This window comes from Psychrobacter sp. APC 3426 (assembly GCF_030408035.1).
Lineage (GTDB): Bacteria > Pseudomonadota > Gammaproteobacteria > Pseudomonadales > Moraxellaceae > Psychrobacter.
Window position 1 is genome coordinate 1 of sequence record NZ_JASDCF010000013.1, and the last position, 57,671, is coordinate 57,671.

A 57,671-nucleotide genomic window follows, 5' to 3' on the forward strand; every position below is an offset into this window, starting at 1 on the left:
TGGTAAGGCGGCTAATGAAAGCCCGCCGTATCGTTGAAACAGTCATTGGTCAGCTATCAGAACGATTTAATATACAAAAGGTACGAGCAAGAGATTTATGGCATTTGTCTCATCGATTGATTCGTAAGATTCTTTCACACAATCTGTGCTTTGTACTCAACAAAAAACTTGGTAACCCGCCTCTTCAGTTTGATTTGCTTATTTCAAGTTGAGAGTGGGGTGTATTTAGCGCTTCTGTATCAGACGTCATTGTTAATATATTAGTATTAGTCGACCTCTCCTTAGTAGCCAGCTTATTATTAATTATCATATTTAGTGGTTATGAGATATTTGTCTCAAAAATTGACACTGGTGATCACGTTGATCGACCTAGTTGGATGGGTAAAGTAGATTTTTCTGGTCTAAAACTAAAAGTCATTGGTGCCATCGTCGCTATTTCTGCAATTGATCTTTTAAAATCATTTATGGACATTCCTAATGAATTGAGTAATGGTGAAGCGGACAAGCTCATGTGGAAAGTCATCATTCATATGACTTTCGTAGTGTCTGGCTTATTGTTTGCTATTATGGATAAAGTGGTTGGTGATACTAAAAAACACTGATGCCAGAAAGCACTGATATCAGAAAACACTAAGGCTTATTTTTTCCACACACTCTCCATCGTTCTTACATATTTTTTCTTTATCTCTCCTCTATGATCTTCTTTGAACCTACTGACTGTTATATGCACAGTTTTGGAATAAAGATTCATATGAGGCACTCTTATGCAAAAAACACTATTCACCAAATTGACTATCATCGTGGGGCTCTGCATTATTTTTGTCGTCGGGCTCATGATGTTTCGCACTGTCATCGCTGAACGACAATATTATGCACAATCAGTGGTGAAGGAAATCGCCCAGCAGCACGTCAATCCGCAAGAAGTCATTACCCCTTTCATCATTATTCCAACCACCATAACGCCAGAATGCTCAATAGTAGGCGATACCGATGCCGCTAAATGCAAATCCGCTTATTCATCGACGCTAACGGTCTTTGCTAATAAAACTAGCGCCACTCAAGACCTTGAAGTCAGTACGGACACCTATCGACGAGGGATTTATCATGCCACTAGCTATAACGGCGCGTTAAAATTCGATCAAAGTTATACCATAAATCAAACCCTACAACGCTTAATAGCAGATAACCAGTCGGTGAGTAACGACTCAAAAATCCTTAGCACAGCTAACAATAGTACCAATGGCAATGGCAACACAAAAACAGAAAAGACCGATATACACTGGAATGACGCTAAGTTGATTATTCCAGTTTCTGATTTGCGCGGTGTGGCAACCTTACCAACAGTAACGATCGACAAGCAAGCCATCAAAGCAACCTATCCGCAGAGTGCCATGCTTAATGGCTTAAGCTATGTTGAAGTATCGTTGCCCAACGATGTTTTGAATCGATTAACCACAACGAGCGCAAGCCAGCAAGAAAAAACAAACCTTGTGGCTGAAAATCTGAATAGCGAACCACTAAATACGCAAAGTTCTAACATACAAACGCCTATTAGCCAAAACCCAAACCATCAAGACTTAGACGGTCAGCAATCAGATAATAGTCGTCATCAAGCGCTTGATATTGTGGTGGACTTGCCTCTCTCAGGTATTAGCACCTTAAATACCGTGCCAACGGGGCAAAACTTTGAGCTATCTATGCGCAGCAATTGGCATGCCCCAAATTTTATTGGCAGAGCCTTGCCCAATGCTAAAACATTCACCTCAAAAGGCTTTGAGGCCAAATGGCAAAATCAATATCTAACGGTCGCTAACAATCAAAATTTATCAAAGTGTGTCAGCACTGCCAACAACCAATGTATGGTAGCCAGTAGCGCCGTGCTCGATAGCGCTGACCAAGATGATGAGGCTATCACAGCAATAGAAGGCATTGTCACAGCAGAGGGTAATATCGTGTCCAATAGCGACCGAGATGTGCGCTTAAGTAGCTTTGGAGTGAGTTTCGCGGAGCCAAATGACGTGTATTTACAAACAGAGCGCACGATGAAGTACGCACTGCTATTAATTTTGGTGTCGTTCGGTACATTTTTCTTATTTGAGGTGATCAAATCCAGCCGTATTCACCCTATCCAATACTTATTGGTCGGTTGTGCACTGCTGTGCTTTTACGTCTTGTTGCTACCGCTGGCCGAGCAAATCGTCTTTTGGCAAGCCTATGCAGTTGCTGCAAGCGCCTGTGTCGGATTGATTGGTTGGTACACTTATTATGTATTAGATGGTATCAAGCGAGCGGGCATATTTACCGCTATATTGGGAAGTCTGTATGCCGCCTTTTATGGCATCTTGACCACAGAAGACCTAAACCTGTTATTGGGTGCTATCTTCTGCTTTGTATTGCTAGCCTGCGTGATGGTCATGACCCGTAAAATCGACTGGTATAAGATTGCTTAATATAGGGTCTGTTGAACATTCAGAAATCAGGACTGCTGATTGCTAAAATCGTCCCAAACCTTTTATCAAATCAGGCGTAAACCGACGATAATGTCGAGACCTTAGCTAGGTTTACAACAACGTTTGGGGTGATTTTAGTATCAGCCTTTCAGGGCAGGGCTATTTTTTGCCAATACATGGCGAAATTATCTAACCTAGAATGACTAGGCGTCAAAAACTTCACTGCGTATTGTCTAAAAAATAGCTACTGCCAGTTCCACATTTGAATTTTCAATAGATCCTAGTCGATACTAAATAAAATAGACACACAACATTATGATGCGTGACTGCTACAAATTTTTCTTGCTTGCTGTACCTACCCAGACAGAGGCTATAAAAAGTTTATATCAGTCACGCTGTATCTTTTTTATATTCACCTGATTAGAGTCGGTTCACTATAAGCTCATCTTTCATCGTCATTTTTCAATCGAATCTATTTATAGGGTATGTTTACATTTAATTTGTCAGTCAGGTTTTTTGGTATTGCACTATACTATCGTCATTACGATATAGGGCTAAAGCGATAAGCCGTAGTCATTGTCGTTATTATTATCGTTGTCATTACGACTGCCATTTATTCAAAAAGCCAATTTAACGACTGTAGGGATTATTTTGAAAGCCACGTTATATACGATTATTGCTTTAATAGCATTTGCCGCGAACTCACTTTTTTGCAGAATGGCGTTAGCTGACGATCATATAGATGCATGGAGCTTTACCATACTTCGATTACTGAGCGCTGCTGCCTGCTTAGGTATTATCATGACGATTCATGCCTATAGATTACGACAGCAAGTGCCGTCGCCAGATGCTATTACTTACGGAACCGTTTCTTATGATGCCATCATGAATGATAGGGGTAGTTGGCTAAGTAGCCTCAGCCTCGTCATTTATGCGCTGTGTTTTTCGATTGCTTATGTAGAATTAGATACAGGTACTGGCGCACTGATTCTATTTTCGGCAGTACAGCTGACCATGATTGGCTGGGGCATTTATAAAAAGGAGCAGCTGAGTGCGCTGCAGTGGATCGCTTTTATCGTAGCAGTGGCAGGGTTTGTCTACTTGATGTTGCCTTCAGCAGCAGTGCCTTCGTTATCAGCAGCGATACTGATGGCTATTAGCGGTGCTGCTTGGGGTGTTTATAGCATCCGTGGTAAAGCTTGTATATCACCACTTCGAGCCACCGGTTTTAACTTTATTAGAAGTATGGTGGCAATTCCGGTACTGTTGTTGGCTGCATTAGCTTACTTAGATGATATATCTATAACAGGGGTTTTACTGGCCTGTGCGTCAGGCGCGATTGCATCAGGAATGGGCTACAGTATTTGGTACATGGCAATGCCGTTGTTGAAAAATACCCAAGCAGCGGTCGTACAACTTTGTGTTCCTGTACTTGCTGCTATCATGGGTGTGATATTTTTATCTGAAACCTTAAGCGCACCATTCATCATAGCTAGTGCCGTCATTTTGGGTGCTGTCACGGTGTTTCTCATGAATAAAAAAATATAGCCGTGATTTATTTTCACTTAATGTTACGTGCAGTCATCGAAAAGGTAACAAGACAATTCGAAAACTGTCCTATCATACATTCTTGTTTTTAGAACAATAAAAAATATGGTTTATTTATCAATTAACCATTCATGCATCTTTCAAAACTGAGGAATATTATGAAAAAATTATTAGCCGTAGCCCCTTTCGCTGTACTACTAGCCGCTTGTGCGACTAACGCGCCAACTACTACAGGTCCAACTCCAACGACCGCTGCTAAGCCAGTGGTTCAGTCGTTCACTTGTGAAGACAACGGTATGATTACTGCTGCATATACTGCTAATGGTCAAGCTGTCAACGCTAACGTTACTCTACCTAAAGTGGGCTTAAAAGACGCAAAAATCACTATGGAACAGGCTGTATCAGGTTCTGGCGCTCGCTATGTAAACAATGTGAACCCTAAGACTACTTATGATTGGCATACTAAAGCTGATTATGGCATCATGACTATTACATCAGACAACGGTCAACAGTACCAAGTTAATTGCCAACTATAATAGATTGGTTTGAGTAAAACCTTTACTCTTAACCAAAGTCGACCCATAGTAAAAGAGCCAGTAGTCGAACTACTGGCTCTTTTTTTTCATTAATAAGCCATGCGTAATCTTAAGGTTATGACACTTTGAATAAATAAAAAATTGCTTGAGTACTCTGCGTACCCAAGCAATTAAAAGTGATGTTGTTTTTATATTTTTTATAGCTATCAAATAGCTCTTAGATATCACCTATAAATATTAATGGAAGCACTAACGATGCTTAAACAACGGTCACATGCAGGCGTGCGTCAACGTTACCACGCGTGGCGTTAGAGTAAGGACATACTTTATGAGCAGCTTCAATTAATTCTTGCGCTTGCGTTTCATCAATGCCAGATACTTCGACATAGATATCTAAATCTAAGTTATAGCTGCCATCAGGTTTCATACCAATGCCGACTTGAGCAGAGGTTTTCGATGAGTTGATTGGCAGTTTCATTTGTTGCGCGGTCAAGTTCAAAGCACTGTCAAAACAAGCCGCAAAACCCATCGCAAAAAGCTGTTCTGGATTCACGCCTTCTTTACCTTCTTCTTGAAAAGATACCAAATCAAAGCCTAATGAACCGTCATCAAGTTCGGTGTGTCCAGAACGACCACCCGTTGCGGTTGCGCGAGTTTTATAAAATATTTTCATTGTTTATTCCTTATTTATCTCTTATATGGGTTATGGGTCTTACTCGCTATTGCTAGCAATGAGGCTTGGTAACTCTCAATAGAGCTAGTATAAGAGCATGCCAAATAAACTGTTAGAATATTACTCCAAAACTCTTGCCTAATCCTATAAACATCCATGCTATCAAGCAATTCAAAATAAGCGAACATAATGAATCAATCAATCATTGAGCAACTACTTTCAATATTGCCTAAAAACAAAACTATCGAATCTGCTATTCCAGGTTTGTTTTTCTACTGTGCGGACAAACCCAGCAAAGCCGTCAGCTATATCCAAGAACCAAGTATTTGCATTGTCTTACAAGGCGAGCGCGAGATTTACTTAGGTACAGACTGCCAAAAGTTTGACAATAGCAATCTGATGTTCTGTCCAGTCGATATTCCTTTAAATATGCATGTCAGAAATGCTTCGATAGAAGACCCTGTCATCGTCCTGTCTATGAAGCTAAACTTAGCGATGATTAGTGAGGTGTTAGCAAAAATACCGCCTACACAACAGAATACTAATGGTCATTTAGGGATAAAGTGGCAATTAGATGATGCCATACTAATGGCGTTTGAACGGCTGATTGACTTGCTCAATTATCCAAATGATATAGAGTTTCTCTCTTTATTAATCCAGCAGGAGATTTACTACCGTTTGCTCACCGCACAGCAAGGCTACAAGCTGCGGCAACTGGTGGTCAACGGCAGTCACACGCATCGCATCACTCAAGCAACCGATTGGATTAAATCCCATTTAAGTGAACTGATTATCATAGAAGAATTGGCCAGTCGCTGCGGTATGAGTGTCTCGGGGTTTCATCATCACTTCAAAGAGATTACTCAGTTAAGTCCACTACAGTATCAAAAGAGTTTGCGACTCATGGAAGCACGACGACTGATACAGTCAAATGACCTGCAGGTATCGCAAATCGCCATGCAGGTAGGCTATGAAAGTCCCAGTCAGTTCAGCCGAGAGTATAAACGGCTATTTGGAGTTAGTCCTAGCAAGGAGCTAAGTGAATAGCCCGCTCACTATTTATCTCCATAGCACGATGCATTCACTGTATTATCAAAACTGACAGTGATGTCGATCAAGTAGCGTCTCTCAATTAACAGGTATAAATCAATATTTATAAGGAACTATCGTGCAGCCATTACGACAGTTTAAGGATTATTTACATGACAGACCTGAACCTACAGGCATAGACATTGTCTGCGGTCTGAAGCACTTTTCTATCATTACTTATGCCGTACCAGCAGTCAGATTTGAGGGGCTATTTCCAGATAGATTCAGGCTCGATACGGTGATAATTGATGGTGAGGAAAAAGGACTGATTTCTGTTGTACCTTTCATAGATGTCGACTTTACCTCAGCTGTTTATGCATTTCCATCTTTTACGATGGGACAGACCAATTATCGCATCTATATTATAGATACAGAGACTGATGAACGTTGTGTATGGTTTTTGGGCACGACTTTAGACTCTTGGACCCTAGCCGTGCCAAGATATTTATGGAGTCTGCCTTGGTATAGCGCAAAAATGACATTTGATTGTCAGTTTGACGCAGTCACTGGCAGGTACACTAAGTATACGGTTGATGCGAAATCAAAATGGGCGGCGGCGTCAGTCTCTTTGGCACAACATTCAGAAGAGGCTTTTTCGTTTCCTGGTTTTCCTAATGTTGAGTCAGCGCTGGTCTATCTGACCCATCCGCTAGCAGGATTTTATCATCGCCGTGATGGCAAGCTTGGTACTTATCGCGTTTGGCATAAAAAACTAGACGTACAGCCAGCCTCTCTCATTTCTGCGAAATTTTCCCTATTATCAAACTTAGGCATTGTCACCACTGCAGAGCAAAATCACCCTTACAGCGTACTGATTGAGCCTTTAAATAGGTTTACCATATATTTACCGCCAAAAGTCATCGACTAACTCTTAACCCACAGTCTAGTTGCTGAGTTATTTTTTCTTACCAACGAACTGCACGACAGCACTCAAACCATGATGCCCTGTCCCTTCAGATATCATGCGGTGCTGTTCAACGCCGACAGTTTCTGTGAGGGCTACCAGTTCTGTGCGTAATTGGCTCAGCGACATAAGCATCTGCTGCTGTGAGGCAGGCGGCCCACCGACACTGTCCATTGTCGTTTGCTCATAGGTATAAGCCTCTAGAATGAACGCGCCATTTGGCTTTAGAGCGGACGCAACCTGTGTATGTACACGCTGACGAGTAGCCTCTGGCGTATGCGCCCAAATAGAGACAATACCATCCCACTGCTCATTGCCAAACTCATAATCTGCCAAGTCTGCAACTTGCGTTTGGATATCGACCCCTTTTTCAGCAGCTAGCTTTAAGGCTTTATTCAAGCCAATATCAGACAAATCTATCGCTGTTACTTGATAGCCTTGCTCAGCTAAAAACACCGCATTCCTACCCTCGCCTTCTGCCAAACAAAGCACTCGTCCGCCTGCTGGAATCTGCCGAAACTGTTCCTTTAGGAATTCATTTGCTTCGGTACCATAGACAAATTCTGAATTACTGTAGCGTTCATTCCACATAATAGTTCCTTATGATTCTTTTAAAGTTTATTTCCCAAAGTTGCTCTTTCAAAACTGCTATCTGAACACTTTTCTTTCAGAACCTCCTCTCAGATATATTTTCCAAATTATCAATCAAAAGAGTTATTAAAATTTGAACTTAGGCTATGTTTACTTCCACTCAAATAAGAAAGTGATTGACTTTAACCATATATTCAATATATAACATATAGTATATATTCATTATTTTAAAACTATTAGCATGCTCGTTTTTCCATGTCTCATCGCAAGAACACTTGAGGAGAATCTACTATGATTCGTTTAAGCTACACTCTCAAATGCTGGGCATTAGGCATCACCTATTTCATCGCCTTTTATTTCACAGTACTGATCAGTGACCCAGGTTTTAACAAATACATCTATATGTTGGCACTGAGTACCTTGCTATTTCCCATTGCGAAGCGTGCAGTTGACGTAATGACGGACTTTTTTGCACCCAACACCATTCTGTTTAATGGACTATTATCATCATTGCTCATCAATATTGTGATTTGGATCCTAACTCCATTCATCGTAGCACTGTCAATCATTGCTTTTATACTGTACAGCATGGGTGTGCTAACAGAAAACATCAGTCATTAAGTTGCTCTAAGCAGCTGTCTTTTTTATTCATTTGCTTGTTAAATCATTATATCTTAGGGCAAAGGTAGCATAACAAGGTTACTTTTGCCCTTGTTGGTTAATAACACTGTCTGACCTGTTTTAGCGCCACCAATGATAACCAATTATTTTTATTTGTTTATATATAGTGCAATAAATATTCATTATTAATAATGATATAAAAGGCATATTCTGTAATGTTGTCCATAATGATTCACATATGTGGTATAAATACCGTTCATTTTTATAAAGACAAAGGTTATTCACATCTGAATCAGACACTTTATTGAAGGAGTTTTATTGAATGACTACTGCTACTCGCCAAGAATATGACCTACTCGGCCATCGTGATGTCCCCGCTGATGCTTACTACGGTATTCAAACGTTACGCGCTTTTGAAAACTTCACCGTCAGTGGTGTCCGTCTACACCAGTTCTCTACCTTTATTCGTGCTTTTGCCACTGTTAAAAAAGCCGCCGCCATTGCCAATAATAAAGTAGGCGTACTAAACGATACTATTAAAGACGCTATCGTAGCAGCATGTGATGACTTAATCGCTGACAAGTATCACGATCAGTTCATTGTCGATATGTTCCAAGGCGGCGCCGGCACTTCAACCAACATGAATGTCAACGAGGTCATTGCCAACCGTGCGTTGGAGATTTTGGGCTATGAGAAAGGTCAATATCAGCATGTGCATCCTAACAACCATGTCAACCTCTCACAATCAACCAATGATGCATACCCAACGGCTCTAAACGTGGCGTTAGACGACTATTGCACGCGTCTGTTAGATAAGATGGCCATGCTACATCAAAGCTTGGTTAATAAGAGTATTGAATTCGCTGATCATTTAAAAATGGGTCGTACGCACTTACAAGATGCTGTACCTATGACGGCGGGTCAGGAGTTCAATGCTTTTGCAACGATGATAAAAAAAGAGATGGCACGTATCGAATCTAGTCGTGCGCTATTTCACGAGATTAACATGGGTGGTACAGCGATTGGTACCGGTTTAAATGCACCAGCTGGCTATTCTGAAGAAGTTGCTGAAACCTTATCCGAGCTAACTGGCAGACCTTACTATATTGCTGAAGATTTGATTGAATCGACGCAAGATACCAGTGCCTATGTTGCTTTGTCTGGTAACGTACGTCTATTCGCTGCCCGCTTATCTAAAATCGCTCATGATTTACGCTTACAGTCTTCTGGTCCTCGCGCTGGATTGGCACAATATCGTCTACCAGAAATGCAGCCTGGTAGCTCAATCATGCCTGGTAAAGTAAACCCTGTGATTCCAGAAGTGGTCAACCAAGCCTGTTTTCATGTGATGGGCATTGATAGCGCTATCGTCATGGCATCAGAGAATGGTCAGCTACAGCTTAACGTCTTTGAGCCAGTTATTGCCTTTAACTTGTTTACTGGTATGAGCATGATGGCCAATATTTGCGAGATGTTTTCCACCCGCTGTATCGACGGTCTGATGATGAACAATGACATGTGTAGTGTTCAGGTCTTCAATAATATCGGTCTGGTCACGGCGTTGAACCCGCATCTTGGTTATGACTCGTCTACTTATGTGGCGAGAAAAGCGCAAGAAACAGGCGGTAGTGTTTATGACATCGTGCTAGAAGAAAAACTGATGGACAAAGAAACCTTAGACAATCTGTTGTCTCCTGCCAACATGGTATACCCAAAGGCTAAATTAGCACCTTAATGATTTTTTTATAAAGTAAAAGCTGGGTTAGCGATTGCTAACCCAGCTTTTTTTTGGTTTATGAAGTTGAATTTACGTTATATAAAAACAAGCCTACAATTTTTTAACTCACCTTATCCCACATTTTACTTAGGCGCTTAGGTGATACTGCCATACGAGTTTTCATCGGTTGCGCAAAGAGTTGAATGCGATATTCTTCCACCATCCAGCGGTATTCACTAATAGCCTTATCGCTAGCGCGATTGCCCAATCGCTCCATGTGTACATCCAACGCATAGACACCATCGAGATCAGCATCAAGATTGTGCTCAAGGCGTTCGATACGAATCTCCAGTGCCTCTAAATAGCGTGGATACTGCTGCCAATGACTATAATCCATCCGATAAACAAAGTCAGACAGATACAAATCCTCTAGCTGATCTTCGATATCATCGATGGACTCGCCAAACACTTCACGGTCGAGCATCAGCAGACTCTGACGAATACGTTGCCAGCGCGTATAAACATTTTTGAGGGTTTTTATAACGCTTTGACCCGTCAATAAGAAGTTGCTTAATACCACATCGAGCGTTTGGCTATACTCCTCAGGGGTAAACGGCAGCTCTTCGCTCAGTCCAACCGCGATATCATCAGCGCTCTCTGGTAGATCGGCACTATGATCGAATAAGACATAATGCTCTTCAAGTGCCGCATCTAGTGTGGCATCGATGATGATGGTTTTTAACTTTTCCATATCACCCAGCGGTGCAAAGGCCAATTTAAATATCTTATCGACTTGGCTGGTCAGCTGTTTTTTCTTGGCGCCAAGCTTACCTTTGATTAATGTCAAGACCCCGATACGGTGTGCCTGCAATGCAGCATTTACATCGGTGTATTGATGAATCGATACCGCCTCACCTGACGCGTCTGCTACTAGCGCAGCAAACTGCTTCATCACCACGCCTGCGCTATGATGGTTTTTGCTAAAAGCAAAGTGCTCAGGGAATTCGGTGTGCGCGCCTTGCTGCTCATTCACCGCTTGGCGGGTCTCTTGAGCGTGGCGAATTTGTAGCGTTTGCAGGTCACGGCCTTTTTCGATAATGCGTTTTTTGTCATCAACAACGCAGATTTGCGGCTGCAAATAACGATCAATGCTAGAAGGATCAAACTTATCAGGCGTCACTGACATAATGCCGCGACGATTTAGCGCTTGGCAGAGCTGTTTAAGCAACCCTTGTCCGCCCTCTGGCTGCAATTCATCGAACAAGCTATCGGCAGTGTCGGGAATCGGTACAATTTGGCGGCGGATATCTTTCGGCAATGACTTGAGCAATTGCAATACCAGCTCATAACGCCAACCGGGTACGCCCCACAATAGCTCAATCGCATCGAGCTGCGGTAGCGCCACCAGTGGTACGCGAATAGTCACACCATCATCATCGCTTGATGGATCAAAGACATAGCGTAGCGGTAATTTTAAATCGCCCAACTGCCACACTTCTGGGAAATCGCCTGTCATTGGCGCTTGGCTATTAAGCACGTCATCATCGGTAAAGAATAGATATTTGCTATCATTCTTTTCTACCTCTGCACGCCAATCTTCAAAAGCTTTACGGCTAGCAATATGTTCGGGGATTTTTTTCTCATAAAACTGATACAGCGCTTCTTCATCAACCAATAAATCACGGCGACGCAATTTGTCTTCAATGCGTTCAATATCAGCGATTTTATCCATATTATGCTGTAAAAATGGCGCTTGCCGACCAAAGTTACCTGTGACCAAACCATCACGGATAAAAATTTCCCGCGATTCAGCCAAGTTCACTTGCTCATAGTTGGTCAGCTGCTTACTAATAATAATCAGCCCAAACAAGCTAATCTGCGCATAGGCTTTAACTCGCCCCGTCTTCTTCGACCAATGCGGCTCAAAGTAGTGATATTTTAATAAGTCACCTGCCGCTGAGATAATCCATTCCGGCTCAATTTTGGCAACGGTGCGCATAAAGACTTGCGAGGTTTCAACCACTTCAAAAGCCATGACCCAAGGCGGTACTTGTTTGAACACCGTACTGGCTGGGAATATTTTGGCTTTTTGCTGGCGCGCAGCAAGATACTCACCACGATTTTCGGTCTTATGCGCAATCGTAGACAACAAGCCTGTTAATAATGCGCGATGTAAATTGGCATATTTAACCGCTTTAAGTTCTTCATCTTCAATCGCGGTAGGGTCGCTCGTAACACTCTCTAACGAAGCATTTTTAGCACTACCTTTATCAGCATCTTTCACATCCGTCAGCTTAAGCTCGGTCACCATTTGTACCAGCTGGCGATGGGTTTGGTTCCATTCACGGACACGCGGGAAGCTCAGATAGTTTTTCTTGGTAAAATTCTTACGCTGATTACCAGACAGCTTATTGCCGTCTTCATCTTTTTCAAACAGTGCTTTCCACAGACTTAAATAGAATAAAAAGTCGGAATCATCTTGACGAAACTCCGCATGCTTTTGATCGGCTTGCTGACGTTTATTGGCTGGACGTTCACGCGGATCTTGTACGGCAAGCGCTGCCACAACGATAAGCATTTCTCGAATACAATCAAAGTCAGAACCAGCAACCAGCATACGCGCCAGCCTTGGATCGATCGGCATACGTGCCATCTTTTGACCAGTAGGTGTCAGACGTAGATGATCGAGACCTTTTTTTGGTTTTGGCTTGTTGCTTTGCTTAGTAGAAGTTGCTTGATCTTTAGACGTAATCGCCCCTAACTCATCGAGCAATTTATGCCCATCAGTGACCAAGCGGCTATCAGGTGGTTCAATAAAGGCAAAATCATCCACACTACCTAAGCGCAGGTTGGCCATCTGTAAAATAACTGACGCCAAGTTAGTACGTAAAATTTCAGGTTCCGTAAATTCAGGACGACCAGTGAAGTCCTCTTCACTATACAGACGAATACAAACACCTGGCGCGACACGACCGCAACGCCCTTTACGCTGATTGGCAGCGGCTTGCGAGATGGCTTCAATCGGTAGACGCTGTACGCGTGAGCGATAAGAATAACGCGAAATGCGCGCAAAGCCTAAGTCAATGACATAACGAATGCCGGGTACAGTCAATGCAGTCTCAGCAACGTTGGTGGCAATAACGATACGCCGACCGCGACCTGAGGGTTGAAAAATACGCTGCTGCTCTTCATAAGTCTGCCGTGCAAATAGTGGCAGTACTTCGGTATGCTTGGGTCCATGACGTTCAAGCACGTCTTGGAGCTCACGAATCTCTGCTTCAGTGGCGGCAAATATTAAGATATCCGCTTGGTCAGCATGACCTTTATTTTGTGCATCGCTAAAGCATTCTTCAACTGCGGCAACCACCGCACGCGGTAGATTCTCTTCAAAGTCGTCGTAGCTGTCATCATCCGAGCTATTCACCGGCTCATCAGTGAGCGGACGATAACGAACTTCTACTGGAAAACTACGGCCTTCAACATTAAAAATTGGCGCAGGGACGTTACGCTTGAGCTTATTATCATAACGGCTAAAGTATTCGCTAAAGCGTTTGGTATCAAGCGTCGCTGAGGTAATAATGACTTTTAAATCGGGGCGTTTGGGCAGTAGTTTTTTTAGATAACCCATAATAAAATCAATGTTTAAGCTACGCTCATGCGCTTCATCAATAATAATGGTGTCGTATTTACTTAAAAATCGATCATGACCCAATTCAGCCAATAAGATACCATCGGTCATGAGCTTAACAACTGATTGCGCTGACCCTTGCTCATTAAAACGAATTTTAAAACTGACAGTATTGCCAAGCTGCTCGCCCAATTCTTCAGCGATACGGTTTGCCACACTTCTAGCCGCTAGTCGCCTTGGCTGGGTATGCCCTATCTGTCCAGTAATACCGCGCCCTGCCAGCATTGCCAATTTCGGCAATTGGGTAGTCTTACCAGAACCCGTCTCACCTGCGACGATAATAACCTGATTATCAATAATAGCCTGAATCAAGTCGTCAGCACGTTGGCTTACTGGCAAATCGAGATTAAGTTTCTCTGCCAAGTGCTCTGGGATGCTCTCCATACGTGCCTTCACCGCTTGCTGTGAGCGGGCTTTAATTTTGTCATACTGCGCACGTTTTTTAGCTAGTTCATCAACTGCTTTATTATCAGAATCGCTACTGGTTTTCTTATTCTTAGCAACAGCAGCACGCGCCAGCTCACGCTCTAAGCGACTTAAATAGTAGCTGTCTTTTGCCAGCACTGGCAAATCAGCAGCAATATCAGCTTGAAAAGACACTTTATCACTGTTTACTGCGATATTTGAATTTTCGTTATTTAGGCTTATAGAATTATTTGTTTCGCTAGCTGTGTTTTCAGTAGGTATTTCTGTGACATTCTTAGAAGTATTGGGCATATTCACTTAGGCTGTTTATTATTTGAAAGTAGTTAGATTATGGAGGTAGTCTGGGTGTGATTCAAGGTGGTTATAGTGTTTGCTTCGCAACTGCAAAGTCTTTTACTTATTCATAATCTTGACTGAGGAATCCTGCGAACTCATCAGTGGTATCGTTAAATTTGTGCAGCAGTGCCTATTTAAGAGTTATCCAACACTCCTTGAAACTATAAAAACAGCTAGAAAGTAAATTTAATCGCTACTAGTATAAATAGTCTGTTGGTTGGTAACTGCTCCAGTAAAGAAAGTCTGCATCTTTTGCAATGGCACTCTAGGAAAAGGTAGCTGTAGCGAGAGAATTAAACGCTCAAACGCGACCATCTCATCTGCTAATGCGCGAGCAATGTCCGGCCCAATTTGCGGATCATCATGGAGATTATCAATCAGCCAAGTTAATTTCGGAAAACTAGCATTATCATGAACCTGATAAAGGGTCGGCACTAGGTCATCGGGAATTTGGCAGCGCGTTTTGCGAATCATGCCGTTCTTAAAATACATATTTAGAGCCATATTAGATCAACCTTCTTAAGTTTTTAATACTGAGATAACCAACGTACTCTTTATCATCTTCAGCATTTGCAAGCTCATGGTTATCATGAGTAATAGGTTCAATTAAAATCTGTACGTTTGAAATAAGGTCGTTGACGTTATAAATATCATCGATATCTACTTCAAACTTATCATCGATATGCTAGGCGGCGTTGAAAGGTGAATCTTTATCTTTATAAGTGAACTGTTTGTAAAATTGACTTTGTTTGGCTTGTTTAATGGCATCCGTTTGAGTAGCAGCAACGATAAGTAGCTTGTGATGAAACTCCTCAAAACTGCCCTGTTGATAGCCACCTAAATTGATAAAAAACAATTTGAAACCGTTAGCACTTTCTACTTGATTGCTTGACTCAACCAATTTGATACTATAATTATCGACTTTGCTAATGGCTCGGTACGAGTCAATATGCCATTTATTTTTGACTTCCGGCCAATGATGATTGATATCGTCTATCAGCTCACTCACCTGCTTTGCCACGCCAAAAAAAATATCGTGCTGCTCAATCAAACGACCTTTAGGGCGACCACCAAGTTGCACCATAAACAGTGTTAGCATTTTAAGCAGTCCTTATTAGGTATATAAAACTTATGGTTAGTCTAATGAATATTATCAGCTTACACTAAAGAATCTTCGACCATTTTACAGTTACAATACTCGCCCTGTCCTTAATGCAAACGCCCAATCTTCACGACCATTTGCTAAAGCCAATTTAGCCGCTGCTTCATAATCGTAAGGCACTCTAATATGCTCAGTTTGCCACTGTTTACCTTTTTTATTTTCAACACATTTAATAAGGGCGTAGCTGGCATGGGGCGAATAAGTCTGCATTTTATGCACGATAGGTAAATCATCTTTATAAGCGGGATAGCCAACGCTACCCGTATTAATAACAATTTGTCCTGTCGATAGCATCACTGTACGTGGAATATGAGTATGGCCACATACGATAACTGGACTGTCGATACCCTTGAGCAACGCTAAAACATCTACGTTATTACGCAGCGTCGGCTGCCCTGTTTCAATATTTTCTAATAGATATACCATGTCGTCGGTTGGTGACCCATGGCACAGATATATATCGTCATTCAAATGACAATCAAAAGGCAAGTTCTGCATCCATCTTACCGCCATTTCAGGCAAATCTTTGATAATGAAAGCCAGCGTAGCATTACCCTTAATTTCTACTGTCGTGGCCTCATAAATCTGTCTATCTTGATTACCACGGATAGTAATAATATCGTCTTGATATTTCGTTAACAGCTCATACGTAGCATTAGGTGCAATCGGCCCATAGAGAATATCGCCGAGATTAACAATTTGACCAATATCTCGATGTTTGATATCAGTAAGCACAGCTTCAAGTGCAAAGAAATTACTGTGAATGTCTGAGATAGCCGCAATAGTATTGAATTGCTTATTATTAGAGTGCGCCATCCTGTTTTTCTTCCTCACAAATCACTATGTTATACACCGACTAAGAATAAAAGGGAACAAAAAACCCGATATTTAAGCTTAAATATCGGGTTTCATCCAGACTAACAAGTAATGGCTTAAACTAGATTAAGAAAAAGTAAGCCCACAGGCCAATAACCAAAGTTGAAATAATATTGAGTATCACCCCAGTACGAATCATCTCTGACTGCTTAATCAGCCCTGTACCAAAGACAATCGCATTCGGCGGTGTCGCAACTGGTAGCATAAAGGCACAAGATGCACCAATACCGATAACCAGTACCAATACTTCATGTGGCAAGCCCATCTGCTCAGCAATGGCAGCAAATACTGGCACTAATAAGGCTGCTGATGCTGTATTAGAGGCAAATTCTGTCAAAAAGATGATAAATGCTGATACGGCAATCATCACTAAGATAAGCGGTGCAGAAGACAGCGCATTGGCCACCGTCTCGCCCAGTACTAATGAGGCGCCTGACACCTTCAACACCGTTGATAGTGCGATACCGCCACCAAACAGCATCAGTACGCCCCAGTCAGTGTTGTCTGAGACTTGCTTCCATGACACCAAACCTAGACTAACCACTGCTGCTGCTGCTGATAAAGCAACGATAGAGTCGGTATCAGTAATATTCAGTGCAGCGCCGATTTTTTTGGAAAATATCCAGCTCAATGCAGTGATGATAAAGACAATAATCGTCAATACACGAGGTTTGTTCCATTCAATAGGTGCTTCTTGTGACACAGTGACTTTACGATTAAGATTGGGTTTAAGAAATACATACATCGCTCCCAATAATAATGGTAATAACACCAACATCATCGGCACACCAAATTTCATCCAATCGACAAAAGCGATGTCTAGCGCTTTAGCAGCGATTGCGTTAGGCGGTGAGCCAACAATCGTACCCAGACCACCCAAACTGGCAGAATAAGCGATACCCAATAATACAAACACAAACGTACCGCGATCCTTCTCACGGTCTACTTGCGTCAAAATACCAAGTGCCAGTGGCAACATCATCGCGGCCGTAGCAGTATTGGATATCCACATGGATAAAAAGGCAGTCACACCAAATATTAGAAAAACTGCCGTGCCAAGATTACCTCCAGACATTGACAGTATTTTTAGCGCAATTTTTCTATCCAATTGCTGTACATGCAGAGCTGCTGCTAAGGCAAAACCACCAAAGAACAGGTAAATAATTGGGCTAGCAAAACTCTGTAAGCCGATTTTGGCATCGAATTCTGGTATGCCAACCAGTGCACCAACCACAACGACCAGTAGCGCAGTAATGGTAACGTGTATCGCCTCTGTTAGCCATAACACGCCGATAAAGAATAGCAGCGCCAAACCTTTATTGGCATTGATATCAAACGGTAATACATTGTAGATGATTACAGCGATAATCGCCGCAATGGCGACGACTATCAGCCCTTTACCAGTACCCTTCGGAAAGGTGTCGGTAAATAAATACTCATTGCCATCATCAGGAAGATGGCTGTCTAGTTTTTGCGTTGACATATAATGTCCTTATTGCCCCAAAGACAGTGGAAAAAAGACCCTAAATATAAAGACGTAAAGTAGTCATAACGGTAGCGTTATGACTACTTTACATCGCCATCATAGCAGATATATAACAAAAAAATTGCTTAGCAAAACCCTTGGTTCGCTTATGCCAAGCCATAGTTATAAGAACGCTTTAAACTCAATTACTTAGCAAAATAAAAACTTATAGCCGTATGCTTTACGCGTAGAGCGCACTTATAAATAGGACATCGATTTGTTGAGCAGCAAACATTGTGAGCTCTGGTTACACATCGTCACTAAACAAGCGTACACTGTATCTGTACAACAGAACGGTGCTATCCCATACTAAATAGGTGAGTTAAAGCACTAAATATCAATAAATACTCAAAATTTGAAGCTATAAATTCATATTAAAATCGATACTAAGAACCAATAAAAACCATTAGGAGCACCTTATGACAGACGCAAACAAGACTGACTCAACCACTAAAATGGCACCAAAAGATATCAACCAAGATGGTTTGGCCAAAAAAGATCAGCAGCGCACTGATGACTCTGCACTTGATATGATGCAAGGTATGCATGAACATGAAGACCATAAAGAAGAAGGTGAAAAATAAGTAGCCACTTTATGATTGGCTGAAATTAACATAAAAGAGGCACTTATCATTATGATGAGTGCCTTTTTCGTCTGGGTACTCTTTTTTCTGGTAAACGGTCGGAGACATAGTTATATACAAAGGCTGCGCCTAAAACGATAGTGATGGGTACAAACAAAGCGTCGTAACCGACTTTGGCAAACAAGAAGGCACCCACTGCACTGCCCCCACAAAAACAATACCAAATAATTGCTTGAAAGCCTAGCGTGGGTTTGCTTATTGAACGTCCTGCTAGCCAGTTACCAATGGCAGCTCCCATGTCTGATGTCAGTCCCGTCAAATGGGTCGTACGAATGACAGCGCCACTATAAGTTGCCACCATGGCATTTTGCAATCCGCATGCCATTGCTGCTGCTAACTGTCCCAAATAATCATGCTGCTGATACAGCCAATAGCTGGCCATGAGTAGTGCCGCCTCGATATATAGCGCACGTCCATAACGCCGACCTAACTTTAATGAGGCTTGACCAATAACATACCCACTTAATACTGCTCCTGCCAAAAAGGACAACAGTAGCGCACCCACATACAAGATGCTGCGAGCATCCATATAGGCTATTGCAGCGGCAAACAAGCTGACATTACCAGTGACATGCGACACTGACAAATTGGCAAACCCCATTAACGCTGCTGTATTGACACAGCCGGCACTAAACGCCAGTACCGCGCCGCCCCACAATATCCACTTAGGTAACTTGGTTATCATATCTGCTGCCTACAGGCTTATCAGAAAAAAGCTCATAGTATAACCAAAAAAGGCAACCGATTGGCTGCCTTCTGTCTGTTTTAACATTTTCAGCGCAGAATTCCCCTACCTCTAAAGTAGAGGGATGAATGCGTCAGACTTTTGATATGGTACAATAGCTTCATGCCAAAACAAATCCTAAAAGCCCATAAAGTAAGATTATACCCCAATGAAGAACAGCAAATATTCTTTGCCAAATCATTCGGCTGTACACGCTTTATCTGGAATAGGATGCTTAGTGACAAGATTGAGCATTACAACGAGCATAAGACCGAGCTTAAAAATACTCCTGCTCACTATAAGAAAGAGTTTGATTGGCTCAAAGAAGTCGATAGCCTGGCACTGGCGAATGTGCAGCAGAACCTAAGAGCCGCTTATAGTAAATTCTTCAAAGGCGGTTTTGGCTTTCCTAAGTTCAAGAAAAAAGGCCATCGTGACAGCTACACCACCAATAACCAAAAAGGCACAGTAGCGATCACAGACAGCACCGTTAAGCTGCCTAAGATTGGTCATATCAAAGCCAAGTTTCCAGCCAAGATAAAAGGTTTGATTAAGAGCGCCACGGTCAGTAAAGATCCTACAGGAAAATATTTTGTCAGCCTATTGGTTGAAACTATCGTAGAGCCGTTGCTAAAAACTCACTCAAGAATAGGCATTGATTTAGGACTGACTGACTTTATCGTCTTATCGGACGGCAGCAAAGTTGCTAATCCTAAGTTTCTATCTAAGCTGCAACATAAGCTTGCGCGAGAACAGAAAATACTGGCCAAGCGTAGAGCCGTTGCTAAAGCGAATCAACGCAAGCTGTCAGAGAGCCGCAACTATCAAAATCAAAAAGTTAAAGTCGCTAAGGTATATGAAAAAATAACCAATATCCGAAAAGACTTTCTACACAAACTCTCATTCAATCTCATCAAAAACCACGATGTGATTGCGATAGAGGACTTAAACGTCAAAGGCATGGTTAAGAATAGAAAGTTATCTAAAGCCATATCAGACAGCTCATGGTCAACCTTCACCACCATGCTGAACTACAAGGCTGAATGGTACGGTAAAGCGCTAATCAAGGTTGATAGATGGTATCCATCTTCTAAGACCTGCTCAGGCTGTGGTCACTTACTGACTAAGGCTGAGCTACCATTACAGGTGAGATCATGGAATTGCCCCAGCTGCTTGCAATCCAACGATAGAGACATCAACGCCAGTATCAATATCCTCAACGAAGGATTGAAGTTGGCAACAATCAAAACCGTCGGTGCGACGGGGTTAGCTTAGTCCATTTGCCTAACCGCTGATACAAAACATCGTATCAAGTATGGGTATTACCTAAGAAACCGCCACCTCTTTAGGTGGTCGGTAGTTCATGGTAGAGTGATTCTGCATATCATTGTTAACAAGTCCTGGTTATAACAAATAACTATTTTTGTTCATCAATCATCATGAGCTGCTCACTGATGGCAACGGTATTAAAACCTGCATCGACGAACATAATCTCTCCAGTAATCCCAGACGCCCACGGTGATAGTAAAAATAAGGCTGCATTACCTACTTCTGTTTGAGTGATATTGCGCTGTAACGGCGCTATCTTTTCGCTGATATCGAGCATCTTACGAAATGATTTGATACCGCTGGCTGCAAGGGTACGGATAGGACCTGCCGAAATAGCATTGACACGAATACCCTCACCGCCCATAGAGGTGGCCAAATAGCGAACACTGGCTTCTAGACTCGCCTTTGCCATACCCATGACATTATAGTTTGGTAATACTGAAATACTGCCTTCATAAGTCAGTGTCAACATCGAGCCGTGACGCATAGCCAACAGCTCGCGTGCTTCTTTGGCCAATGCCACAAAGCTATAGCTTGAGATATCATGTGCGATATGACTACCTTCACGAGTGGTAGCGCTGACAAAATCTCCATCCAGCTGATCCATCGGCGCAAAGCCAATCGCATGGACAACACCATCAATACCGTCGCCCCAATGATTACTGACTTGCTCAAAACAAGCAGCGATAGACTCATCCGATGCCACATCACACTCTAGTACCAAATCTGCCTCAAATTTCTCTGCTGCCATATCGACGCGTTTTTTTATTTTGTCGTTAGGGTAAGTCAGAATCAATGATGCGCCTTCACGATGTAACGCTTCTGCGATAGCCCAGGCGATAGATAATTTGCTTGCGATGCCAGTTACGACGAATCGTTGTCCTTGCAATAGCATAATATTTCCTTTTAAGTCGATCGAGGTCATTTAGATAAGTGGTCATTCAAATAATAAGTTATGTAAGGTGTGTTCTTATTTTAAAAACTTGGCTAAAAATAGCGAAATAACATTCAAATTTGAAGATAGCCCATTATACATGAATTGATTTAAGTAAACAGTCGTAAACTGTATTTACTTCCACTCTTTTGGTTTGTAACTTTGTCTAATAATAGCACCCAATTCTGATAAAACAACTAACTGCCAACCACAGCGGTATGAAGTTAAGTAGATTTCGAGTATAATCACAGCCCTTCCCAGCTTGCACAATTTTTTTATAAAAATCCTTTATAACCATTGTTTATAACCAAGGATTTAGCGTTAAGCTACACCCACATTTTGGATGGCTGCCAAACTTATGAGTAACACCCCAATAACAATTCCAGATTATAAAGAAAACATCGAATCCTATCGTCAACTGATTGGATCAACTGGCGAAGACTTGAATCGTCCTGGTTTATTAGACACGCCTGCACGTGCGGCAAAAGCTTTTTCTCATTTAACCCAAGGCTATCATCAAAGCTTGGATGAAGTGGTCAATGATGCTGTATTTCCATCGACAAATCGTGAACTAGTATTGGTACAGAATATTGAGTTTTACTCATTGTGTGAGCATCATATGTTACCTTTTCACGGTGTTGCTCATATCGGCTATTTGCCCAATGGACAAGTGCTAGGTCTGTCGAAGTTTGCTCGCATTGTAGATATGTTTGCCCGTCGTCTACAAATTCAAGAAAACTTAAGTGAGCAAGTTGCACAGACTATTATGGATGTGACTGGCTGTCGCGGTGTGGCAGTCGTAATGGATGCATCGCATATGTGCATGATGATGCGCGGCGTCAGTAAACAGCACTCAACCACGCGTAGTACTGCTATGCTTGGCGAATACGAGCATAACAACCAAGCGCGTAATGAATTTTTGGATGCTGTGCCCAAACGTCGGCCAGCATTTTAATGTGTAAAAGCATTATTGTTAGGATGTGTTGCATACGCCCTAAATAACGAAGAAAAAAGGATACCTAACTGGGTATCCTTTTTTTATAGAAGACTTATGCGTTTTACTCACTCATTCATTGCAAATTAATGCAGGATGATTAATCGTTGAATACCTACTAGCTAGCGGGTGCCACATCATCTATCCAACGCCCATAGCCTTCTGCCTGCATTTGGGCTAATGGTATAAACCGCATCGCTGCTGAGTTCATACAGTAGCGCTTGCCTGTCGGTGCTGGCCCATCATCAAATACATGACCGACATGTGAATCTGCATAGCGACTACGAATCTCAGTACGAGTGCCAAATATTCCTCGATCTGCCTTTTCCACCACTAGATTAGTATTTAGCGGACGAGTAAAGCTTGGCCAACCTGTGCCAGATTTATATTGGTCACGAGAAGAGTACAACGGCTCACCTGATACCACATCGACATACAACCCAGGGTCTTTGTTGTCCCAATATTCGTTATCAAAAGCACGTTCGGTACCGTCCTTTTGAGTCACTTTATATTGAATATCACTGAGCGATTTTTTTAGGGTTTCCTGAGTAGGTTTTATAAACCCATCAGGATTGAAGCCGGCTCTTGTGTTAGCGGTAGATGTTTTAACTCTATCTGTCGTGGCTGTTACCAACTTATCAGGCACTGCTTGACTGGTATTGTCCGCCGTTGGTGTAAACTGACTAAAATCCAACTCATAATCTTTGCCATAGACACTTTCAATAAACTGGTAGCGACCAGAATTAAAAGTATAAGCCTTGTATCGTAGTGGATTCTTCTTATAATAATCTTGATGATACTCTTCAGCAGGATAAAAAGTACTGGCAGGAACAATTTCAATCACAACTGGTTTTTTATAGACGCCAGATGCTTGTAGCGATTGCTTCGCAGCTTCTGCTATCTGCTTTTCTTGCTCATTGTTATAAAAAATAGCGGGACGATACTGAGTACCACGATCTACAAATTGGCCTTTATCATCCGTGGGATCAGCAATTCGCCACAACGCTTGAACGATACCGTTATAGGTGATTTTCGTCGGGTCATAGTATATCTGCGCAGCCTCAGTATGACCTGTACCACCTGCCGATACCGCTTCATAGGTTGGGTTTTGTGTCTGACCACCAGCATAACCTGACACCACCTCTACCACGCCAGGAATACTCTCATAGCCCGATTCGACACACCAAAAACAACCACCAGCGACAGTAGCGACTGCTAAATTTGAATCCGTAGGGGCATAGGGATTATCAATGCGAGTGTTTTTGACAGTATCCGTATTTTCGGTAGCAGCACAACCAACGTATAAAGCACTGCTCGCTATGATAGCCATACCAACAATTTTAGCTGATGACGGATAGCCAATTAGTCGTCGGTGTGTCATGGAAGTCTCCTAAAAATAGAGTCTTGAAATCATCGTAACCTCTAGGTCTCACGGAAATATTCCTAAACTGTTATTTATATTCATACGGCTGAATTAACACCAATAAAAAAAGCTTACTACCTTCCGGTAATAAGCTTTCGTTCATCTAATCGCTAAATGACTTGTACTGCAAATAATTTATGCAACCGCATCTTTAGAATCAGTACCTGCACGATCTGCACTTGCCTGCTTAATTTTCGTTAAGATATCTTTGATTTCAGACGCTGATAGATAAGTTGGTACTGCATAGGTATCACTGACTTCTTTAGCTGCCGCTTTAGCAATGCTATCAAAATCACTGGTTTGCATACCTTTAACGGTTGGATCGATATTTAAGGCAGCAATGAGCTCGCGTACTTGAGCGATTAGGTGATCTGCAATCTCAGAATCATTATTGCTGGCTTGACCATCCTTCACCATACCTGTTCTGCGTGCCAGCGCTGCCAGTCTTTTTTTGCTCGCTTTACGGTTGACGTCCAGTACATAAGGCAACACAATGGCGTTGGCGCGGCCATGAGGAATACTGTAATACGCACCGAGCTGATGGGCGATGGCATGAACATAACCCAGACCTGCTTTATTAAAGGCAATGCCGCCGTAGTGAGCCGCAATGCCCATCTCTTCTCTTGCCTTTAGATTGCCGCCATCTTCATATACGACCGGTAGGTTCTGCATCACAGACTTAACCGCAGAGGCCGCATAATAATCGGTCTCGACGCTAGCATTGGCACTCATCCAAGCTTCTAAGGCATGTGTTAACACATCAATGCCCGTATCGGCTGTGATATGAGCAGGCATGCCTTTCATAATCACAGGGTCAATGGCCGCTGCTAATGGCACCATTCTTGGATCGATAGACAGAGCTTTTTGATGGGTTTTGTCATCTGATACAACAGCCCCAAGTGTCGCTTCTGAACCCGTTCCAGCAGTTGTAGGCACACAATATAATGGCACAGAAGGCTTTCTTGCTTTTAGGATACCGATAAGCTGTTGCGGTTGGCACTTGTTACCTTGTGACATGGCAATCATTTTAGCCGCATCAATCACTGAGCCACCACCGATAGCAATAATTGAGTCGCACTTGGCGTCGATAGATTTTTGCAGTCCCTCTTCCACAACCTTAAAGGTAGGATCTGGCGTAATACCATCATAAACATGATAGCTGATGTTTTTGCTATCTAGATAGTCAGTGACTTTAGCAGGGATACCAAGCTTATTTAATACCGCGTCAGTAACGATAAAGACATTGGTATTACCCTCATTAATAAGCATGTCGCACAGATCCTCACAAGAGGTCTCACCGACAAATAACATCGGTCTTCTGATAGGTACGACGTAAGAAAATGCTTTTAGCACTTTGGCGCGAGTCTTGGCAACTGCCAAATAACCAGCATGTTGCAATGGATTGTTACTCACTAATTTAGCAATACTGTTTTGTTTTTTCATGGGCACAAAAATCCTTTTTGATGAGGCTAATACTAACAACTTGAATCAGCGAATCAGCACCGCTGTCAAAATAAAAATAGAGACACTGCGTCAGCGCCTACATAAAGCAAACTACTGTTTAAACTTATTGTACCACTGCCATTTTTAGGATGTTGCGATTATTATGAACTGCTATGTTCTCACTATTTCTCGCTTTGCCACTGCTTAGTCGACAATTTTTTTGATAAATACGGCACACTCAATTAGCTCATATTAATCCGCTTCTTTGGCCAACCACTGCTTATTATCTTGATCAAAATACCAAATCATTACCACAGGTGCCAAGATGCTCAGCCAAATACCATAAGTGATATATGAACTACCCACCACCTATAGAGGTAGGGGTTTCTTAGGTAATACCCATACTTGATACGATATTTTGTATCAGCGGTTAGGCAAATGGACTAAGCTAACCCCGTCGCACCGACGGTTTTGATTGTTGCCAACTTCAATCCTTCGTTGAGGATATTGATACTGGCGTTGATGTCTCTATCGTTGGATTGCAAGCAGCTGGGGCAATTCCATGATCTCACCTGTAATGGTAGCTCAGCCTTAGTCAGTAAGTGACCACAGCCTGAGCAGGTCTTAGAAGATGGATACCATCTATCAACCTTGATTAGCGCTTTACCGTACCATTCAGCCTTGTAGTTCAGCATGGTGGTGAAGGTTGACCATGAGCTGTCTGATATGGCTTTAGATAACTTTCTATTCTTAACCATGCCTTTGACGTTTAAGTCCTCAATCGCAATCACATCGTGGTTTTTGATGAGAGTGAATGAGAGTTTGTGTAGAAAGTCTTTTCGGATATTGGTTATTTTTTCATATACCTTAGCGACTTTAACTTTTTGATTTTGATAGTTGCGGCTCTCTGACAGCTTGCGTTGATTCGCTTTGGCCACTGCTCTGCGTTTGGCCAGTATTTTCTGTTCTCGCGCAAGCTTGTCTTGCAGCTGCGATAAAAAGGTAGGATTGGCAACTTTCGTGCTGTCCGATAAGACGATAAAGTCGGTCACTCCTAAGTCAATGCCGATGTTAGAGTGTGTTTTTGGCAGTGTTGTAGCGATGGTTTCAACCAGTAGGCTGACATAGTACTTGCCTGATGGGGTGCGGCTGATGGTCGCTGATTTTATTAGGCCGTTTATTTTACTTGGGAGTCTAGCCTTGATATGACCAATCTTAGGCAGTTTGACAGTGCTGTCTGTGATCGCCACTGTGCCTTTTTGGTTGTTGGTCGTATAACTATCCTTAATTCCTTTTTTTTTGAACTTAGGGAAACCTGTGCCGTTCTTAAAGAAGGCGTTATAAGCGGCTCTTAGGTTTTGCTGGACGTTAGCCAACGCCAGGCTATCGACTTCTTTGAGCCACTCAAATTCTTTTTTATAGTGAGCAGGGGTGTTTTTAAGCTCGGTCTTATGCTCGTTGTAATGGTCTATTTTGTCACTAAGCATCCTATTCCAGATAAAGCGTGTACAGCCGAATGATTTGGCAAAGAATATTTGCTGTTCTTCATTAGGGTAGAGCCTGACTTTATAGGCTTTTAGGATTTGTTTTGGCATGAAGCTATTGTACCATATCAAAAGTCTGACGCATTCATCCCTCTACTTTAGAAGTAGGGGAATTCTGCGCTGAAATGTTAAATCCGTGTCGTTATTCAATTCTATCTTCTTAGGCTATAGCACACTTGCCTGCAATAACTGCTGAGCATATGGATGCTCTGGGTTATTGAAAACCTCTTCAGTACGACCATACTCAATACACCTACCTTCTTTTAGCACCATAATATGCTGACATAACGCGCGGACTACTTTTAAATCATGACTGATAAATACATAACTGATTTGCAGTTTTTCCTGAATTTCACGTAGCAAACTGACCACAGTAACTTGCGTGGTGCTATCAAGTGCAGAAGTGGGCTCGTCCAGTATCAATAGACTGGGCTGCATAATGAGTGCTCGCGCAAGCGCCACGCGTTGACGCTGACCACCTGATAGCTCATGTGGATAACGCTGCGCAAACTCTAACGGCAAATGCACAGTAGCAAGACTATCCATTACTGCCTGCTGGCGGGATATTTTATCAACGCCTTGTACTAATAGCCCTTCTTCTACTATCTGCATGACCGTCATACGCGGGTTAATACTGGCAAAGGGGTCTTGAAATACCATTTGAATCTGCGAGCGAAAGGTACGCAGATCGCGTTTTGATAATGCCGAGATATCTTGTCCATTGACCATTATCTGGCCACCGACACGCGCTTGATTGCTGAGTAATTGACTTAGCGCAAGGGCAATCGTGGTTTTCCCAGAGCCTGACTCACCAATGATACCTAGTGCCTGCCCTTTGTGTAGGATCATATCGACATTTTTTACCGCATCAAACCAGCGTTTGGTACCGCCAAATAGACTTTTCTCTACAGGAAACTGCACTTGTAGGTTACTGACTTGCAATACGGTTGGTTGCTCACTGCTATCAGCGAATAAACTTAGCGCCTGCCCAAAGTCTTGCTTAATAAGTGTGCGAGTATAGTCGGCTTTAGGCTGACTAAACACATCTGCAGTTTTCCCCTGCTCAATAGTGTGCCCTTGACGCATAACGATGACTTCATCACTGTAGCGTCTAACCAAATTGAGATCATGGCTGATTAATACCATCGCCATATTGTGCTGACGCTTAAGGTCATCTAACAGGGCGAGAATTTCATGTTGCAAGGTCACATCAAGCGCGGTGGTTGGCTCATCAGCGATTAAAATATCAGGCTGCTGCGCTAATGCCATGGCAATCATTACCCGCTGACGTTGACCACCCGATAGCTCATGCGGATAGCGATTCAGTTTATCAGCAGGGTCAGTAATATTGACATCGTCTAGCAAAGCGATGCTTCTTTCGCGCCATTGCTTTTTGGGTACACCGCTGAGACGCAGAGACTCTGCGATTTGCTTAGCAACCGTATGTAATGGATTGAGCGCCGTCATCGGCTCTTGAAATACCATGCCGATGCGTTGACCACGGATAGAGCGTAGCGCAGCATCACCTGTTTTGTGATTGCTTATCGGCAATGTAGCCATTCCTGTCGCATCTGCTAACTGCACTTCACCAGTAACGGTCAAACTATCGGGTAACAAGCCCAACAGCGCGAGACTGGCAATCGATTTGCCAGAGCCCGACTCACCAACGATGGCTAGCGTTTGCCCTTGCCTAAGCTCATACGTTAGTTTATCGACTAAAGCATTACCTGCATTGGTGGCGATACTAAGCTTATCCACTGTCAGCATGAGCTTATTCTGTGCTTTGCTATGACTGTTATTTAAACGATTATTTTGCTCAGTAGCAGTTATCATATTAGCGTTTATCATCTTATCAGTTGTCATATCAGGAACGCCTCGGATCAAAGGCATCACGCAGCGCTTCGCCAACGAAAATGAGCAATGATAAAATAAAGGTTAAGCTGAAAAATCCAGATAAGGCCAGCCAAGGGGCATCGAGGTTGTTTTTCCCTTGCACCATCAACTCACCAAGCGATGGTGACCCAGGCGGTAAACCATACCCTAAGAAGTCTAGCGCTGTTAAAGCAATGATATTAGCGGTTAGGATAAACGGCAGTTGTGACAAGCTTGAGGCCAACGCATTAGGCAAGATATGTCTGAGCATGATTTGACTGTCCGACACCCCAAGGTTGCGAGCGGCACGGACATAATCAAAATTACGCGCTCGTAAAAACTCTGCCCGTACCAAACCGACCAGCCCCATCCAACCAAATAACAGCATCATCGCAAACAGCATAAAGATACTAGGGCTAAACAAGCTGACCAAAATAATAATCATAAACAGCTGCGGCATACCGCCCCACACCTCCATGAAACGCTGCCCTGCCAAATCTACCCAGCCACCGTAATAGCCTTGTATCGCACCGACAATGATGCCAATCAATGCGCCCGCCAGCGTCAGTGCCAGACCGAACAATAAAGATACGCGCATGCCATAAAGTATGCGCGCCAGCACATCACGGCCTAAATCATCAGTACCAAGCCAATTCTGGCTATTGGGTGGCGCAGGATACGGAATGCCCAGCTCAACGTTTGGCGTCTGATCGGCAAAGGGAATGAGCGGCATCACATAATAACCCTGATCGTTAATCAGCGTTTGCACCGCAGGGTCTTTGTAATTGGTCTCGGTCTCAAATACCCCGCCAAAAGTCGTCTCAGGATATGCTTTTAACACTGGAAAATAGTAATCGCTTTGATACTGCACCAGTAGTGGCTTGTCATTGGCAATCACATTGGCTGCCATACAAATGACAAATATTAGCGCAAAAACAAACAGCGATATAACCCCAAGACGATTATGGCGAAAACGGTTTAGGCGTGCCTGCCAAATAGGATTTAAACGGCGTTTTTTTTCTATAGGAATAGAAGATACGGTTGAGGGCGTTGAAGGTAATGGATGACTTGACATTAACGCCCCTCAAAATCAATACGAGGATCAATCAAGTGATAACTTAAATCACTGATTAACTGTAATAACAGCCCCACCAAGGTAAAGATAAATAGTGTCCCAAATATCACTGGATAATCGCGCTGCTGAATGGCTTCGAAACCTAACAGCCCCAAACCATCAAGCTTAAAGATAATCTCAATGAGGAAGTTACCAGCAAAGAAAATCCCAACGATAGCCGCTGGAATACCGGCGATAATAATCAGCATCGCATTACGAAAGACATGGCCATATAGAACTTGACGCTCACCTAAGCCTTTGGCTCGTGCGGTGAGGACGTATTGCTTACCCAGCTCCTCTAAAAAGCTAAACTTGGTCAAATAGGTTAAGCCTGCAAAACCACCAACGGTACTTGCTAGCAGCGGCAGTGCCAGATGCCAAAAGTAATCTTTCACTTTACCAAGTACGCTTAACTGATCAAAATTCTCGGAGGTCAATCCTTGCAATGGAAAAATGTTCCAGTAGCTACCACCCGCAAAAAACACCAATAATATAACAGCAAACACAAACACAGGAATCGCATGGCCAATAGCAAGCAGCATAGCAGTGAATTTATCAATCCCCGAACCATGATGCATGGCTTTATAAACCCCGAGTGGAATGGCGATCATATAAATCAGCAGTGTACTCCAAAGCCCTAGCGAGATCGATACGGGTAGTTTCTCTATAATCAGGTCGGTCACCGTCTGACCTTTAAAAAACGACTCACCAAAATCTAACTGGGCATAGTTCTTTAGCATTAGCCAAAAACGCTCAGGGGCTGACTTGTCAAAGCCGTATTGGGCATTAATTGCCGCAACCATCTCCTCCGATAGACCACGCGTACCTTGATAAGTGCTATCGTTGCCGCCTGCACTGCCCGCGCCGATATTACCACCGAGCACACTGTCCTTTGCACCTTGCTCGATCAGTGCCAGTTGCTGCTCAACAGGACCACCAGGCGCTGCTTGGACAATCACAAAGTTTGCCAGCAATATCAAAAATAGCGTCGGTAATATCAGTAGCAATCTTTTTAAGATATAACGACCCATAATGGCAGCTTCCTAAAATAAACAGGTATGACAACTTAGCGTTTAGAAGTTATTTTTAAGCTCACGTAAAGCGGCAAATACAGTCAAAGACTTCTCATCATCGATAGTCAATCTAGATTTCACACCTGCAATCACGCTTGGCTCTTGCGTCCGCAAAAACACGTTTATCGCACGCTCATGTTCTAAGGTCACAGGTAATGTTGGAATGCCTTGGGCAGTTTTCTCTTCAGCTTGCGCCAATGCTTGCTGCATCGCTTCATTAGCAGGCTCAATAGATAGGCCGAAGCGTAGATTGCTGGCAGTATATTCGTGAGCTGGATACAGCAGCGTCTCAGCTGGTAAGCCATTTAAACGCTTAAAGCTCTCATGCAACTGCTCAATTGTCCCAGTAAACACACGTCCACAGCCCGCACTAAACAAGGTATCCCCGCAAAAACAATGCTTACTACCATCGATATCTAGTATATAAGCCATGTGACTGGCGGTGTGACCTGAGACATCCCAAACTTGCGCGGAGCAGCCCCAAGCACTTACGGTGCTGCCATCTTTAATGGTTTGATCTTCATCTACCGTATGCTCACTGTGTGCGACCAGATGCGTCATCGGATAAGATTCTTGTAGCTCTGCGACGCCGCCGATATGATCATGATGATGATGAGTGGTCCAAATAGACGTCAGCTCCAACTCATTTTCTTCTAAATAAGCAATGACTGGCTCAGCTTGACCCGGATCAATGACAATGGCCTGCTTATTATTTTCATTAATGAGTGTCCAAATGTAGTTATCATTGAACGCTTTGATCGGGTGAATACGAATACTCATATTGAATCCTTACCAGTAGTTATCTTTATTGCTAATGTTTTTTATCAAAATTTTGATATGAAATAAAACTTAAAAATCACTATCATTTATTGTTTTAAATATTGATTAACACGTGACTCTGCTTCTTTATCAACCCACCAATAGTCGATACCGACGGCATTGGTTGGTAGCTTTTCAGTGTGGCGATACTGATCCCAATAGGCCACATTGGTGCCAGACTTGCCATATAACGGTACTAAATAATGACCCGCACGCAGCAGACGATCGAGTACTTTAGTATATAAAATAATCTCGTCACGATTTTCAGCATTCGCAAGCTTGGCTGTTATTTCATCGACGGCTGTGTTTTTGATACCGGCTGTATTTCTATTACCGGGTTGATCAGCCGCCGCGCTACCCCAAAATGCCGCTTGCTCAGCACCAGGCGATAGACTCTGGGCAAATACATCAACCACCATATCATAATCAAAACGGCGCACACGCTCGTAATATTGCGGACCATCCACTTGGCGGAGAGTCGCATCGAATCCTAAGCGTTTTAAATTTCGAATATAAGGTAGTAATACACGGCCCATGGTTTCGCCCGTCATCAAAATCTCAATCTGAGCAAGCGCGCCATCAGGCTGATATAGCTGCATATCTTCATAGTAAAAGCCTGCATCTAGCAATAGCTGTCTGGCTTGTAATAATCCTTCGCGATTAAAACCACTACCATCACTGGTGGGCAGTTGCCATTCTGCTAACACCGCTTGACGTTGAACGGGTTCAAGCTTCGATAGCAATGGACTCAGCACCTGCATCTCAGCAGCAGATGGCGTACCCGTAGCGGCAAGCTCTGAGCCATGAAAAAAGCTTTGCAGACGCTCATACTGCCCATGAAACAATGTTTTATTCATCCATTCAAAGTCATAAGCTGCGGTCAATGCTTGGCGGACGCGAATGTCTTGAAAAATTGGTCGACGCATATTCATGACGAGTGCTTGCATCGGTACGGGATTTTCGCTGCTGATGCTTTCTTTGTTAATCATACCTGCTTTGACGGCTGGGAAATTGTAACCGGTTGCCCAATTAGAAGCTTTATTCTCCGGACGGAAACGATATTGCCCTGATTTAAAACCCTCAAAAGCAATCTCATCACTTTGATAATAGACAAACTTAATCATATCAAAGTTATAACGACCGCGATTGACCATCAAATCACGCCCCCAATAATTAGGATCACGTATATAACTGACCGAGCGTCCTGCATCAACGCGTCCGAGCTTATAAGGCCCACTACCCATCAATGGCGTTAAGCTAATTTTTTCAAAGTCAGCATCGATAGAAGTTTTGGCAAAAACAGGAAACTGCCCGACTGTTAATAGAATCTCTTTATTGTCATCAGAAGCAAAGACAAACTTCACTCGTTGCTTATCAATAATTTCAATATCTTTAATATCGCCCAAATAGCTACGAATATACATCGGCCCTTTATTCAGTATCGCATCATAAGTGGCTTTGACATCGTGACTGGTTACCGCTGAACCATCCCAAAAGCGGGCGGCAGGGTTAATATGATAGATAATCCAACTGGTATCCTCTGGGTCATAAGTCACCTTACTTGCCAGCTGCGGATACATGGTAAAGGCTTCATTTAGTGAGCCAGTCATCAAAGTATCATATAAATAGTCCGTACCAACCATCGCCACGCCTGTGGTCATCCATTTATTGGCCGCATTAAAGGTACCACGTGCATCAAGCGAGAGCGTGCCACCTGTCGGCGCATTTGGATTGGCGTAGGGCATAAAGGGCACGTCAATATACTCGGTGGTACTATTATGACCAAGCGCAGTAGTAGTGATTGGCACCGCGATACTGGCTGGAATCCAACTCACAACTGCCACTAACAGGACAGTTTTTAGCATGGTATTTTTTATCATAATAAAGTTATAACAAACCCCTCTGCTAAACCAAATGGATATATGGAGAATTTACCTAATGACTGAAAGTCTATTGCATCTTAAATGAGAACTAAACGAAAAAACGCCATATCATAAGCTCTCATAACTACTGCAAAATTTTATCATAACAAACTTAGGTTTTTTAACCTAATGGTTTGCAGCGTTAAGATTGCTACATGACAGATTATTTAGCTTAAAAAACGCTAATGCCCATAAAAAAAGACGCAGCTTATAAAAGTTGCGTCTTTTGTTTTAAAGCCTGTGCTGACTTAAGCGTGCTTTTTTTCAAACGCGATCATAAAGTCAACCAATTGCTGTACCCAATCTAGCGACACCGCATTATAGATACTGGCACGCATACCGCCCACATCACGATGACCTTTTAGATTCATCAAACCTGCAGCTTCTGACTCTTCTAAAAATACTTTATCAAGGCTGCTGTCAGCTAACGTAAACGGCACATTCATGATAGAGCGATATTTAGGATCAACTGGATTACTGTAGAAGCCGCTGTCATCGATTGTCTTATAGAGCAAATCTGCTTTTTGCTTGTTCACTTTATAAATAGCCTCAACGCCGCCCTGCTCTTCTAACCAATCAAACACCAACCCTGCCAAATACCAAGAATACGTCGCTGGCGTGTTTGACATCGACTCTTTTTCAGCCTGATGCGCGTAGTTCATTAGTAGCGGGCACCATTCACTTGCCTGCCCCAGTAAGTCTTCACGAATAATCACAATGATAAGCCCTGCTGGACCGATGTTTTTTTGTGCGCCAGCGTAAATCATGCCAAATTTGGAGACGTCAATTGGCTGTGACAAAATGCAAGAAGACATATCAGCGATAATCGGCGCATCAACTTGTGGCGGCTCAAATATTTGTAGACCATGAATAGTCTCATTGGCGCAGTAGTGGAAGTACGCAGCATCTTCGCTTAGGTTCCAATCGCTTTGAGCCGGCACGTCTGTAAAGTTACTGTCCTTACCCGTTGCCACCTCATTAACCTCACCAAGACCTAAGTTGGCATAGCGCTTGGCTTCTTTGACCGCTTTACCTGACCATGCACCGGTAGTCAGATAGTCACCGCGCCCACCATTTAATAAGTTCAATGGTATCGCTGAGAACTGTAAGCTGGCACCGCCTTGCAAAAATAGCACCTTATAGTTATCTGGAATATCCATTAACGAGCGCAATTTAGCTTCGGCTTTTTCAGTAATCGCGACATATTCTTTACTACGGTGACTGACTTCCATGACCGACATACCGCGCCCCTGCCAATCAAGCAGCTCACTTTGCGCACGCTCTAGCACTGCGGTCGGTATAGTGGCGGGTCCCGCTGAAAAATTAGGTACACGGTTAGGAGCGGCTTTACTGGTCATAATCAATATCCTAAATATGATGAAATCATCGTGGTTATATAAGTTTTAACAGCTAAGTTTAGAAGCCAAGTTTTCAAACTTCAGCTTTAAAACGCCTTAAGGTATAGTCGATCCACTATAAAATAAATACAGTGCTACTGGGATGCTTTCTTTTAAAATACAGTTATGCAGCCTCTGGAGTGACGGAGTCGCACAGCAAGCAAAGAAAATTTATCCCAGTAGCACGCTGTAAAAGCTGTACTCTTTTTATTTAGGACTCACTATAATTTATATCTCTATTTTGTTAATCACAATTTTTAATTTCTTTTTAACATTTACAGAAGTAAGTCTTTAACTTTAACTCTGACTCGACAGCAGCTTCCACAATTGATGCTTGAGGTTACTATCAGCGAGCATCTCATCCAAGGTAGGTACTGCAGTAAGTTTAGGATGGTCAAGGTCATCAGGCAGCGCGGTTAATGACATAACTTTTATTTCTTCAGTGCGACCAATTTTAAACACATATCCAGCAAGGCTGGCATTGGCAAGCTCGGCAGTATCCATACCCTCACATATCGGAAAGGAAGTTGTCTCGCAGGTGATTGATAACGCTTGCGTGATATTTTGCCATAGCTTTTGGCTGTCATTATTAAGTGCTTGGATATCAACCAAAATTACCCAATCGCCATAGCGACCACCTTGTAAGTCAAACGGTGCTACTTTTTTAAAGCTATCATCATTGCTAATACTGGCGGCATGCGTTTGATTGATAGACGTAATGGAAGTTGTCGTAACTGTTTCTATTAGAGGGGCAACCGCTTGCTCAACGTTTTGTGGTATTTGTTGCAAGCTATCTTGAGAGTCGCTATTGCTTGGAGAGTTCGATGCATGGCTTGTCGTACTGTCAAAACTATAGCTTACTGGGCTTTGCTCATTGGCATGCTCGTTAATATCTTGAACGTCATTATAACTCTGAATATCACCATAATCGCTAGCAGGCGTATTTTCTGTATCCAGTATAGAGTCTGCTGATTCATTGTCTAAAGAGTTATTATTTAAACGCGCCACGACTTCTGCTTCAACGCTTGGTTGTGCAATATTTTGGTTAGAGGCGCTTTGATTAGATAAGTCAAATTGGCTTTCAGCAGCCTCAATATCCGTAATATTTAACGTCGCTGAATTCGGCTGTACCCATTGCTCAATACCCATCATCGCTAGGATTTGGCGCTGCTGCATACGGCGCTGCAATACAATTAGCGGTTCTTGGATATCACTCATGTGTCTCTATTACCCTGCTCATTTTGTTTGAATCATTTAAAGATGTGCTGATCAGTTTGACAGCTTAACCAAAGTATTCATCATAGCTGCTGAATGACTCCTGAGGTGTCAACTAAGCTGCATTCAAAAAAGCTCGCGAACGCCTAGCCATCGCTCTGCGAGTACCATCAAGCAGTCATACTCATCCTGACTGATTATCGTATCGTGTAACATGACGGTATGCAATGTGCTTAGCCATTGTCGATACTCATTATAGTCTATTTGACGGCTTTCTTGTTGCCTCTCTGGATAATTCTCTTTCCCCTGAGTCCCTATTATAGAGTCCGTAGCAATAGATGCAGGATGGGTGGGCACAGCATTAATAATAACCAATAGCTGAACGCTATTTAGACTTTGAACAGTTAATAATAACCACTGCAAGTTAGCATCACTGACCGTGGTTAAATTAATATCAATCAAGCGCGCATGGCGGCGTAAATCTACAATATAGTGCGCAACGCTGTCATTATTATAGCCGAGCCCTGACACATGTACTGAGCTATCTGGCGTCGATATCACTTGACCTTTGACGTCTTTCGATAGCCGGTATGCAAGCAACGTCAATATGGCTCTCTTAGCCACATTAATGCCATTAAACACCTGTCCAGAAGGATCAAGCTGAGCACATATATCACTCATACCCCTCTGTAATAGCGGTTGCCATTCAGCCTGTATGTCTCCATCATTATCGTTTAAAATTTCGGAAAATATCGGCAGTAACTGCTGTAAATGCAGCGCTTGCCATAACGATAGAATTGGTGAAACTTGCTGCGCTGGAGTTGATATTGTCGCATTATTCAAAGGAGTCGGTACTGACTGAACATCACCTGTTAAATATTTTTCATCTGATAAATTATCAGAAAAACTTTTGGTCAGATCAGCTGATAGCTGTTTTCCAAACAACTCAAGCATGCCTTGTTGATAGCGCAACAGCATCGTACGGCATTTTTGCTGCTTTACATAGTGTTGATGCGCTTGGTTGCTATGACTGGTTTCGCTTTTTAGACGTAATTGATCAATGATGCTTTCTGATAAATCATGCTGGCGTAGTTTATTTACAGCAAATGCAATCAAAGCACTATCTAAACGTCTATCAAGATTTGCAATTATTTTTAATAATTTATGGTCTAGCGTATGCGCTAAAACTTGAGGGTTACTGAAAGTACTAGGCTTCATCTTAGTATTAGCATTGGTGTCAGCAGCAAATACTCTATCGTTTGGAAGCCCAAGCCAAATATCTTTTAAATCATACATGCCAGTCGTAGATATTGCCTGTCCTTGATGACAAAGCATGATGGCTTCTATTAGAGCTTGCGCCCCTAATGGATGATGACTGTGATTGAGCACATATTGTGATAATGTCACTTTGTTTATATCGTCAACACTAATCAAAGCTGCTGATGGCAAATCGCTGTCAGGTTTTGCCATCCATGGTTTTAACAGCTGATAAGTACCAATATCTTCTGCTACCTGCAAACGCCCATCAACAACCACATCTCCCTCTACGACAAACTCAAGACCTACATCTGTTTCCAGTTTACTGCTAGATTCATCAGTAGAAAAATCTGAAACTTCATTGTCAGTCATATCATTAGGATTTTCGATGAAATTATTATCAACAGCATGATTAACAGATGTTGAGTGAGCTTTAGATATATGAGATTGGGGTGTGATTGCTTCTTTATTTCTGCTTAGGCTATTTGCTTTTATTGCTCTCCAATCACCAAGACGACGCTGTTCATATATCTCTTTTATTTTTTGCTGATTTATGCGCTTCTCTCTTGCGACCTGAACGGCAAAGTCATGATAAGCATTGGCATTGATGGCACTCATACGCTCGCTTAAGCTAGGATGCGTAGCAAACCACGAAACATCACCCAGATCCGCCCCACTGCTGGCAAAAAAGAAGTGACTCAGCCCGTTAATATCAGCGATATTTGATAAGCGTGAACCAAGTGAATCTTGATGAATGGCTTTTAAAGTTTCCATGATCGCAGGCGAGCGTGTCAGCTGCACGCTAGTCGCATCAGCGAGCAATTCACGCTGACGGTTAAAGCTATGCTTAATCAGCTGCGCACTTGCCATACTCGAAAAGCTCAACCCATGTAACAGCAATGTCCAAACACTGCGCGGTGCTTGCCGATCAATCTCAGGTCTATTTTGTAGCCATCTGGACTGACTTTTTGCTGCTGACTGCTGCCTCTGTGACTGGCTGTGCCAGTAAGATACCCAATCGCTATGGCTCGTAAAGCTTGCTGTTTGCGCCTCAGTGCTGCGTGCATGACTATCGATTGCGCTTTGTGGCAAAGGCATGTCTCGATTAACAGCACTATTAAAAGAGCCATCAAAATAACTGCCTTGCCGACTATAACCAGAGGCGTTATTACTGATAGGATCACTCCAGTCATACACTATCTGCAAGCCTGCCAGTACCACCATTAGCTGCAAATTGAATGTCGCATCGCCATGCAGGATATGACCATATTCATGACCAATAAGCCCATATAACCCCTCATCAGACAGCTTATCAAGCGCGCCTTGGGTGACGACTAACACCATATCCTGACTATGGCGACCCGCGACAAAGCCATTGATGCCTTGCTCATCAGGCAGCACATAAAGAATTGGCATACTTAGACCAGAAGCAATGGCCAACTGCTGGGCAATCTCATAGTAACGCCGATAGACAGGCGGAAAATCACGCTCATCACGTACCGCTATATGACGATCACTAAAACGAACCTTGGCAACAGACTCATGCTGATGGGCGACTCCGCTGCTGTGTTCCCAAGCGTCCTGACTGTTATCGATAAACAAACGCACCGCACCCACGCGCTGGGCAATAGCACGACCACCAGCCTTTAAACGGCGATACTCTAAAAAGCTACCACCAATAAAGCTAGCCAACGTCCAAACAATGACCAGTACCAGTGCCCAATAATACACACCACCAGTAAATAAAGTAAGCAGCAGCGCCATTACCCCAAGCGCCACTGCTATATGTGCAAATACGATGAGAAAAAACAGCCCATAGAGCAATAGGCTGCGCTGAGTACGTGTCCGCTGTTCACCAAAAAAATCCATCTATATGCCTGACTTAAAGATAGCTAAACGTATTTGAATATAATGAAATATCAGCCCATATTGACGACAGGTGCTTGAGCAATTGCTTCTCTATCCTCAAACACTAACGGGCTAAGTGGGCGAAAGCCAAAGGTGCTGCTGACAAGATTGTTTGGGAACACTTCGCGGTCATTGTTATAAAACATCACGCTATCATTATAATGCTGACGGGCAAAACCTATACGATTTTCCGTATTGGTCAGCTCATCCATCAACTCTTTAATCATACCGTCCGCTTTTAACTCAGGATATGCTTCCACGACCGCTGAGAATTGCCCCAAGGCTTTGGACAACATACCTTCTGCTTTGGCAAATAGCGCCATATGCTCAAGCGAGTCTGGTTGATGCTTACTAGAATCCTGCAAGCTTTGAGCGTGATTACGCGCACTAATCACGCGGGTCAGTGTTTCTTCTTCGTGGGTCAAATAACGCTTGGCAGTCTCTACCAAGTTTGGAATCAAATCATGACGGCGCTTTAGCTGCACATCTATTTGAGCAAAACCATTCTTCGCTTGGTTGCGCGCCCGCACCAACTTGTTAAATATCGACACGCCAAAAACAACAGCTAGCACCACAATAATAATAAATAGCCAAACGAACGTCTTCATAATTAATCCTCAAAGCTTTCAGTATTCATACCAATGGTAATAATCTTTAATATCTTATTTTAACCCATCTTAACCACTGAAACCTCAGAATCAGACGAAATACAGGCACAAAAAAAGCCCTTTATAATGAAGGGCTTAATATGTCAATCGAGCATTTTTAATATTATCGTTAAAGCTTTACTCAAATTTTAGGCAAAAAAAAGCGACTCCATCAGCACATCCTCGGCACACATTATAACTATTACCGTTGCTACCTTCCGGTCCTGGCGGGATTCATAGAACAATGTTGCGAGGCTACCAATGGAGCCACCAGTTGCAGATTATACAAGAATTTTTTAGTATTGCAACCCCTAGCTCAAACTGTTTACTTTAGGAGATATAAAACTCTTTGAGCTTATGTGCTAAAAGACCGTGTAACGTTCACCTAATCCATAGCGCTAGCCCGTAACGTAAGTGACAAAACTCTCACAGCAACCCCATTAATTTCTGCTATTTTACTTACAGCATGTTAAATAAAAAATGAACACAAACAGCAGCTAACATAATAATTTTTAAATGAGACATCGGAATACGCATTATTACGATGTGACTCATAATTATGATTACCTACTTAGGAGATAGCCATGAAAAACATTTTGATGAATAAAACAGCAATAGCCACTGGTACGGCCGCCTTACTAACAGTGATGATGAGCAGCGCACACGCAGAACCAACAGGCTATGACCAGCTTACTTTTCAAACGGAAGTCAAGGAAGAAATTCAAAATGATGAAGTGCGCGCAAGTATGTACAAAAAAGCACAAGCAAACACGTCCAAGGCTCTGGCTACGACCCTTAACACGTCTATCAATAACGCCATGAAAATCGCTAAACGCTACCCTAGTGTGACAGTCAGTACAGGGCAGCAGCGCACCTACCCTCGCTATGATAAAAATGACAAAATCATCGGCTGGACAGGACAGGCAAGTATAGACCTGAAAAGCACAGACTTTGCAGCGACCAGCCAGCTCATTGCCGACTTACAAGAAACCTTGGTCATGGAGAATCTAAATTTTGGTGTCTCAGATGCCAAAAAAGATGCGCTTGAGCAAAAACTGATGACTGATGCTTCTCGCGCCTTTCAAAACCAAGCTAAAAGCCTCACACGCGCTTGGGATGCTCGCGGCTATCGCGTGGTAAACGTCAATCTAAATACGGGTAGCAATTACCCTCGCCCTATGTATAGCAGCATGAATATGAGAGCAGAAGCAGCGGATGCCTCAGTACCAAGCCAAAGCTTCGAATCTGGTAATAGCACCATTTCAGTCACTGCTAACGGCACGATTGAGCTAACTAAATAATGGAGTTAAGTTCATTAGATGTCGGCTAATTAAAGAGTTTTTAATTGAATAAAAAAAAGGGCAGTCACTTACCGAAGTGGGCTGTCCCTTTTTTGAGATATTAAAGATCAAGCACTTTAGGCGCAATGCTATATTCAGCTATTGCCCAAATTTAGCTATCGCCCAACTCATTTGGTAAAAGCATCATTAGTCACAGGTTGGCTGTTTTGTATGTTTCGCTGACTACTCTCTTTTTGACGCATTTTTAATAACACTTTTTGATGCCAAGGTAGTCGCTGATACGCTAAAAGCTGTTCTGCTATTTTCTTATCCTTTTGCAAGGTTTGCGTATTTTGGATTACATGAACCGTACGCTCAACCCGTTTTAATATCTGTCCTTTATCGCTTTTTACTACTGCTTTTATACTATGCACCCCTGGCAGTATGTCAACGGTCGCTATTGAAGCATTCAGGCCTTGCGCCACTTCATTCTCATCTAAGTAAATACTCACACTATCCCCCGCTTGTAACGCAGGCTTTACTTGTATATTCACGTCAATATTCTGCACTGGACGACGATAAGCGCGTTCCTCGCTAGGCTCTATCATCGTCAATTGATAATTGGTAGGGACTTTAGTTGTCGTATTTAAACCGGCACTGGTCGTACTAGATGGCTGATTGTTTGCAGCGTTGTTTGAAGTACTAGTCGAAGCGCTAGTTGAGCCACTGCTTGAGCCAATAGTTTCAGCACCTGTGGATATTCCAATCTGACTAACCTGTTTACCAGCCTTTTGCTCATAGCTTTGAGGGCGATCGGTAAAGGTGACTTGACCTGTTTTTTCATCGATTACTTTGTAGATAGGCGCAGCATTTGCTATAGATAGTTGCAAACTCGCTGAAGTAACAACCAAACCAGCCAGTAGCCCAATGAATTTTTGAGAGCTAGACGGTAAGCTGTCTCGTTTGTTTATTTTACTTCTCAAATGCATATACATAGTCAGTCAACCTAATCAGTACGTATTATTGTCAATATAACTTTATTACTACTATTATGCGGTACTTTTCATATGAAAACAGTAGTGATTTTCTACAAATTCATACCTTTTGCATCCATGTTGTTTTATGCAAAAAAAACCAGCTAAGTTCTCCTTAGCTGGTTTTTTTTATTAAAATCCTTACACGTGCTAATTAATGATTAGCAGCTGTAGTACAGGTCAAATTCAACTGGGTGTACAGTGACATTGACACGTTGTACTTCTTCTTCTTTTAGAGCAATGAATGCTTCAAGCATCTCTTCGGTGAACACATCACCTTTTAATAAGAACTCATGATCATCACGTAATGCTTGTAGTGCCACTTCTAAGTTCTCTGCAACCGTTGGGATTTGTGCTTCTTCTTCTGGTGGTAAGTCATACAAGTTCTTATCAGCCGCTTCACCTGGATGCATTTTGTTTTGGATGCCATCAAGGCCAGCCATCAATAGCGCAGCAAAGGTTAAGTACGGGTTAGCTGCAGGATCTGGGAAACGTGCTTCTACACGTACCGCTTTTGGGCTGCTAACGTGTGGAATACGAATAGAGGCTGAGCGGTTAGAGGCTGAGTAAGCAAGCTTAATCGGCGCTTCATAATGCGGCACCAGACGCTTATAGCTGTTGGTCGATGGGTTGGTAATGGCATTCAAGGCACGGGCGTGCTTGATGATACCGCCGATGAAATATAGCGCTGTCTCAGACAGACCAGCATACTCATCACCAGAGAAAGTGTTTACGCCGTCTTTTGAGATAGACATATGCACGTGCATACCTGAACCGTTATCACCAACCACAGGCTTTGGCATAAAGGTGGCTGTTTTGCCAAACTGATGCGCAACGTTATGAACCACATATTTCAACTGCTGCACTTCATCCGCTTTACGTACTAGGGTGTTGAACGCAACACCAATCTCTGACTGACAAGGCGCGACTTCATGGTGATGCACTTCAACACAGCCTTCGCCGATGATTTCTTCTAGACGCTCACACATGACAGAACGCATGTCTTGTGAGCTATCGATTGGTGGTACTGGGAAATAAGCACCTTTCACACGTGGACGGTGTCCCATGTTGCCCCAGTCATAGTCATTATTGGTCGACCATGCCGCTTCTTCAGCGACAATCTTGTGGCTGACACCTGACATCTCAATCGACCATTTCACTTCGTCGAATACAAAAAACTCAGGCTCAGGACCGAAGTAAGCAGTATCACCGATACCCGTTGATTTTAAATACTCTTCAGCACGGCGGGCGATAGAACGTGGGTCGCGGTCGTAGCCTTGCAAGGTCGTTGGCTCAATGATGTCACAAGTTACCACCACAGTCACCGAATCAAAGAACGGGTCGATAAAAGCAGTTTCTGGGTCAGGGCGTAAAATCATGTCTGAGGCTTCGATGCCTTTCCAGCCAGCAATGGATGAGCCATCGAACATCTTGCCATCTTCCATCACTTCTTCGTCAACGCTATGCGCTGGAAAGCTGATGTGCTGCTCTTTACCACGGGTATCGGTAAAGCGAAAATCAACCCATTTGGCATTAGATGATTTGATAAGATCCAGTAGTTTATTCGACATGAATAGTCTCCGTTGTGTTGATTGGTTTTTTGTGATTTAAAGTGAGTGGTATACGTTGCTTTTTAGGAATATAAGTTTCAAACATATTAGCTAGGTATCTGAAGCTAAATAGCGTGTTCAATATTATGCTTATTATCAGCACCATCAATAGCATTTATCAGAGTATTTCGCTGATGTGAAATATAAAATTTCGTACACCCAATCAATTCTGCTGCTATTTTAGCAATATATCGCTGACAATGCTGAACTCTTCAGACGCTTAACGATAATTATTTTCAGGCTGACATCTTGTATTAGACAGTCCGGCAGACTTTGATATTGACAGTCCTTGATATTAATAATATTGCAACTGCTATGCCAAGTTATTATATCGATTTTAATGGAGCATACTAAAAAAACCTAATAGTGTGGCTATAAGCCTTGTACAGCAGATAATATGAGGTTTCATGACTGCTATATGCAGATGGCTAACAAAACAGTGACTGCCCAAATTATCATCAATCGCAAATATTTAAAGCCAATATGCACCATATGGGTGCGCATTCAACCATATTACTAAAAGGCATTGTGCTGTTATGGTGCATGCAGCGTCTGAACGGCGCTTCATCGTGCACCACAACCAGTGGCCTTATCTAACTTTCTACATAAAAAGTTGCATGAATGCAGCCCTCAATACGCTATTTTTATAATGTACCTATTTATAGGTTTACTCACTCACCTTATGCCTGTTCAATAGCCCACGTTTGATAGACAGTAAAATAGTGGTAAGATAATGCCGTCTAACGACAGCACTAAACGCTGTCAAAATAGTTAAGACGTGAATACTAAGAAAATAACAACCGCACAATCATTCTTGTCACTATAAATATAGCCAAATCAATGAGTTGAAAACCTAATGATTTTGATGATCGATAACTACGACAGTTTTACATACAATATTGTACAGTACTTCGGTGAATTGCAGCAGAACATCACCGTCTGGCGTAATGATCAGGCCACGATTGAGCAGATAAAAACATTAGCTCCTGATGCCATTATTATTGGCCCAGGTCCCTGTGACCCAGACCGTGCAGGTATTTCGCTAGAGGTAATAGATACCTTTAAAGGCGTCATACCTATATTGGGCATTTGCCTAGGGCATCAGGCGATTGGCCAGGCATTCGGTGGTCAGGTCGTCAAAGCAGGTGAAGTGATGCATGGGCGCTTATCAGATATTTACCACAATAACGAAGGCATATTTGCAGATCTACCTAGCCCCTCACAAGCGACGCGCTACCATTCCCTTGTCATCGATAAAACCAGTCTACCCGCTTGTTTAAAGATGACTGCATGGACACAAAATAGTGACGGTAGCATTGAAGAGATTATGGGCATACGTCATGATACATTTGCCATCGAAGGGGTACAGTTCCATCCTGAGTCTATTTTAAGCGAAGCAGGTTATCAGCTTCTTAATAACTTCTTACAAACTCACAATTTGGCAGTATTGCACTCAGATGAGTTACCACAAGTTGGCTAATGATGGACGACTGAAAAGCTGATTGATAATAATATGAAGACGAATAATAAAAAATTTAACCACTTTAAAACCACTCTATAAAAATATTAAGCGAGAATACAATGAGCATGACAAAAACAGAGGAAAACCTCACTCCAGATAATATTGCTCAACTGTCTGACGAAGACACGCATAAATTATTGACGACAGCCTTGGCTAGAATCTTTCAACACATTGATTTAACCTTTGATGAGATGTATCGAGTCATGCTGATTATTATGCAGGGCAGATGTAGCGATGCCATAATGGGCGCTATTTTGACTGGTCTGCGTATGAAGGGCGAATCTATCGATGAGATTACCGCCTCCGCTAGCGCCATGCGAGCATTAGCTGCTAACATCGAACCTAAAGGTTGTGACTATATGGTCGACATCGTTGGCACAGGTGGCGATGGTGCCAACTTATTCAACGTCTCTACTGCCTCAGCCTTTGTGGTGGCAGCTGCCGGTGCGCAGGTTGCCAAACACGGCAACCGAGGTGTCTCGACTAAATCTGGTAGCTCCGACTTGCTTGAACAAGCGGGTATCAGTCTAACGCTCACCCCTGAACAAGCCAAAGACTGTATCGAAAATGAAGGCGTTGGATTCTTATTTGCACCCAATCACCACAGTGCCATGCGTTATGCCAATCCAGTCCGCCGTGAACTAAAAGCACGGACAATTTTTAATATTTTAGGGCCATTAACCAACCCGGCTGGCACCCCCAATTTGGTGATTGGTGTTTTTACTGCCCAACTGTGTGAGCCTATCGCCAAAGTGATGAAAAACTTGGGCGCACGTCACGTCATGGTCGTGGGTGCAAAAGATGGCTTAGATGAGATTAGCCTTGCTACGTCTACGACTGTTGCAGAACTAAAAGATGGTGAGATATCTGTGTATGAGATGATGCCAGAAGATGCGGGTATTGAATCACAAACGCTCATCGGCCTCGATGTAGACTCTCCACAGCAAAGTCTTGAGCTGATACGCGCCGCTTTATCAGGTGAAGATACCAATGACCGTGCGGTTCTGAAAGCACGTGATATGATTGCACTCAATGCTGGAGCAGCCATTTATACAGCAGGGCTTGCCAGCAACTACCCTAATGGGGTCAGCCGAGCACAGAAGGTCATTCAAAATGGCGATGCTTTGACTAAGCTTGAATCTTTAGCCAAATATACGCAGAAGCTGGCGGCCAATGCATCATAGATATCAAACCAATTGCTAATCAAATTTAATCAGCCACTGCTGCCTATTTACCTTTAATGATAACTGGATATGAGCATGACCAATACAGACATCCCTTCAGTATTACAGCGCATTGTTGCCACCAAACAAGTCGAGGTAAAAGCGGCTCGTGAGGCGCTACCTCTTGATGCGTTAAAAGCAAAAGTAGCTGCAGATAATAAATCACGCCGTGGCTTTGCAGCCGCCCTGCGAGCTGCCAGTAATAAAGAAAACGGTATCGGCATCATCGCTGAAATTAAAAAAGCGTCGCCATCTAAAGGCATCATCAATCACAACTTTACACCAGCCTTATTTGCCCAGCAATATGAGCAAGCGGGTGCCAGCTGTTTATCCGTGCTCACCGATCGTGATTACTTTCAAGGTGATGATACCTACCTCATCCAAGCTGCCAATACCTCTAGCCTGCCTGTACTACGCAAAGACTTTATGATTGATGTCTATCAAATATATCAATCTTATCTCATGGGTGCTGACTGCATATTATTAATCATGGCATGCCTTGATGACACTCAAGCACAAGAGTTACATGCGCTGAGTATCGAGCTGGGCATGGATGTATTGATTGAAGTACATACCAAAGCTGAGCTTGAACGCGCACTAGAACTGCCTCGTTCAGCGCATAATATCTACGGCATCAACAATCGTGATTTAAATACGTTCGATGTTGATCTACAAACCACGCTCGATTTAAAAAATATTTTAATCGAGGCATTGGCTGCTGACGCCGATAGCACAGCACAAAAACCACTTATCGTTACCGAAAGCGGTATTCATAGCAGCGATGATATCCGTTTGATGTTAGACAATGATATTCAGCACTTTTTAATCGGTGAGCAGTTTATGAAAACTGATCACCCAGGCCAAGCGTTACAATCCTTACTTGCGGGCGTGGCAGCAGACGAGTAAAGTAACTCAAATAGCTTCATTCAAGATTATATAGCTTGTAAACGGCTAACAAATAAATCACTCATTCATCAACCAACGATACGTTAACTTTTATGTCAAACTCTCTATTTTCAAAAGAAATGCAAGATCAGCTCAAAGAGCTAAAAGGCCAACTGAGCAAAGGTCGTGATACCAACTCGCCTGAAGGCGAAAATCAAAAGCCAACTGAGCCTGTTGCACTGCCTACTCAAAAGCAGGTCAAAAAAACAGTCAAGCAGTTAGACAGTCAACATATCGATGATGATAAAGTGCTGTTTATGCAAGCGATGCATGGCGTCAGTCAGCTAGAAGATAAAAACGTTCGCTCGCCTGCCAGTGCGACAAAATCTGGCAAACTTGACGCAGCAACTTTATCCAAACGTGCAGCGGCGCAAGGTAGTGAAGCCAGTGATTTGGGGGCAGGCTTGTCAGATATGCAAGCACTACTCAATCCTGTCGCTGCTGAAGCCTATTTGTCTTATAAGCAGCCAACTTTGCAAAACAAGATTTTTGATCAGCTTAAAAAAGGTAAGTTACGTTGGTATGACGCGGTAGACATTCATGGCTGCACCATAGAAGAAGCACGCGTGGCCATGACACAGCTATTGAGTCAAGCCAAAGAAAAAAATGAAACCATGGTAAAAATCGTCCATGGTAAAGGCAGCGAAGCCATTCTAAAAACGTGTGTTAATGGTTGGCTACGTCAATTGCCTGAAGTATTGGCATTCTGCTCTGCTCCGCCAAAGGATGGTGGCAATGGCGCAGTATTGGTCTTGCTCAAAAAACCTAAAAATGACGGCGAGTAGCATTTAGGTTTCGCTCAGTATCAAAATAAAAGGACTGCTACTGGCAGTCCTTTTTTATAACGATAAACTCTACTTTCCTTTGATACGATGCCGTAGAGACCCACTATATTTCCATGCACATTTTTATTTAAGCGAACCTATCATGACCATACAAACGATCGAAAACCCTCAACAGCTAGAAGAACACATCACTGCATTGATGGCTATCGAACCAAGATTCGTGCCTATTTATGAGCAAGTTGGCGTGCCCAGCCTTAGGCACAATGCAGGTGGGTTTAAGCAATTAATGAGGGCTATGGTCGGACAGCAGCTATCAGTGGCGGCGGCAACCAGTATTTGGCAACGATTGGTGGATGCAGACTTGACCAACTCACAAGCCATTAGTGAAGCAACGGACGAAACCTTACGAGCACAAGGACTGTCTAAACAAAAAATCCGTTATGTCCACTCATTGGTAGCGCATGATATAGATTTTGCTGCGCTAGAAACCATGGCAGATGAGGAGGTGATACAAGTGCTTACCGCGGTGACTGGTATTGGCCGCTGGACAGCGGAGATGTATTTGCTGTTTTCTTTAAAGCGAGCTGATGTGCTAGCGGTCGATGATTTGGCGATTAAAGTGGCCGCGATGGAACTATTAGCTTTAACAGAACGTCCAACGCCGAAACGATTGAAAACGCTCACCAACAGTTGGGCACCGCATCGTAGTGCTGCAGGCTTACTACTATGGTCATACTACGGTTTATTACGCAATAAAACCGCAGTGCCCCTGTAAGTTAATAAACCACTCTAAATAAGTTAATATTGCCTGCTAAAACGCTTTTTTTAAGGCTGGTTCCAAATAGAAAATCCGAACTTCCTTCTTGAGTGCTTAAATTTATTTTTCTTTAGGGCGCGACCTTTCTCTCTTAACGCTTTTATTTTAGGTTCTTTTTTACTACCTGCTGTTGTCTCTTGCTCATCATCCGACTCATGCCCGTTAGTGCTATCATTTTCTTTATTTAAATCCACACCATCGTTTATATCAGGACTATTGTCATTGACAGTGCTCTTAACCGTATCATTACTATTTGAAGCATCGTCTATCGACTCAAGCGTATTGCTTTCTTGAGCATTGTTTTCCATGTGATGCTCAAGCTCAGCTTGATTGACAATCAACTGCTGCGTTGGCAAGGCATGCTCGACCTTATATTTAGCCACTTGATTGAGTACATCAACGAACACGACGTTTTGCTTGTCATAAAACTCCATGACGTCATTAGCATTGATATACGCCTGTAATTGAATCACATAACAATCTTGGCGCAGCTCTAAAATATTGACCTGATTCCATTCTTGGTTAGTTAAGTAGTGCTCATTTAAAAACTCATCCAAGTCTTTGACCATCTTAAAGACCACATCTATATCAGCGGTACGCTTAAGATATAGCTGATGGAAAAAGCGGAACATGTCACGCGAGGTAAAGTTTTCAATTTGCATCGATGAAAAGTCACCGTTTGGTACAGTGACGATAGTGCGCGTCAAGGTACGCACGCGTGATGAGCGAATACCAATATCGATAACGGTGCCTTCGTACGTACCAAACTTACAGTAGTCCCCTATTCGTACTGGCGAATCTGCCACCACCACGACACTACCAACCAGGTTCTCAATCGTCTTTTGCGCACCAAGGGCTAATGCCAAACCACCCACACCCAGCGCAGCAATACCAGTGGTCAAATCAAACCCTAGATTGCCAAAGATAACAATGACAGCAAATATTAATAACAGTGCTTTGACGACTTTACGCAATAGTCCCAAGATAGAGACTCGTTCTGTATAGTTTTTCTTATAGCTTAGGTTGACAGCACGGGTGAATATCGCATCGATGACGCGCAGTAATAGCCACGTTAATGCCAACCACGAGGCAATATCTGTAAAGCGATTGACAGGCTCTCGCAGCGTAACTGACACGCCAGCGTAGACCATGACCTCAGACAATATCAATGCCATAATAACAACTGACAGCGGTAAAATTACTTTATTTGGCAAAGGTAGCGGGACGCCGCGTACTCGAGGATATGCGATGCGTAATAAATGGTAAAGTAGCCATACCATGATGTACGTCAGCACAAAACTACTGATAATCATCGTGAGTGCAGCGACCAAATCAGCCATTTGATAACCAAATAGCTTTTTGCCTTCTAATGAGTCAACAGTATAACGAGAAACCAAGGTCGGTTCAGTGTTCTCTATCACTTCTGGCACTGAGCTGAGCGTATCGCTCGAAAACTGCCAATACTGCTCACCCTGCTTTGATACCACTCTTTCGAGTAATAGTGGGACGCTTTTTTCACCGACATTGATGACACCAACATTCTCTTGGCTCGGTGGTAACTGGTCGGTCAGATTACCTTCAGGTGTATTGTTAATCTGCAAATCAGGTTGAAACCGACCACCTGCATCCAATGCTTGTTTGAATTGGCGTACGACAGTGGTTGGATTGTCAGACTTCGACAAGTTTAGATAATTACTTGCCAGTAAGTAATCATTTTCGCCTAATGCACTGATAAACCCTTGTACCGTATGACGGGGAGTATCTCGTCCAAATGAGTCTGGTATGGGTGTATTGACAGACTCTTCGCTATTACCATTGCCGACACCTAGGGCGCCTGCTTCAGCAGCCGAAGCGCCATTGGACGATAACACACTCACTATAACTGCAAATATAAACACCATTATTATGACTGGTGCTTTCATGAATAAGTATCGTGAGGATGACGCAGTGTGGGTAGTCAATTGATGCTTAGTAGACAAAACAAACCTCTTAGCTTGATGAAGGGTATAACGAATGACACATGAAATCTGTCCTATGATAACAATTATTTATCACAGCAGTGCTTTTGATTGCACGTTTTTGTAGTTAATTACCGTGGCTGGGAGATTACCAGCAAAATATAAATATCAATGATAAATGCTGCTACTAAATAACGGATAACAAGGCAATTAATATGGATAAGTACATCATTTATCGCCAATCCTGAAAGACATTCAGCTTACCATGAGGAAACATTAGGTTAAAACGGTTTATAAAGTAACCGTTTTTATAGATAATAAGCGCTGTATAAGCTGTCCACTACTTTTTGTAACACTTCTTTCTCAATCTTTGCTTTCGTAACTCTGGAAATCATTATGTTATTATCACGCTCTTCTTCATCTACTTATCTACGTTGTAGTATTTTAAGCGTATTGGGCTTACTTTCTATAAATACAGCAATGGCTGTCACACCTGTCAGCTCTGACCTAGATACTGTCACTGATAATAATAAGCTGCCACAGGTCGAGCTTGATAAAATTGTGGTAACCGCGACACGTACACCGACTAAGACCAGCAATGTGATTGCTCAAACTCGCGTTGTTGATAGCGAAGCGCTCAAGCGTTATCAAGGGCAAAGTGCCTTTGAAGTGATAAAACGCCAGCCAGGAATCAGTCATTATACTAACGGAGGCCCTGGCACCACCTCTAATTTTTATATGCGCGGTTATGATAATAAGCAAATTTTGGTGCTTATCGATGGTATACGTTATAGCTCAATCAGTGCTGGTGGTGCAACATTAAGCCTACTACCCGCTGATCAAATCGATCGCATCGAAATTCTGTACGGAGCCTCAGGCTCTAGTATTTATGGCGCTGATGCTATGGGCGGTGTCATTCAGGTATTTACTAAAGGCGCAAACGTTAAACGTAGCAACTTTTCGATGACAGCAGGTGTGGGCTCCAATGATGAGTATCTGTATGGCGCAAGTGCACAATTAGCCAATGAGAGTGGCACAACACTGAGTTTATCCGCCAGTCATACTGAAACTGATGGTATAGACGCAACGTTACCTTCAACATCTACGTATAAAGATGATGACAGTTTTGAAAGCGACAATATTAGTTTGGCGCTAACGCAGCGCATTAATGAGCAACTACTTGTAGGCGCTAGTGCCTTATATAGCAAATCAAACACTGAGTTTGATTATGGTCTTAATAAAGACGTATATTCTGATCAAGAAAATGGTGCCGCTCAAGCTTTTATTGATTGGCGCTATATGCCAGGCTCTTCGGTAAGACTACAATATGGTCATTCTATTGATAAAGTGGATACGCCAGCATATAACAGTCGTTATGACACTGAACAAGATCAAATCAGTTTAGTAGGCCAGCATAAACTACCTGTTGGTCAAGGTATCTATGGTCTAGAGTACCTCAATCAAGGTCTAGACACTAAATCCCCTGGTTATAACCTTGATGATCGGGATGTAAAAAGTGCCTTTTTGGGCTATTTACTGGCTAATAATAAGTTTGATGCTCAGGCTAATATACGTTTTGATGATTATTCAGAATATGGTGACCAAACGACTTACAATTTAGGTGGTGCGTACCATATCAACTCTAATCTTCGTGTTGGTGCTAATTACGCTAAAGGCTTCCGCGTTCCTACTTTTAATGATTTATACCCTGGTTTTGGTGGTGATCCTGATTTAAAATCTGAAACTAGTGATAACTATGAAGCTTTTATTGAATATGACACCGTTTTGCAATCTACGCGTCTAACGGGCTATCAAAATAAAGTTGATGATTTGATCGTCTCTCCTGCACCTACCTATCAGACTGTTAATATAAATGAAGCTAAAATTAAAGGTATATCTTTAACTTCAGACTGGATATTGAACAATTACTTATTTGGTGGTAGCTATGATTATCAATCAGCTAAGGATGATAGCGATTATAGTAATAGAGCAGATGACTACAATGGTAATTTTTTACCTGTACGCCCTGAGCACAAAGGTTTAATTTATTTAGGTTACCGTCTGCCAAGCCTAGATCTTCGCGCTGAGTATCAATATGTAGATGATTACTATTACAGTATTTCTAATGCTGATTCACAACTCGTTGAAAGCTATGGCCTGTTTAATATTAGTGGAAACTACCAACTCACAGATAACTTATCAATGACTGCAAGATTGAATAATATAACTAATGAAAAATATGTAACAGCCCCTGGTTATAACACCGACGGCACTAACTTCTTCACGTCTTTAACCTATAACTGGTTCTAAGCCTGTCTAACAGTATAAAAATCCTATCGTTATCAAAATAAATTAAGGTCATCAATCGATGGCCTTTTTTTATGGTCAAAACTATCCCGTTACCTTATGCGATGTTACCAGCTATTATTTATATCAGTAAATAAGTGACAATAGGTGACATTTGAGGCCTCATCTATTACAATAATGACCCTCCGAGAGGTGTTGCACCATAAGAATGGACTTGCGCATTTAAGCTTTATTATTATGCCAATCCCATCCTATGTTAGGCTCGGTAACTGTTATGCGCTCATTATTTTATCTGAGCATTTGACAGCGCAAACAACGGCACCTGCGTTTTTATTCTTTTTATCAATCATTTACCACTGATAGGAGCATATTATGGACGCAGTGTCTAACACCCCATCTGCCCATACGATCGATCCCTCTTTCACCGACTATAAAGTCGCCGACATCAGCCTTGCTGATTACGGTCGCCGTGAAATCACTCTTGCTGAAGCCGAAATGCCTGCCCTAATGGGTTTGCGTCGTCGCTACGAAGCCGACCAACCGCTTAAAGGCGCGAAAATCGCTGGCTGTATCCACATGACCATCCAAACTGCGGTCCTTATTGAGACGCTCGTCGCGCTAGGTGCTGAAGTACGCTGGACGTCATGTAATATCTTCTCAACCCAAGACCATGCTGCTGCGGCGATTGCTGCTGCTGGTATCTCTGTTTATGCTTGGAAAGGCGAAACCGAAGAAGAGTACGAGTGGTGCTTGCGTCAACAAATCCACGTTGACGGAGAAGAATCAGGTCAGCTTTGGGATGCAAACTTAATCTTGGATGATGGCGGCGATTTAACCGCATTGATTCACAATGATTATGCCCAAATGCTTGATAGTATTCATGGTATCTCTGAAGAAACTACTACAGGTGTCCATCGCTTGGTTGAAATGCTTAATAAAGGCACGCTAAAAGTACCAGCAATCAACGTCAATGACGCGGTTACCAAGTCTAAAAACGATAACAAATACGGTTGCCGTCATAGCTTAAATGACGCCATCAAACGTGCCACTGACATGTTCCTTGCTGGTCGCCGTGCCTTAGTTATCGGTTATGGCGATGTAGGTAAAGGCTCTACGCAAAGCTTACGCCAAGAAGGCATGATCGTACGTGTTTCAGAAGTTGACCCTATCTGTGCGATGCAGGCATGTATGGACGGCTTTGAAGTATTATCACCATACATCGACGGTGACAACACGGGCGGCGCAGCCAGTATCAACAAGCGTTTGCTTGAAGACACTGACATGATCGTCACGACTACTGGTAATTACCATGTTTGTGATAGACATATGCTAGCAGCCCTTAAGCCTGGTGCTGTGGTATGTAACATCGGTCACTTTGACACCGAAATCGACACTCAGTTTATGCGTGATAACTGGCGCTGGGTTGAGATCAAGCCACAAGTGCATCAAATCTTCCGCTCAGACGATGAAAACGATTATCTGATCTTGCTTGCTGAAGGTCGCCTAGTAAACCTAGGTAACGCAACTGGTCACCCATCACGCGTGATGGACGGCTCATTTGCCAACCAAGTATTGGCTCAAATGTATCTGTTCGAAGAAAAATTCGCTGACTTGCCAGCTGACCAACGTACTGACAACCTATACGTAAAAGTATTGCCTAAGAAGTTAGACGAAGAAGTGGCCGCTGCGATGGTTGCAGGCTTTAACGGTACGCTAACCAAGCTGACCCAAAAGCAAGCTGAGTATTTGGGTGTGCCAGTTGAAGGTCCATTCAAGCCTGACGCTTATAAATACTAAAAGGAGCCTGACTGTGAGTAAGCCTGCTTTCTCCTTTGAGTTCTTTCCTGCAAAGACCGAGCAAGGTCACGAAAAGCTTCTCAGCACTTACGATGAGCTTAATAAGTTATTACCAGCTTATTTTTCGGTAACTTACGGTGCGGGCGGTTCAACCCGTAGCCGCACTTTGGATATCGTTCAAGCTTTGTGCGCGCGCGGTGAGACTGATATTGCGCCGCATATGTCTTGTATCGGTGATGATAAAAGTCAAATCGCCGAACTGCTCGATCTTTATAAAGGCTTAGGCATCCAGCGTTTGGTCGCCCTGCGTGGTGACTTACCATCCGGTCAAGTAGGTATGGGTGAGCTACCGTTTGCGTTAGACTTGGTGAAGTTTATCCGTGAATATTCAGGTGATCATTTTCGTATCGAGGTCGCAGCCTACCCTGAGATGCATCCACAAGCGCGTAGCTTTGAGTTTGATGTTGACAACTTAGTCAATAAATATCAGGCTGGTGCCGATGCATCAATTACCCAGTTTTTCTATAACGCGGATAGTTATTTATATCTGCGTGATACGTTAGAGAAGCGCGGTATCGATACAGTAGCGCAGCCGTTAGTCGCAGGCATTATGCCGATTACCAACTCTAGCAATCTCGTACGCTTTGCCGATAGCTGTGGTGCTGATATTCCTCGCTATGTGCGTAAGCGCTTGGCAGATTTTGGCGATGACCGCACCGCTATTCGCGAGTTCGGCTTTGATGTGGTCTATCGTTTATGTGAGCGCTTGATTGCCGAGGGCGTACCTGCCATGCATTTTTATAGCATGAATAAGGTTGAGCCAAACAAGCGTTTGGTCGAAGCGTTGGGACTCACCGCTTAAACTTTTATCGAATGTATTGCTGAATGACTGGCGTTCTTAGGAGCGCCAGTTTTTTATTGTTGCTATTATTTATTGTGTGGCACTATGAGCCTATACACTCAACCAACACCATAACATCGATACTATCGTATCAATTAATACCACTACTTAAAAAAACGGTTTGATTTAGCATTTCTAAACCAACTATCTAATACACCACTGTTAATCCCTCTCCCTACTTAACTAATATTCTGCTAAGATATTGAGAAAGATTACTATTCAAACAAAGGATTAAACGACTGTGCGACGTTTTTTTTATGCCAGTAGCAATAGTACGGACACCGCCTACCCTAAACTCAGCACCTTTCCTATTGGTGCCAACATCGAGTTAACTGAAAGTATTGTTCATCACTGGTGCCGTGTATTACGCGCTACTATCGGTGACAAGGGAGTCTTATTCGACGGTTTTGGCGGTGAGTATCAAGTACAGTTACAGACTGTTGGAAAAAAACACGCAGCCGTCACCCTACTTGCCCATGTCAGCGATGAACGCACCGCCCCGATTATCAGTCAAATCGGTCTGGTCATGAGTCGCGGTGAACGAATGGATTATGCCATTCAAAAATCTACTGAGCTTGGCGTGACTGCCATTCAGCTACTGAGCAGCCATCATGGTGAAGTCAACTTAAAACCTGCCCAAGTGGAGAAAAAACTGGCACAGTGGCAGCAAGTTGCCATCGCTGCTTGTGAGCAGTGTGGCCTCAATCGCCCGCCACTTATTATGGCGCCTTTGTCTATCAATGATTGGTTGCATCAGGTGGCAGATAGTGACCAACAACTGGCGGTCAGCCCTCTTATATCTAAGCTTAGCCAAGATGCTTATTATCAAGTGCTGAAGCAGCCGGCTGACCTGCGCTTGCAATTGAGCGTGCCAGCGCCGGACCAGCCTGCTAGTCCTGAGTCTTTACCATTAGTACTAAGAAAACAGTCACCCTATATCGAGCTCTTGATTGGCCCTGAGGGCGGGCTCAGTGATGATGAGTGCGAGCAGGCAGCTAGCGTTGGTTTTACACCTTGGCAAATTGGCTCAAGGGTTCTACGTACTGAAACGGCACCCGTGGTTGCTTTAGCAACACTGCATGCGTTGAGGC

At 42.9% G+C, this 57,671-nt stretch carries 44 protein-coding genes, 1 other RNA gene and 2 pseudogenes (1 of these 47 running past the window's edge); 22 read left to right on the plus strand and 25 right to left on the minus strand.

Annotated elements, in window-relative coordinates; all coding sequences use genetic code 11:
* From QL919_RS08085 to QL919_RS08105, 5 genes and pseudogenes are all read left to right on the plus strand, one after another.
* Nucleotides 1-212 (plus strand): annotated as a pseudogene (locus QL919_RS08085) (IS982 family transposase); the annotation flags it as partial.
* A gap of 33 nt (nt 213-245) precedes the next feature.
* Nucleotides 246-602, plus strand: a pseudogene (locus QL919_RS08090) (YqhA family protein); the annotation flags it as partial.
* Between the two features lie 162 nt (nt 603-764).
* Nucleotides 765-2,450 carry a cell envelope integrity protein CreD gene (creD, locus tag QL919_RS08095; RefSeq protein WP_290189050.1) on the plus strand — a complete coding sequence of 562 codons (1,686 nt, stop codon included), beginning with the start codon at nt 765-767 and terminating at the stop codon, nt 2,448-2,450.
* 801 nt (nt 2,451-3,251) lie between these two features.
* The gene (locus QL919_RS08100; protein ID WP_290189051.1) at nt 3,252-3,998 is read left to right on the plus strand and encodes a DMT family transporter; all 747 of its coding nucleotides are present in this window, start codon (nt 3,252-3,254) and stop codon (nt 3,996-3,998) included.
* Between the two features lie 158 nt (nt 3,999-4,156).
* Entirely contained in the window at nt 4,157-4,534 is a 378-nt protein-coding gene (locus QL919_RS08105; protein ID WP_290189052.1) for an MliC family protein, read from the plus strand.
* A 259-nt stretch (nt 4,535-4,793) separates the two neighbouring features.
* Here QL919_RS08105 and QL919_RS08110 read toward each other — a convergent pair whose 3' ends face one another.
* A complete protein-coding gene (locus tag QL919_RS08110) occupies nt 4,794-5,207 on the minus strand; it encodes an organic hydroperoxide resistance protein (protein WP_290189053.1) in 414 nt (137 codons plus the stop codon).
* Nucleotides 5,208-5,396: 189 nt separating this feature from the next.
* On the opposite strand from QL919_RS08110, the gene QL919_RS08115 reads away from it, so the two are divergent.
* Nucleotides 5,397-6,254 (plus strand): AraC family transcriptional regulator, encoded by an 858-nt coding sequence (locus QL919_RS08115; protein ID WP_290189054.1) that lies wholly within the window; start codon nt 5,397-5,399, stop codon nt 6,252-6,254.
* 121 nt (nt 6,255-6,375) lie between these two features.
* A complete protein-coding gene (locus QL919_RS08120) occupies nt 6,376-7,164 on the plus strand; it encodes a DUF2071 domain-containing protein (RefSeq protein ID WP_290189055.1) in 789 nt (262 codons plus the stop codon).
* A 27-nt stretch (nt 7,165-7,191) separates the two neighbouring features.
* Here QL919_RS08120 and QL919_RS08125 read toward each other — a convergent pair whose 3' ends face one another.
* Nucleotides 7,192-7,791 carry a class I SAM-dependent methyltransferase gene (locus tag QL919_RS08125; protein ID WP_290189056.1) on the minus strand — a complete coding sequence of 200 codons (600 nt, stop codon included), beginning with the start codon at nt 7,789-7,791 and terminating at the stop codon, nt 7,192-7,194.
* A gap of 291 nt (nt 7,792-8,082) precedes the next feature.
* On the opposite strand from QL919_RS08125, the gene QL919_RS08130 reads away from it, so the two are divergent.
* On the plus strand, nt 8,083-8,412 hold the full coding sequence (locus QL919_RS08130) for a hypothetical protein (RefSeq protein ID WP_290189057.1): 330 nt from the start codon (nt 8,083-8,085) through the stop codon (nt 8,410-8,412).
* 322 nt (nt 8,413-8,734) lie between these two features.
* Nucleotides 8,735-10,147 (plus strand): aspartate ammonia-lyase, encoded by a 1,413-nt coding sequence (locus QL919_RS08135; RefSeq protein WP_290189058.1) that lies wholly within the window; start codon nt 8,735-8,737, stop codon nt 10,145-10,147.
* Between the two features lie 103 nt (nt 10,148-10,250).
* On the opposite strand, the gene hrpA is transcribed toward QL919_RS08135, so the two are convergent.
* The 5 genes from hrpA to QL919_RS08160 form a co-directional block, all read right to left on the minus strand.
* Nucleotides 10,251-14,534 (minus strand): ATP-dependent RNA helicase HrpA, encoded by a 4,284-nt coding sequence (hrpA, locus tag QL919_RS08140; RefSeq protein WP_290189059.1) that lies wholly within the window; start codon nt 14,532-14,534, stop codon nt 10,251-10,253.
* 231 nt (nt 14,535-14,765) lie between these two features.
* Nucleotides 14,766-15,083, minus strand: coding sequence for a hypothetical protein (locus tag QL919_RS08145; RefSeq protein ID WP_290189060.1), 318 nt, complete (start codon nt 15,081-15,083; stop codon nt 14,766-14,768).
* A 181-nt stretch (nt 15,084-15,264) separates the two neighbouring features.
* Nucleotides 15,265-15,678, minus strand: coding sequence for a DUF1543 domain-containing protein (locus tag QL919_RS08150; RefSeq protein WP_290189061.1), 414 nt, complete (start codon nt 15,676-15,678; stop codon nt 15,265-15,267).
* 90 nt (nt 15,679-15,768) lie between these two features.
* Nucleotides 15,769-16,557, minus strand: coding sequence for a metallophosphoesterase family protein (locus tag QL919_RS08155; RefSeq protein WP_290189062.1), 789 nt, complete (start codon nt 16,555-16,557; stop codon nt 15,769-15,771).
* A 121-nt stretch (nt 16,558-16,678) separates the two neighbouring features.
* A complete protein-coding gene (locus tag QL919_RS08160; RefSeq protein ID WP_290189063.1) occupies nt 16,679-18,100 on the minus strand; it encodes a DASS family sodium-coupled anion symporter in 1,422 nt (473 codons plus the stop codon).
* 461 nt (nt 18,101-18,561) lie between these two features.
* On the opposite strand from QL919_RS08160, the gene QL919_RS08165 reads away from it, so the two are divergent.
* Nucleotides 18,562-18,726: a hypothetical protein gene (locus QL919_RS08165; protein WP_290189064.1), complete on the plus strand. Its 165-nt coding sequence runs from the start codon at nt 18,562-18,564 to the stop codon at nt 18,724-18,726.
* 49 nt (nt 18,727-18,775) lie between these two features.
* Here the strand turns inward: QL919_RS08165 and QL919_RS08170 are convergent, their stop codons facing one another.
* Nucleotides 18,776-19,471 (minus strand): YoaK family protein, encoded by a 696-nt coding sequence (locus QL919_RS08170; RefSeq protein ID WP_290189065.1) that lies wholly within the window; start codon nt 19,469-19,471, stop codon nt 18,776-18,778.
* Nucleotides 19,472-19,633: 162 nt separating this feature from the next.
* On the opposite strand from QL919_RS08170, the gene tnpB (QL919_RS08175) reads away from it, so the two are divergent.
* Nucleotides 19,634-20,785: an IS200/IS605 family element RNA-guided endonuclease TnpB gene (gene tnpB, locus QL919_RS08175; protein ID WP_290189066.1), complete on the plus strand. Its 1,152-nt coding sequence runs from the start codon at nt 19,634-19,636 to the stop codon at nt 20,783-20,785.
* A 142-nt stretch (nt 20,786-20,927) separates the two neighbouring features.
* On the opposite strand, the gene QL919_RS08180 is transcribed toward tnpB (QL919_RS08175), so the two are convergent.
* Nucleotides 20,928-21,734 (minus strand): enoyl-ACP reductase, encoded by an 807-nt coding sequence (locus tag QL919_RS08180; RefSeq protein WP_290189067.1) that lies wholly within the window; start codon nt 21,732-21,734, stop codon nt 20,928-20,930.
* 397 nt (nt 21,735-22,131) lie between these two features.
* Here QL919_RS08180 and folE point away from each other — a divergent pair, with 397 nt between their 5' ends.
* The gene (folE, locus tag QL919_RS08185) at nt 22,132-22,728 is read left to right on the plus strand and encodes a GTP cyclohydrolase I FolE (RefSeq protein ID WP_290189068.1); all 597 of its coding nucleotides are present in this window, start codon (nt 22,132-22,134) and stop codon (nt 22,726-22,728) included.
* 157 nt (nt 22,729-22,885) lie between these two features.
* Here the strand turns inward: folE and msrA are convergent, their stop codons facing one another.
* The 13 genes from msrA to ffs form a co-directional block, all read right to left on the minus strand.
* A complete protein-coding gene (gene msrA, locus QL919_RS08190; RefSeq protein WP_290189069.1) occupies nt 22,886-24,148 on the minus strand; it encodes a peptide-methionine (S)-S-oxide reductase MsrA in 1,263 nt (420 codons plus the stop codon).
* 177 nt (nt 24,149-24,325) lie between these two features.
* Entirely contained in the window at nt 24,326-25,633 is a 1,308-nt protein-coding gene (locus QL919_RS08195) for an iron-containing alcohol dehydrogenase (RefSeq protein WP_290189070.1), read from the minus strand.
* A gap of 443 nt (nt 25,634-26,076) precedes the next feature.
* Nucleotides 26,077-27,228: an IS200/IS605 family element RNA-guided endonuclease TnpB gene (gene tnpB, locus QL919_RS08200; protein ID WP_290189071.1), complete on the minus strand. Its 1,152-nt coding sequence runs from the start codon at nt 27,226-27,228 to the stop codon at nt 26,077-26,079.
* Between the two features lie 114 nt (nt 27,229-27,342).
* A complete protein-coding gene (locus tag QL919_RS08205; RefSeq protein ID WP_290189072.1) occupies nt 27,343-29,040 on the minus strand; it encodes a dipeptide ABC transporter ATP-binding protein in 1,698 nt (565 codons plus the stop codon).
* A 1-nt stretch (nt 29,041) separates the two neighbouring features.
* Complete coding sequence (locus QL919_RS08210; RefSeq protein ID WP_227692050.1) at nt 29,042-30,124, minus strand: ABC transporter permease; 1,083 nt, start codon at nt 30,122-30,124, stop codon at nt 29,042-29,044.
* A complete protein-coding gene (gene yejB / locus QL919_RS08215; RefSeq protein ID WP_290189073.1) occupies nt 30,124-31,194 on the minus strand; it encodes a microcin C ABC transporter permease YejB in 1,071 nt (356 codons plus the stop codon). Before yejB ends, QL919_RS08210 begins: the two co-directional genes overlap by 1 nt.
* Before the next feature lie 42 nt (nt 31,195-31,236).
* Nucleotides 31,237-32,016 (minus strand): hydroxyacylglutathione hydrolase, encoded by a 780-nt coding sequence (gene gloB / locus QL919_RS08220; RefSeq protein WP_201566446.1) that lies wholly within the window; start codon nt 32,014-32,016, stop codon nt 31,237-31,239.
* 86 nt (nt 32,017-32,102) lie between these two features.
* Entirely contained in the window at nt 32,103-33,935 is a 1,833-nt protein-coding gene (locus tag QL919_RS08225) for an extracellular solute-binding protein (RefSeq protein WP_290189074.1), read from the minus strand.
* Nucleotides 33,936-34,225: 290 nt separating this feature from the next.
* The gene (serC, locus tag QL919_RS08230; protein ID WP_290189075.1) at nt 34,226-35,335 is read right to left on the minus strand and encodes a 3-phosphoserine/phosphohydroxythreonine transaminase; all 1,110 of its coding nucleotides are present in this window, start codon (nt 35,333-35,335) and stop codon (nt 34,226-34,228) included.
* Nucleotides 35,336-35,671: 336 nt separating this feature from the next.
* Nucleotides 35,672-36,592, minus strand: coding sequence for a hypothetical protein (locus tag QL919_RS08235; RefSeq protein ID WP_290189076.1), 921 nt, complete (start codon nt 36,590-36,592; stop codon nt 35,672-35,674).
* 123 nt (nt 36,593-36,715) lie between these two features.
* A complete protein-coding gene (locus QL919_RS08240) occupies nt 36,716-39,715 on the minus strand; it encodes a M48 family metalloprotease (protein ID WP_290189077.1) in 3,000 nt (999 codons plus the stop codon).
* 50 nt (nt 39,716-39,765) lie between these two features.
* Nucleotides 39,766-40,362: a LemA family protein gene (locus QL919_RS08245; protein WP_290189078.1), complete on the minus strand. Its 597-nt coding sequence runs from the start codon at nt 40,360-40,362 to the stop codon at nt 39,766-39,768.
* A gap of 206 nt (nt 40,363-40,568) precedes the next feature.
* Nucleotides 40,569-40,665, minus strand: an RNA gene (ffs, locus tag QL919_RS08250) — signal recognition particle sRNA small type.
* Nucleotides 40,666-40,985: 320 nt separating this feature from the next.
* Between ffs and QL919_RS08255 the strand changes: the two genes are divergently transcribed.
* Entirely contained in the window at nt 40,986-41,702 is a 717-nt protein-coding gene (locus QL919_RS08255; RefSeq protein ID WP_290189079.1) for an SIMPL domain-containing protein, read from the plus strand.
* Between the two features lie 167 nt (nt 41,703-41,869).
* Here the strand turns inward: QL919_RS08255 and QL919_RS08260 are convergent, their stop codons facing one another.
* Both QL919_RS08260 and glnA read right to left on the minus strand, forming a co-directional pair.
* Complete coding sequence (locus QL919_RS08260) at nt 41,870-42,676, minus strand: DUF4124 domain-containing protein (protein WP_290189080.1); 807 nt, start codon at nt 42,674-42,676, stop codon at nt 41,870-41,872.
* 200 nt (nt 42,677-42,876) lie between these two features.
* Nucleotides 42,877-44,286, minus strand: a complete 1,410-nt coding sequence (gene glnA, locus QL919_RS08265) for a type I glutamate--ammonia ligase (RefSeq protein ID WP_290189081.1) — start codon at nt 44,284-44,286, stop codon at nt 42,877-42,879.
* Between the two features lie 895 nt (nt 44,287-45,181).
* On the opposite strand from glnA, the gene QL919_RS08270 reads away from it, so the two are divergent.
* The 5 genes from QL919_RS08270 to QL919_RS08290 all read left to right on the plus strand — a co-directional run bounded on the left by QL919_RS08270 (nt 45,182) and on the right by QL919_RS08290 (nt 49,575).
* Complete coding sequence (locus QL919_RS08270) at nt 45,182-45,805, plus strand: aminodeoxychorismate/anthranilate synthase component II (RefSeq protein ID WP_290189082.1); 624 nt, start codon at nt 45,182-45,184, stop codon at nt 45,803-45,805.
* 101 nt (nt 45,806-45,906) lie between these two features.
* The gene (gene trpD, locus QL919_RS08275; protein WP_290189083.1) at nt 45,907-47,031 is read left to right on the plus strand and encodes an anthranilate phosphoribosyltransferase; all 1,125 of its coding nucleotides are present in this window, start codon (nt 45,907-45,909) and stop codon (nt 47,029-47,031) included.
* A 69-nt stretch (nt 47,032-47,100) separates the two neighbouring features.
* On the plus strand, nt 47,101-47,976 hold the full coding sequence (trpC, locus tag QL919_RS08280) for an indole-3-glycerol phosphate synthase TrpC (protein ID WP_290189084.1): 876 nt from the start codon (nt 47,101-47,103) through the stop codon (nt 47,974-47,976).
* A gap of 92 nt (nt 47,977-48,068) precedes the next feature.
* Nucleotides 48,069-48,800 (plus strand): Smr/MutS family protein, encoded by a 732-nt coding sequence (locus QL919_RS08285; protein ID WP_290189085.1) that lies wholly within the window; start codon nt 48,069-48,071, stop codon nt 48,798-48,800.
* Nucleotides 48,801-48,942: 142 nt separating this feature from the next.
* A complete protein-coding gene (locus QL919_RS08290; protein WP_290189086.1) occupies nt 48,943-49,575 on the plus strand; it encodes a DNA-3-methyladenine glycosylase 2 family protein in 633 nt (210 codons plus the stop codon).
* A gap of 50 nt (nt 49,576-49,625) precedes the next feature.
* On the opposite strand, the gene QL919_RS08295 is transcribed toward QL919_RS08290, so the two are convergent.
* Nucleotides 49,626-51,539 carry a mechanosensitive ion channel family protein gene (locus QL919_RS08295; protein WP_290189087.1) on the minus strand — a complete coding sequence of 638 codons (1,914 nt, stop codon included), beginning with the start codon at nt 51,537-51,539 and terminating at the stop codon, nt 49,626-49,628.
* A gap of 432 nt (nt 51,540-51,971) precedes the next feature.
* On the opposite strand from QL919_RS08295, the gene QL919_RS08300 reads away from it, so the two are divergent.
* From QL919_RS08300 to QL919_RS08315, 4 genes are all read left to right on the plus strand, one after another.
* A complete protein-coding gene (locus tag QL919_RS08300) occupies nt 51,972-53,885 on the plus strand; it encodes a TonB-dependent receptor (RefSeq protein WP_290189088.1) in 1,914 nt (637 codons plus the stop codon).
* Nucleotides 53,886-54,254: 369 nt separating this feature from the next.
* Complete coding sequence (ahcY, locus tag QL919_RS08305) at nt 54,255-55,679, plus strand: adenosylhomocysteinase (RefSeq protein WP_290189089.1); 1,425 nt, start codon at nt 54,255-54,257, stop codon at nt 55,677-55,679.
* A gap of 13 nt (nt 55,680-55,692) precedes the next feature.
* Complete coding sequence (locus tag QL919_RS08310; RefSeq protein ID WP_290189090.1) at nt 55,693-56,541, plus strand: methylenetetrahydrofolate reductase; 849 nt, start codon at nt 55,693-55,695, stop codon at nt 56,539-56,541.
* A gap of 280 nt (nt 56,542-56,821) precedes the next feature.
* Nucleotides 56,822-57,671, plus strand: the 5' portion of a protein-coding gene (locus QL919_RS08315; protein WP_290189091.1) for a 16S rRNA (uracil(1498)-N(3))-methyltransferase. The gene runs 5 nt beyond the window's last position; only the first 850 of its 855 coding nucleotides appear in the window; it begins with the start codon at nt 56,822-56,824; its stop codon lies off the right edge, out of view.

Coding starts and splice junctions, on each gene's coding strand:
- creD (WP_290189050.1), top strand. CDS start 765: ATGCAAAAAACACTATTCACCAAATTGACTATCATCGTGGGGCTCTGC.
- QL919_RS08100 (WP_290189051.1), top strand. CDS start 3,252: ATGACGATTCATGCCTATAGATTACGACAGCAAGTGCCGTCGCCAGAT.
- QL919_RS08105 (WP_290189052.1), top strand. CDS start 4,157: ATGAAAAAATTATTAGCCGTAGCCCCTTTCGCTGTACTACTAGCCGCT.
- QL919_RS08110 (WP_290189053.1), bottom strand. CDS start 5,207: ATGAAAATATTTTATAAAACTCGCGCAACCGCAACGGGTGGTCGTTCT.
- QL919_RS08115 (WP_290189054.1), top strand. CDS start 5,397: ATGAATCAATCAATCATTGAGCAACTACTTTCAATATTGCCTAAAAAC.
- QL919_RS08125 (WP_290189056.1), bottom strand. CDS start 7,791: ATGTGGAATGAACGCTACAGTAATTCAGAATTTGTCTATGGTACCGAA.
- QL919_RS08130 (WP_290189057.1), top strand. CDS start 8,083: ATGATTCGTTTAAGCTACACTCTCAAATGCTGGGCATTAGGCATCACC.
- QL919_RS08135 (WP_290189058.1), top strand. CDS start 8,735: ATGACTACTGCTACTCGCCAAGAATATGACCTACTCGGCCATCGTGAT.
- hrpA (WP_290189059.1), bottom strand. CDS start 14,534: ATGCCCAATACTTCTAAGAATGTCACAGAAATACCTACTGAAAACACA.
- QL919_RS08145 (WP_290189060.1), bottom strand. CDS start 15,083: ATGGCTCTAAATATGTATTTTAAGAACGGCATGATTCGCAAAACGCGC.
- QL919_RS08150 (WP_290189061.1), bottom strand. CDS start 15,678: ATGCTAACACTGTTTATGGTGCAACTTGGTGGTCGCCCTAAAGGTCGT.
- QL919_RS08155 (WP_290189062.1), bottom strand. CDS start 16,557: ATGGCGCACTCTAATAATAAGCAATTCAATACTATTGCGGCTATCTCA.
- QL919_RS08160 (WP_290189063.1), bottom strand. CDS start 18,100: ATGTCAACGCAAAAACTAGACAGCCATCTTCCTGATGATGGCAATGAG.
- QL919_RS08165 (WP_290189064.1), top strand. CDS start 18,562: ATGACAGACGCAAACAAGACTGACTCAACCACTAAAATGGCACCAAAA.
- QL919_RS08170 (WP_290189065.1), bottom strand. CDS start 19,471: ATGATAACCAAGTTACCTAAGTGGATATTGTGGGGCGGCGCGGTACTG.
- tnpB (WP_290189066.1), top strand. CDS start 19,634: ATGCCAAAACAAATCCTAAAAGCCCATAAAGTAAGATTATACCCCAAT.
- QL919_RS08180 (WP_290189067.1), bottom strand. CDS start 21,734: ATGCTATTGCAAGGACAACGATTCGTCGTAACTGGCATCGCAAGCAAA.
- folE (WP_290189068.1), top strand. CDS start 22,132: ATGAGTAACACCCCAATAACAATTCCAGATTATAAAGAAAACATCGAA.
- msrA (WP_290189069.1), bottom strand. CDS start 24,148: ATGACACACCGACGACTAATTGGCTATCCGTCATCAGCTAAAATTGTT.
- QL919_RS08195 (WP_290189070.1), bottom strand. CDS start 25,633: ATGAAAAAACAAAACAGTATTGCTAAATTAGTGAGTAACAATCCATTG.
- tnpB (WP_290189071.1), bottom strand. CDS start 27,228: ATGCCAAAACAAATCCTAAAAGCCTATAAAGTCAGGCTCTACCCTAAT.
- QL919_RS08205 (WP_290189072.1), bottom strand. CDS start 29,040: ATGACAACTGATAAGATGATAAACGCTAATATGATAACTGCTACTGAG.
- QL919_RS08210 (WP_227692050.1), bottom strand. CDS start 30,124: ATGTCAAGTCATCCATTACCTTCAACGCCCTCAACCGTATCTTCTATT.
- yejB (WP_290189073.1), bottom strand. CDS start 31,194: ATGGGTCGTTATATCTTAAAAAGATTGCTACTGATATTACCGACGCTA.
- gloB (WP_201566446.1), bottom strand. CDS start 32,016: ATGAGTATTCGTATTCACCCGATCAAAGCGTTCAATGATAACTACATT.
- QL919_RS08225 (WP_290189074.1), bottom strand. CDS start 33,935: ATGATAAAAAATACCATGCTAAAAACTGTCCTGTTAGTGGCAGTTGTG.
- serC (WP_290189075.1), bottom strand. CDS start 35,335: ATGACCAGTAAAGCCGCTCCTAACCGTGTACCTAATTTTTCAGCGGGA.
- QL919_RS08235 (WP_290189076.1), bottom strand. CDS start 36,592: ATGAGTGATATCCAAGAACCGCTAATTGTATTGCAGCGCCGTATGCAG.
- QL919_RS08240 (WP_290189077.1), bottom strand. CDS start 39,715: ATGGATTTTTTTGGTGAACAGCGGACACGTACTCAGCGCAGCCTATTG.
- QL919_RS08245 (WP_290189078.1), bottom strand. CDS start 40,362: ATGAAGACGTTCGTTTGGCTATTTATTATTATTGTGGTGCTAGCTGTT.
- QL919_RS08255 (WP_290189079.1), top strand. CDS start 40,986: ATGAAAAACATTTTGATGAATAAAACAGCAATAGCCACTGGTACGGCC.
- QL919_RS08260 (WP_290189080.1), bottom strand. CDS start 42,676: ATGTATATGCATTTGAGAAGTAAAATAAACAAACGAGACAGCTTACCG.
- glnA (WP_290189081.1), bottom strand. CDS start 44,286: ATGTCGAATAAACTACTGGATCTTATCAAATCATCTAATGCCAAATGG.
- QL919_RS08270 (WP_290189082.1), top strand. CDS start 45,182: ATGATTTTGATGATCGATAACTACGACAGTTTTACATACAATATTGTA.
- trpD (WP_290189083.1), top strand. CDS start 45,907: ATGAGCATGACAAAAACAGAGGAAAACCTCACTCCAGATAATATTGCT.
- trpC (WP_290189084.1), top strand. CDS start 47,101: ATGAGCATGACCAATACAGACATCCCTTCAGTATTACAGCGCATTGTT.
- QL919_RS08285 (WP_290189085.1), top strand. CDS start 48,069: ATGTCAAACTCTCTATTTTCAAAAGAAATGCAAGATCAGCTCAAAGAG.
- QL919_RS08290 (WP_290189086.1), top strand. CDS start 48,943: ATGACCATACAAACGATCGAAAACCCTCAACAGCTAGAAGAACACATC.
- QL919_RS08295 (WP_290189087.1), bottom strand. CDS start 51,539: ATGAAAGCACCAGTCATAATAATGGTGTTTATATTTGCAGTTATAGTG.
- QL919_RS08300 (WP_290189088.1), top strand. CDS start 51,972: ATGTTATTATCACGCTCTTCTTCATCTACTTATCTACGTTGTAGTATT.
- ahcY (WP_290189089.1), top strand. CDS start 54,255: ATGGACGCAGTGTCTAACACCCCATCTGCCCATACGATCGATCCCTCT.